Below are 56702 nucleotides of genomic sequence, written 5' to 3'. Positions count from 1 at the left end.
CCGGCGAGGTTCCAGTCATGGGTTTCGCGCCATTTCGGCGAGGCCCAGGCCATGAATGGAATGGTATACATCGGCGCGGTCGGTTTGCCCTCGTTGCGCCCCAGGGTCTCATGCCCCGGCGAATCAAATACGTCTTCACCGTGATCCGACAGGTACAGCAGGAAACCGTTGGGGTCGGTCTTGGCATAGTCCTTGATGAGGCTGGAGACCACGAAGTCGTTGTACAGCACCGCGTTATCGTAGCTGTTGTAGGTCGGGACCTGGTCGTCACGCACGCCTGCCGGTACGCCTTGGCGGTCGGTGAACTTGTCGAAGGTCGGCGGATAACGGTACTGATAGCTCATGTGCGTGCCGAGCAGGTGCACCACGATCAGCTTGCGCGGCGCGGTATCGGCCAATGCCTTGTTGAACGGTTCGATCACGTCGCCATCGTATTGGGCGGCATTCTGGTTGCGGTTGTTGTTCAGGTACACCTGCTCGTCGGCCTGCTGGGAAAAGGTCGTGAGCATGGTGTTGCGCTTGGTCATGGTCTGCTGGTTGGTGATCCAGAAAGTCTTGTAGCCGGCCTGTTTCATCATGCTCACCAAGGACGGCGTGCTCAGGTAGAGGTCCGGGTTTTCCTCATCGGCGAACGTCAACACCTGTTGCAGCGCTTCGATGGTGTACGGGCGCGGGGTGATGACATTGTCGAATACCGCGAGCTGGTCCTTGAGCTTGTCCAGCTCCGGCGTGGTTTCCCTCGGGTAGCCGTAGAGGCTCATGCGCTGGCGGTTGGTGGATTCACCGATGACCAGCACCAGCGTTGCGGGCTGGTTGGCCATGGTGTCCTTGAGGTTGCTCAGGGGCGCGATGGTGCTGGCGCTGTGAAGCATGCCTTGCATGTTCTCCAGCTGTTCAGTGTAGCGACGGTACGCCACCACCATCTGCCACGGCACGGCCGGCTCGATGCGATCCTCGAATTTCTCCAGGCCGCCGGCGAGGGTGCCGGTGCGCTGGGTCTGCTTGATCAATGGATAACCCACCACGGCGACCACGATCACGGCGGCGGCGACCATGGCCTGGCCTCGCGGCAGATAAACCGGGCGCAGCCGGGTCCAGAGGAAATAGCCCACCAACGTGTGGGCGAGGAACGCCGGCACCATCCACCAGGCAAAATACTGGGTCATGTATTCGCCCGCTTCGGCCACGTTCGATTCGAACATGATGAAGATGACGCTTTGGGAGAATTCCTGCTGGTAAATGAAGAAATAGCCCAGGCTGGCCATGGAGCACGCCCACAGCACTACGCCGATCAGTGCGGCGAGCAGGCGAGTGCGGGAAGGGAACAGCAGCATCGGCGCCAGCCACAGGGCACTCATCACGAAGGCCTGGCGAAAGCCGGTGAAGCCGGAGGTGTCGCTCAGCAGGATGAGTAATTGGGTGATGCCGGAAAAGTACCAGAAGAATAGAAACAGCCAGCCGAACCCGGCCCAGTCGAAACCTTTCGCAGTCGTTTTGCTGCGTTTGAACACACTCATCAAGCGCTCCAGCCCTCATCGACGAAGCTGTTGGCACCGGACTGGTGCCCATGGCATTCGACGAAACAATTCAGTGCGCGGGAGTATTAAGGGGAGGATGTGAAAACTTTGTGAGTTTTTTGGTTACGAATTGCTTGTGGCGAGGGCGCTTTTTTTGAAGTGACACCGGCTTGCCCGGTGTCACTTCAACTGCCTTGCCTCTGGGACAGGTGGGTTCAGCGAGCCAAAGCCTGGCCCTGGTAGGGAAGCTGTGCGTGTTGCAACTGCAAGCGCAACTGCGTCACTTCATCAAGCAGCAGATCACGCTCTTCTTTCAGCAGGCGTAATTCGTCGCGACGAATGGTCACGTAAAGGGTTTGGGGAGGACGTGCGGTAACGACTGGGCCCATTGCTCACCTCGCAAATGGCGTACATCAACTAGAGAGATGTCGCCAGTTTTTTTGGTCGACACCTCTTTATCGGCGCCGATTCTGAATACTTTTGCTCGTGAATGGAACTTTTTTATTTTTCATGGTCGCCGTGTCTTCGGCCGGTTTTTGAACGTTATCCTTTGTGATCGGGCGATTTACCCGGAAACTATGCCGCAATGCTCTGGACTAACCTCCACAAGTCGTTTGAGCTAAACCTTTGACATACCTTTATTTGTAGTAGGGAGCATCAGCACATGCAACTCGGGATCATTGGACTGGGCCGCATGGGCGGCAATATTGCGCGGCGCCTGATGCTCAATGGGCACACCACCGTCGTGTATGACCGCAATGCCGCTTTCGTCGAAAACCTGAGCCAGGAAGGCGCAACGGGCGTCGCGGACCTGCCGGCGTTGGTCGCCGGCCTGGAGACGCCACGGGCCGTCTGGGTCATGCTGCCAGCCGGCGCGCCTACGGAAGACACCATCAACGCGTTGAGCGCGCTGCTCGAGCCGGGCGACGTGATCATTGACGGCGGGAACACGTATTACAAGGACGACATCCGGCGGGCCCAGGCCCTGTCGGAAAAAGGCCTGAGCTACATCGACGTCGGTACCTCCGGCGGCGTCTGGGGCCTTGAGCGCGGCTACTGCATGATGATCGGCGGGGATGCCGATGTTGTCCGGCGCCTGGATCCGTTGTTTGCCAGCCTGGCGCCGGGCATGGGCGATATCCCACGCACCCGCGACCGCAAGTCCGACGACGATCGCGCCGAACGCGGCTACATCCATGCCGGTCCGGCCGGTGCCGGGCATTTTGTGAAGATGATCCATAACGGCATCGAATACGGCATGATGCAGGCCTTCGCCGAAGGCTTCGATATCCTCAAGACCAAGTCCAGCGAAAGCCTGGCGCCCGAGCAGCGTTTCGACCTGAACGTCGCCGATATCGCCGAAGTCTGGCGACGCGGCAGCGTGGTTTCGTCCTGGCTGCTGGACCTGACCGCGGATGCGCTGGCCAGCGATCCGAAGCTGGATGGGTTCTCCGGCGAAGTCGCCGACAGCGGGGAAGGGCGCTGGACCATCGAAGCGGCCATCGAACAAGCGGTGCCGGTGCCCGTGCTGTCCAGTTCGCTGTTCGCGCGTTTCCGCTCCCGTCAGCAGGCCACGTATGGCGACAAGATGTTGTCGGCGATGCGCTTCGGCTTCGGTGGCCACGTGGAGACGCCGAAAAAATGACGTCGATCGGCAGGAAATCCAAGGCAGAACCCGCGCCACCGACCACGCTGTTCCTGTTCGGTGCCCATGGAGACCTGGTCAAGCGCTTGCTCATGCCGGCGCTCTACCACCTCAGTCGTGACGGGTTGCTCGGCGATGGCCTGCGGATCATCGGTGTCGACCACAACGCCATCAGCGATGTGGATTTTGCGAAAAAACTCGAGGACTTCATCCGTAACGAGGCGCAGGGCAAGGGCGGCGATCCTGATCGAGCGCTCGATCCCGCGCTGTGGGCCAAATTGGCCCAGGGCATCGGTTACGTTCAGGGTGATTTTCTCGACGACAGTACGTATGAAACGCTGGCGGCGAAAATCGCCGCCAGCGGTACCGGCAACGCGGTCTTCTACCTGGCGACCGCGCCACGCTTTTTCAGTGAAGTGGTTCGTCGCCTTGGCGCGGCCGGTCTGCTCCAGGAGCAGGATGACGCCTTCCGCCGCGTGGTGATCGAGAAACCGTTCGGCTCCGACCTGCAAACCGCCGAGGCGCTCAACGCCTGCCTGCTCAAGGTCATGAGCGAGAAACAGATCTATCGGATCGACCATTACCTGGGCAAGGAGACGGTGCAGAACATTCTGGTCAGCCGGTTCTCCAACAGCCTGTTCGAGGCGTTCTGGAACAATCACTACATCGACCACGTGCAGATTACCGCCGCCGAAACCGTCGGCGTGGAAACCCGCGGCAGCTTTTATGAGCACACCGGCGCCCTGCGGGATATGGTGCCCAACCATTTGTTCCAGCTGCTGGCGATGGTTGCGATGGAACCACCGGCGGCGTTCGGCGCTGACGCGGTGCGTGGCGAGAAGGCCAAAGTGGTCGGGGCGATCCGCCCCTGGTCGGTGGAACAAGCCCGCGCCAATTCGGTTCGTGGCCAATACACCGCCGGCGAAATCGGCGGCAACGCGGTCAAGGGCTACCGCGAGGAAACCAACGTCGCGGCCGACAGCAGCACCGAAACCTATGTCGCCCTCAAGGTGATGATCGATAACTGGCGTTGGGTCGGCGTGCCGTTCTACCTGCGCACCGGCAAGCGCATGAGCGTGCGCGACACGGAAATCGTCATCTGCTTCAGGCCGGCGCCTTACGCGCAGTTTCGCGACACCGAAGTCGATGAATTGCAACCTACTTACCTGAGAATCCAGATTCAGCCCAACGAAGGCATGTGGTTCGACCTGTTGGCCAAGCGGCCCGGGCCAGCCCTCGACATGGCCAACATTGAGTTGGGCTTTGCCTATAAGGATTTCTTCGAAATGCAGCCGTCAACGGGTTACGAAACCCTGATCTACGATTGCCTGACGGGCGACCAGACATTGTTCCAGCGTGCCGACAACATCGAAAACGGCTGGCGCGCGGTGCAGCCGTTCCTCGATGCCTGGCGGGAAGACGCGACGGTCCAGCCGTACCAGGCCGGTGAGGATGGCCCGGCGGCCGCCGACGAATTGCTGACTCGCGATGGTCGCGTCTGGCATGGCCTCGGATGAGTGATCAGGTGAAACGCCCCATCCGCTTTTTGCTCAGTGACATGGACGGTACCTTGCTGCTGCCCGATCACAGTCTCAACCAGCGCACGATCCAAGCCGTTCGTTCATTGCGCGAGGCCGGCGTGCTGTTCAGCCTTGCCACCGGGCGTCCCCCGCGAGCCATGTTGCAGCAGATCGAAGCCCTGGGCGTCGACCTGCCCACGGCGGCGTTCAACGGCGGCACGCTGGTGCACCCGGACGGCAGTTTCCTGGCTGTTCACTACTTGCCGCCCGAGGCGGCACTGACCACGTTGGCGCTGTACGCCGATCAGCCCGGCATCGAAGTGTGGGTATTTGCCGACGGCGACTGGCTGGTGCGCGATGCCAACGGTCCGATGGTGCCGGTTGAAACCCGCGGCCTGGGGTATCCGCCGGTGGAAGTGGAAAGTTTCGAGCCTTACCTTGAGCGCATCGACAAAATCGTCGCGACCAGCGCCAACACGGATCTGCTGGTGGAGCTGGAGGCACGCTTGCATCCGCTGCTCAAGGGCCAGGCCCAGGTGTCGCGTTCGCAACCGATCTACCTGGATGTAACGGCGATGAAGGCGAACAAGGGCGAGGCGTTGTCGACCCTGGCGGATTTTCTGGGCGTGCCGCTGGAGCAGACCGCCGCCATGGGGGACGGTGGCAACGATCCGGCGATGTTCCATCGCGCGGGACTGTCGATTGCGATGGGACAAGCAGAAGAGGCGATCAAGCGCCAGGCGGATGTCGTTACCGCAGCCAACACCGAGGACGGTGCGGCATTGGCGATCGAACGGTACATCTTGCCCCGCTGGATAATCCTACATACCTGTGGCGAGGGCGCTTGCTCCCGCTCGGTGGCGTGTAGGAGCTGCCGAGCGAAGCGAGGCTGCGATCTTTCCGGGGACACTTGAATATCAAGCGAAAGATCAAGATCAAGATCAAGATCAAGATCAAGATCAAGATCAAGATCAAGATCAAAAGATCGCAGGCTTCGCCAGCTCCTACAAAGCCCAGCGGGAGCAAGCTCCCTCGCCACAAGGCCATCACCCAATAGTTGCGTTACAGCCAGTAAGTCACCGCATACCAGCCCAGGCCACCCATCACCACGGTATAAGGCAACGCCATCCAGACCATGCGGCCATAGGACAGGCGAACCAGCGGGGCAATCGCCGATGTCAGCAGGAACAGGAAAGCCGCCTGGCCGTTGGGCGTGGCGACGCTGGGCAGGTTGGTGCCGGTGTTGATGGCGACCGCCAGGGTCTCGAAGTGTTCCTGGGTCATGTTGCCGGCGACAAAGGCTTGCTTCACTTCGGTGATATAGATCGTCGCGACGAAAACGTTATCGCTGATGGCCGACAACAGGCCGTTGGCGATGAACAGCATGCCAGGTTGCTGGTCGGCCGGCAGGGCCAATACCCATTGGATCAATGGCGAGAACAGGTGTTGGTCGTGAATGACCGCGACCACGGCGAAGAACACCACCAGCAGCGCGGTAAAGGGCATGGCGTCCTTGAAGGCGCTACCGAGCCGGTGCTCGTCGGTGATGCCGGTGAATGCGGTGATCAGCACGATCACTGTCAAGCCGATCAGGCCGACTTCGGCCAGGTGCAGGGCCAGGGCCACGATCAGGATCAGCGCGGCGATACCCTGGACGATGAGGGCCGCACGCTGGCGTGAGGTGCGCTCACGGTTGTCTTCTTCGGCATAATCGGCCAATACCGCCCGGACGTTATCTGGCAGCAGCGTGCCATAGCCGAACCAGCGCAGTTTCTCCAGCGCCACGCAGGTCACCAGCCCGGCCACGAGCACGGGTAGCGACACTGGCGCGACCTTGATGAAGAAGTCGACGAAGTGCCAGCCCATTTCATGGCCGATCAGCAGGTTCTGCGGCTCGCCCACCAGGGTGCATACGCCGCCCAGTGCGGTGCCCACGGCGCCATGCATCAGCAGGCTGCGCAGGAAGGCCCGGAACTGTTCCAGGTCCTGATGGTGCAGTGACGGCAGGTCATGGTCTTCATCGACGCTGCTGTCCTGGCGCGGGTCATTGCCCGAAGCCACGCGGTGGTACACCGCATAGAAACCCACCGCGGCACTGATAATCACCGCTGTCACGGTCAGCGCATCGAGGAATGCCGACAGGAATGCCGAGAGGAAACAGAACATCAAGGCCAGTGCCGCCTTGGAACGCACGCCCAACAGCAGGCGCGAGAACAGGAACAGCAGCAGGTCCTTCATGAAGTAGATGCCTGCCACCATGAACATCAACAACAGGATGACCGGGAAGTTGTGGGCCAGTTCGTCGTACAGCGCTTTTGGCGTGGTCATGCCCAGCGCCACGGCTTGCAGGACCAACAGCCCGCCAGGCATCAGCGGGTAGCATTTCAAGGCCATGGCCAGCGTGAAAATGAACTCCAGGACCAGCATCCAACCGGCGACGACCGGGCCCAGCGTAAAGAACGCCAACGCATTGAGGATCAGGAAAATGATGACGCACGCTTTGTACCAGCGTGGAGAATGCCCCAGGAAGTTGTGCGCAAAAGCTTGAGCCATTTGACCGGACATTGGCTGCTCCTTTTAATTAGAAGCGCGCAACTTGCCGTAAGCCATGAGGAATATCAAGCGTAGGACTTGTTACCGCTAGCCGAAAAGATCGGAAATCAGGCGCTGTACCGCGTCAACACGGCTCTGGAGGTGCCCTGTAACGAATGCCCACCCACCAGTATTTTTCCGTCGGCCTGGACGGCCACGGCCGTCGCGGTATCGAGGCTGTAGCCCAGTCGAGTGCGCAGCCAACCCTGGCCTTGGCCGAACGTCGGATCCAGATTACCGTCCGGCAGGTGTCGCGCCAGGATGAAATCGGCCTCGATGCCGCCGATGGTTGCGCCGGCCGTCACGATTTTCCCATCGGGCTGCATCTGCGCGGCCGTCCACTGGCTGGCATGGTTGCCGATTGCCAGGAGGCGGCATTGGCCGTCGTGGTTGTCCGGCGTCGGCTGGCCATCCCTGGGAATGCGCGCCGACAGACAATGCATGGGGTCGCGACTGCCGCCAAAAGCCTGTAGATCGCCGTCGGCGTTTTCAACGACCTGGCTGACCATCACGCTGCGTCCCTGGGCGGTGAAGGACAGGAAACCGCCGTCGCCGAAGCGCTCGTCGAGTTGACCTGCGCGGTCATAGCGCGCCAGCAAGCCGCGCTGGGGCCAATCGATGGCACCGCCTACGACGATGTTGCCGTCGGCCTGCAGGGCCAGGCAGCTCAGCCAGCTGTTTTTCAGCAGCCGCCGAACCATCACGAAACCACGATGGTTGAACGAGTCATCCAGTGAGCCGTCCGGCAATAATCGAATCAACACGCCAACGTGATCGGACGTCTGGAAGTGATGGTTGGCCAGGATGAATATCCTGCCATCGGCCTGCACACGCATGTCACAGGCTTCTACCCCAGGCACGCCGGGCGGTAGCCAAGGATCGCGCATGCCCTGGGACAGGTTGCCGCAAAGTCGCACGACTTGTCGCCCGGCATCGCCAAAACCATGGACGGCATGACCCTGGGGATCGAACAGCGCCAGGGCAGGGAGGGTATTGTCGGCGCTTTCGTAATGCAGGCCGGATAGCAGGATATTGCCGTCGGGCAGCTCGGTGACCTTGCCCGCGGTGGCTTCGCAACCCGGTGCAAACGCGTCGACCACGTAGCCGTTGATGCCAAAGTCCCTGTCGATCATGCCGTTCGGGGTAAGCCGGGCAAGACCGAAGCGACTGCCCTGGGCGGTCATGACCCGCGCCGCCAATAGAATGCGGCCGGCATGGTCAACGGCCAATCCGGTGGTGAGCGTCGAGGTATTCCCTGGAAAACGAACCCAGGCTTTACCGTCGTCGGCAAAGCCTGTGTCGAGGTGCCCGGCCTGAGCCCGGCGTATCGGGAGTGCAAATGCGGATTGAACGGGCATGCGTGGCTCTCCTTGCGCATCGACCGGCCTGGATAATGAGGCGGCGTTTGCATGAGAGCAATATTCAATCCTTGAAACAGACAGTGCACAACTGTCAGGTTCTACAGGCACGAAGACTATTCGTGCCTAAACAATGGCTTTGCAATCCAATGCCAAGCCGGCAAATAAACAACCGGCTTGTCAGGGCATTATTCAGGCATGGACCAGGATTGCAGTGTGTAGCCTTCCTGGCTCAATTCGGCACGGGCCTGTTTCAACAGGTCGGCCAGTTGAGCGGGATCGGTATAAGCGCTGCTGGGAATCTGAGTCCGGCCAATATGCGTATTGGTGCGGTCGATGACGGTCAGGCTGAGTTCGCCGTTACCGTCTTGTGGGGCCCAGGCCACGCATTGGAAAGGACGGAATGCGCGGTCGGCAATCAAAAGAGCTTCGTTGATACGGAGCGGGGCGTTCATGGCGTTATCTCTCAAGGGTGCCCAATCAAATGATATGCCGTCGGTTGGGCTGACCGTGCGGCGGGTTACTTGTACTGATGTCCCGAACCCGGGAGCAGGTCACACAATTGATGAATAAATTTCGATTTTCTTTCAGACCCGGCTTTTGGCCTTTTGTTTGAAAGGGCGGTGAAAGATTCCAGGTTCCATGAACTAACGAAACGCTGCCTTATAACCGCTTCACGGTCTACTCGATAACTAATCGATACAAGCACGTGTCAACTTCTTGCTACTGTTACATGCAGGTTCGCCAAACGCCTGTTTCTAATCATATTTCCTTATTTTTGGCGCCAAGGATCAGTCATGATCGAAGCCAGTGCGTTGCGTCGTTTGCTCGTGGTCGATCCTTGCGATGATTGTCATCGCCTGATGCCGGGGCTGCGTGCCATCGGCTGGAATGTCGATAGTTGTTCCCTGGAGCACGCAAGCGACCGAAGCTGCGACGTTGGCCTCTTGCGGTTGCAGCCTTTTCATCTGGAGCGCCCCGAAGCGGTCAAGGAATTGATCAGCCGCAGCGGCACGGAATGGATCGCTGTGCTCAACCAGGAAGTGCTGCGCCTGAAAAACGTCGGCGATTTCGTCTGTGAATGGTTTTTTGACTTCCACACGTTGCCCTTCGATGTTTCCCGGGTCCAGGTGACGCTGGGCCGAGCCTTTGGCATGGCGCGGCTGAGGGGGCAGGGCTCGGTTCACATCGACCAGCCGGAACATGAATTGCTGGGTGACAGCAAACCGATCCGCGAGCTGCGCAAACTGTTGAGCAAACTGGCGCCCGCCGAGTCACCGGTGCTGATCCGTGGCGAGAGCGGTACCGGCAAGGAATTGGTGGCGCGCACCCTGCATTGCCAATCGCACCGGCGCAATAAGCCGTTTATCGCCATCAATTGCGGCGCGATCCCCGAGCATCTGATCCAGTCCGAGCTGTTCGGCCATGAGAAGGGGGCCTTTACCGGCGCCCACCAACGCAAGGTCGGACGGATCGAAGCGGCCCACGGCGGGACGTTGTTCCTCGACGAAATCGGTGACCTGCCGCTGGAGCTGCAGGCCAATCTGCTGCGGTTTCTCCAGGAAAAACACATCGAGCGCGTGGGAGGCAGTCAGCCGATTGCGGTTGATGTGCGAGTGCTCGCGGCCACCCATGTGGACCTGGAAGCGGCGATCGAACACAAGCGTTTTCGCGAAGACCTTTATTACCGCTTGAACGTTTTGCAGGTGGTGATGGCTCCGTTGCGAGAGCGTCACGGGGATTTGTCGATGTTGGCCAGCCACTTCGCGCATTTCTATAGCCATGAAACCGGCCGGCGGCCGCGTAGCTTCAGTGAAGACGCCTTGGTGGCGATGGGAATGCATGACTGGCCCGGCAATGTCCGCGAACTGGCCAACCGAGTCCGTCGCGGCTTGGTGCTGGCGGAGGGGCGGCAGATCGAAGCCCGGGATCTTGGCCTGGCGAGCCACCAGGGCGTCGCCGCACCGATGGGCACCCTGGAAGACTACAAGACCCGCGCCGAGCGCCAGGCGCTGAGCGATGTACTCAACCGCCACAGCGACAACCTGAGTGTCGCCGCCCGGGTGCTGGGCGTGTCGCGGCCGACCTTCTACCGGTTGTTGCACAAGCATCAGATTCGCTGATTCAAAGCTGCGCAAAACCTGTGCGAGCTTGCTCGCGATGGCGGCCTGCCAGTCAACATCAATGTTGGCTGAGAGGACCTCATCGCGAGCAAGCTCGCTCCCACAAGGGAGGGGCATCAGAAGTAATACGGGAATTTCAGGCTAAACGTGAAGTCCGGCGCATCGTCGGTCAGGCCGATGGACAGGTTGGGCACGATGGTCAGGTTGTCGCTGGCAGCCAGCGTCATGCCGATGTTGAAGTAGCCGGCATTGGCGTCGCTGGAGACCACCGATTCCCAGTCCCCGCCGTCCTGCTTGAGCTTGCTCTTCTTCTGGACCAGATCGGACACCGAGAACGACATGCTCATCTTTTCGTTCAAGGCAAAGGCAATACCCGCGCCGATCTGGAAGCTGTCGCCGATCCGCACCTTGCCCGGGACTTCCTGATTGACCGTGGAACTGATGTCGTCAAACGACTCTTCGAAGTTGTGGGTGTAGGACAGGCTGCCGAACAGCACCGCCGGGTCGTAGGTCTTGACCAGCGAAATCCCCGGCGTGATCGACCAGACGCCGTTGCCGGTGGGCAGGTCTTCCGGCACGAACAGGTTGGTGTTGGCCTGGGATTGGCGCAGTTTGATGCCGAATGGGTCCTTGCCGGTGGGCGCCTTGACGCGCAGGGTCACGACAGCGTCCGGGCTGCTGACCGATTCGTCCATGAACTTATAGGCGATGCCGAAATTGACGTCGCCGATGGTCGGGTCGCGGGTCACGGTTTCTTCGCTGGTGACCCCGGCCGCGCCTTGGTTGGCGCCGCCGGATTGATAGGTGGACTCGCGATAGACCACCGGCACGTTGAGGTCGAACTGCCAGCGATTGTCGAAGTTATAGCGACCGGTGAGGTCCAAGGTCCAAGTGTCGGCCTTGATCCGATCCAGGTTGATGTTGCCGAGGAAAATCGAATCCAGGGCCAGGAAACCGTTGAGGATCAGTTGCCGCGTGTCGTAGCGAGAATAGGTCACGCCGGTTTCGAAGCTGAATTTGCCGCCGCCGAAAAAGCCGCTGGCCTCGTCATACAGGTTGGAAACGCTTTGCGCTGGCTGCGAATCGTCGGCCAGGGATTGCCCGTAGCCGCTGCCTCCCGCCGTTGCCCCGCCATTGCCGGCGACACCCTGGTTGCCTTTCAGGTCGGCCGGCGATTTGGCCAGGCGCTTGGGTTGTGGGGCGGCGGGTTGATCTTCTACCTGGCGGACGCGCTGTTCCAGTACCGCCAGGGCTTTTTGCTGGACCTCGTAGCGTTGCTTGAGTTCGAGCAGTTCTTGTTTCAGTGCCTCGATGTCGGCATCGGGGGCTGCTTGCAGCAAAGTGGCCGGGAACAACGTGCTTAAACACATCACAGCGCGCAACGATACGGATCGATACATGAAATATGCCGTCCCTAGTTTGCCCAATGATCGGAGATCAGCGTAGATCAATATCCAAGATTTCGAAGGCCACGTAGCTGCGTAAGGTTGCAGTCCAAGGCCCCGGCGCTGGGGCCGTTATTGTTCAGCACCACGTTGAGCTGGGTCATGTTGTTGACCAGGTTGCTATTGCCCAGCAAGCGGGTGTTCTGCAACAAACCACCCTGGGCCACCTGTTGCAGGGTGCTGCCCTGGTTGTGGCTGGCCTGGATCGCCATTTGCACGCCGCTGCCGGTGGCGGTGACCGCGACGCTGCCGGCGGCGTTGCTGCCGCTGATGGTCTGGCCCTTGGTCAGCAGTTGGCCTTGGGATGGCGCCAGGGCAGGTGCCTGGCTGCTTTCCTTCACGTTGATACTGACGTTGTTGTAGGCGCTGTTGCCATTGCCCGCGGCCCGCACGCTCTGGGTCACGCCCTGGCCTGAGCCAAGGCCGGCACCGCCGGTAATCGTGCCGCTGCCCTGTTCCGGGGTGCTGCCGTTACCGGTTTGCTTGATGGTCGAGACGTAGAATTGCGGTTTGACCGTTGTGGACTGGATCTGCATGGAACTGGACGCGCCGATCACGTCGCCACTGGCGTTGCGCCAGGTGCTGCTCATGACGATGCCAAAGCTGATGACCCTTCCGGGCATGACGTAGCGACCGCGCAGCTCGGCGAGCTCCTGGTCCTTGACTTCGATGGGTTTGAAACCGGCGTGGGCAAGACCCGACGTCGTTGCGGCCAGGCAGGCCAGCGTGAGCCAGTATGAGCGTTTCATGTGTTGCTCCCGGAGCATCCTGCTCCTTTTGTATTTTATTGGCAGTTGTACGGCGCTTAGAAAAAGTCGCTCTGGATGAAGCCGAAATCCATCAATTCCGCGTCCTTGACCGGGTTGAAACCGTCCAGTTTGTTTCGTGCCGTCAGCGGTTGCGGCGGGCTGCGCAAGGCGTTGGTCTTATCGTAACCGGGGCCGACGATGGCAAAGACGATGCCGTTCCAGCCTTTGGCGAACTCATCATGGGCGTAGCGCTTGTGTCCGAGCACCGGGTCGGCGATGTAGACCCATTGCTTGTCGGCCCGCTGCAAGACCACAAAATGCTTGTAGCCACGGATTTCCATCAGGACCACCACCGGGATCGTCACCGCCTCGAGTTTTTCCGGTGGTATCCGATATCCGCGGGCGCGCATGCCGATGGTTTCCACATAGCGCTTCATGTCCAGCATGGAGAACCCCTGGGTACGAACCAGGTCCTGGTCGGCATTGACCAACATGCCCTTGATGACATGCTCTTCATCGACGTCAAGCCAATAGGCCTGGCGCAACACAGTGGCCAGCGCCGCTGCGCCGCAACTGAAATCGGTTTTCTGTTCGATGATGTCGCTGAACTTGCGCTCGCGCACGCTTTGCACGGGTTTGTACACCAGCATGCCGCCAGGCAGGGCGGCGACGGGCATCTGCGCGGCTTCGGTCGCGCAGGCAAAGCAAATGAACAGGCAAAGGGCAGTCGCACGCATGATCGATACGCCTGATGGACATCCGGGAAAAAAGCCCCTTTTCCCAGCAGCACCCTTCATCTAAAGCGTTGAAATGAGTCCGTGGCGAGGGAGCTTGCTCCCGCTGGGCTGCGGAGCGGCTCCCAGTTTTTGCGGTTGCTGCGCAACCGAGCGGGAGCAAGCTCCCTCGCCACAAGATTCATCCAAACCCTAGGGGAACAGCATTACTGTTGCCGGGGCTTCGTTTCATGCGCGTTTACATGCAAGCCTTGCAGCCGGCCGCAATCGACAGCGAATTGCTCTGCTGGTTGCCCACGCCCGCCGACACGTTGGCGCCGCCGTTGCCGGAGAAGCCGTTCATGGAGTTGGTCATGGTGGCGTTGTTGTAGACAGGGTTTTTCCAACCGTCGCGAGTCAACACTTGCTGGGTATTGCTACCGGCCAGTTCGAACGTGCCTGCGACGGAAATCTTGTCGCCATCATGGCCGCCGCCGTAGCCACCTTTGTCACCCCAGCCACCTTCTTCTTTGATGGTGCCTTTGGCCTTGAAGGAGCCCGAAGCTTCGTAGGTGTTGGTAAGGGTGTCGGTCTTGTAGTTCTTCACGCCTTTGTTGTCCACGACGAGACCGGTGGAGGTCTGGTCGGCCGAGGCCGAGGCCTGGGCGACGCGGCCACCCGACACAGCGATGGCCAGGTTGTTTTTCTGTTGGTTGAAGTTGCCGGCGGTCACGTTGATGCCGATGTTGCCGGAGCCGTTGTTGCCCGCACTGGTCAGCGAGGCGTTGTTTTGCGTGGAGTTGTTTGTCACATGGTTATTGTTATTGACTTGCGTGGCGCTGGACGCGGCGATAGCCGAACCGAAGATGAAGCTCTCGTCGGCGGTGGCCAGTGCGGCGGCGTTGTCTTGCTGGTTGCCATCGCCAGCGGCGATGTTGGCGCCCATGTTGCCATTGCTGCCATTGAGCGAGTCAGTGGCCTCGGCGGTATTTCGGGTCGCCTGGTTGGTCACTACGTTGCCGTCGCTGTTCTGCTCATCCAGCACCGTGGCCCCAGCGCCGGCACTGATGGAGAGCAATTGTTCCAGCGTTGGCCCTTTGGGACCATGGTTGCCATGGCCGTTGCCATGACCGTTGTTGTCGTTTCCTCCAGCCTGTGCAGCCATTGCCATGACAGCGGCGAGAGCGAAAACCAATGGTTTGAGCGCCATTGTAGGTTTCATGGTGTTTCTCCTTGCGTGTCGTTGGTTAAGTGTGGGTTCTTTCTTATGTGCTGCGCCGGGTCAGTCAGCGACCCGGATGCTCAGGGTGTTAGCCATGCGGTTCCCCACCCCGGCACTCTGGTTCACCTGGATCACCCCTCGGCTGCCGGTGAAGGCCTGGTCGCTGGTAGCGACCTGGCGACTGCCGGTTGGGGTTTCAGTTGCTCCGGAGTTCGGTACCAGCGCCACGTTCTGCTGGGAAAGGGCGCTGTCATCCATGCTCTGCGGGCGGGCACTGATGCCCACGCGCATGACATTGGCCATCTGGTTATTGGCGCCGGCGGACTGGTTGACGCCCAGCACGCCGTTTCCGTTGGTGAATGAGCTGCCGCCGATGCGCGCGCTGGCGTTCAGCGCCGGGCTGGCCGAGGTGTCGAGGCGTTGGCGTACGACGGTGGTCGCCTGGGCATCGGTGCCGATGGCGATCGCGCGGGTGTTGGTCTGCTGGGTCTGGTCGCCAGCCGCCTGGTTGAGGTTGAAGTTGCCGGTGTAGCGGCTGCCGGAATTCTGCAGGTCGGCATGGCTGCTCACTGCCACGCCTGGATCGGCGAGCGCGGCGGATGAGCCGAGCAGGGCGATCATGAGCCAGGTCGGGTTCATCTCACTGGCCTCCCGCCAGCCGACCCAATGGGGCCAGGCCGGAACTCAGCGAGCGGTTGATCGTGCCGGAAATCGCGCCGCCGCTACCGCCGCCGTGGCCGGCACCCATGCCGGGCATGCCGTTGGGGTTGGTCACGACGTTGAGGCCTTGTACGCCGGTGTTCGGGTTGACTGTGTTACGGATCGTCGAGCCGCTGGCCACGCTGGCGAATTCGCCGTCGCTCAGCTCGGTGCTGGCGGTCGCCTGGTTGATCCGGTCGGACGGATTGGCATTGACGGTGGTCGGGTAGGGGTCTTTGCCGCCATTTCGACCGATATGAACGGGTTGCACGTCACGGTTGAGTACGATGACGCCGTTGCCCTCGGCCTGCGCCGGCACACTGAGCGTCGCGCTGGCGGCGCAGCCGATCACCAACAGACAGATCAACCTTCCGTTGAATGTCCCCATGACATCGATTCCTTCTTCTCTGGACGCTGGCCCTAGTCAGCGTTGCGAAGAGGAAGAGCAGGTGTTGTGCCGTGTTTTGAAAAGTCTTTGGAATCAATGGCTTGAAAGATATGGCAATTGTCTGGCACGCAATCTGTTTCAATCCTGAGACGACGCGTGCGAGTCACGACAGGCCGCCCGCCCTCGTATGGCTCTGGATCCAGGCTCGGGAGGAGGGTGTTTCAGTGACTTGACAGTCAGCCCGATAATCACGTGAAGCGGCGTTGGATCCGGCTTTGGCGGGCGCTTGCTGTTTCAGCGATGTAACAGCTCAAGCCTGGAGTAGCCGGGAAACGGCCGCGAATACTTGCTCGCGACGTTGTGCCCAATCACCTTCGATCCTGACGAAAGTTTGCCGGTGGCGAACCAGCCAGCCTTCGATGGCTTCGAAAAAAGCCACGCGTTCGGCTAGCCCTGGCTGACAACGCAAGCCGTCACCGACCCATTCGACCTGCTCGGGACTGAGCAGCAGATGCAAGTCGTAATGACGCGCCAGCAAGGCCGGTTCGAGCCAACTCGGGCAGTCGCCGAACAAGGTCTGGCTCCAGAGGATATTGCTCAGCAGGTGAGTGTCGAGAATCAGCAGCGCCGGCTGCCGGGCGCGGGCCGCGTCTTCCCGGGCCAGTTGCCCGGTGGCGATGTCGGTGATGTCAGCCAGGCAGGTGTCGCGCTGCGTCTGCTCCATGAAGTCGCGCACGTACTCATCCACTCGCAAGCCGCCAAAGTGGGCCTGCAATTGCGCCGCCAGCCAGCTCTTGCCACTGGACTCCGGGCCGGTCAGCACCACCACTTTCATGCGCGCAGCGCCGGGTCGGCGCGCCATTCCCGCCAGCCTTGCACCGCCAGCAGGGTAAACAGGGCATAGAGCGCGGCGGTCAGGTACAGGCCTTTGTAGATAAACAGGCCCACGAAAATCACATCCAGGACGATCCACAAAGGCCAGCATTGCACGCGTTTCTGTGCCATCCACCATTGGGCAACCAGACTGAACCCGGTGAGCGCGGCGTCGAGCCAGGGTTGCGCGGCGTCGGTCCAATGGGCCATGGCCGCCCCCAGCGCCAGGCTGCCCGCCGCACCGATAGCCAGGCCGAGCGCCACCGACGAGCCTTCCAGGCGCGTCACCTGTCGCCCGTCATGGTGGTGTCCCGCACGGGTCCACTGCCACCAGCCATACAGTTGCAGGACGGCGTAGACGACCTGCAGCAACATGTCGGAATACAACTTCACGTCGAAGAAAATCCAGGTGTAAAGCAGCACCATGACCAGGCCGATCGGCCAGCACCAGGGGTTCTGCTTGACGGTCAGCCAGACAGCGATCACGCCGAGGGCTGCGGCAAACAGTTCAAGCCCGGACATGGCGGTTCCTTGGAGGCGTTGGGGAGGGCGGGGATTGTAAACGCTATGGGGCGCGGAGCTCCAATTTCAGTGCTGGACGCTATGGCGCTATTGCGAGCAGGCGCGCTCCCGCTGGGCCCTGTAGGAGCTGCCGAGCGAAGCGAGGCTGCGATCTTTTGACACTGAAACTCAAGCGCCTGGGAAAAGATCGCAGCCTCGCTTCGCTCGGCAGCTCCTACGCATCGAGGGCAAGCGCCCTCGCCACAGGGCTATGCTCTAGACCCGGAATTGCTTGAGCAAGCCGTTCAGCTGTTCGCTCAGGTCCTTCAGGCGCGCGCTGGCCAGGCTCGATTGCTCGGCAGCCACGGCGGTGCTGTGGGAGAGCCCGGCGGCCTGGGTGACGTTCTGGTTGATGTCTTCCACCACATGGGCCTGTTGCAAGGTGGCGCTGGCGATGGAGGCGTTCAGGCTGTTGAGGTTACGCAGGGCCTGGCCGATGGCATTGAGGCTGGCGCCCGCAAGTCCGGCCTGCTCGATCGTCAGTTGCGAAGCGCGGCTGCTGTCGCTGATGACCTTCACCGCCGCTTCGGAGTGGTTTTGCAGGCGCTCGATCATGGCCTGGATTTCGGCGGTGGATTTTTGCGTGCGCTGGGCCAGCAGGCGCACTTCATCGGCCACCACGGCAAAGCCGCGACCCTGTTCGCCAGCACGGGCGGCTTCGATCGCCGCGTTGAGCGCCAGCAGGTTGGTCTGCTCGGCGATGGAGCGGATCACTTCCAGCACGCTGCCAATCTGGGTGCTTTCACTGGCCAGGGTGCGGATCACCTCCACGGCCTGGTCGATGGTCTGGGACAGCCGGTCGATCTGTTGCAGGCTGCCGTCGATATTGACCTGGCCTTGCTGGGCCTGGGATTCGGCGTCGCGCATCTCGCTGGCCGCGTGTTCGGCGTTTTTCGCCACGTCCTGCACGCCATAAGTCACTTCGTTGATGGCGGTCGCCACCAGTTCCATTTGCTGCGATTGCTGTTGGCTGCGCTGCTGGGCCTGGGCGGCGTCGTTGCCCAGTTCGCTGGACGATTGCCCCAATGCGCTGGCCGAGACCTGCAACTGGCCGACGACCTGCCGCAGTTTCGCGGTGAACGCGTTGAAGTGCCGCGCCAATTGGGTGACTTCATCCTGGCCATGGGTATCGAGGGTTCGAGTCAAGTCGCTTTCGCCACTGGCGATGTTGGCCATGGCGTTTACGGTCTCCTGCAGAGGGCGGACGATGCTGCGTACGATCAGGGTCAACAGCAGGCCCATCAGCAACGTGATCACCAGGCCGACCAGCGAGGCCTTGATCAGTTGGGCCTGGAACTCGGCCTGGACGTCATCTATGTAGACGCCGGAACCGATGATCCAACCCCAGGGTTCGAACAGCTGGACGTAGGAGGTCTTGCCCACCGGCGCCTCGGCGCCCGGTTTCGGCCAGAGGTAATTGATCATGCCGGCGCCCTTGGCCTTGGCGATGGCGACCATTTCGTTGAACAGCGCATACCCGTTGGGGTCGCGGATGGCCGAGAGGTTCTGGCCTTCGAGCTTCGGGTTGGCCGGGTGCATGACCATGACCGGCGTCAGGTCGTTGATCCAGAAATAATCCGTCTGGTTGTAGCGCAGTCCGCGAACGGCGCTGAGGGCCTGCTTTTGCGCGGCCTCGCGGGTCAGGGTGCCCGCCGTTTCCAGGCCATGGTAGTAGGTGAGCACGCCGCTGGCGGTCTGCACCACGTGCTGGGTTTTCTGGACCTTGGCCTGATACAGATCGCTGTGGATCTGGTTGAGCATCAATGCGCCGAGCGTGAACAACATCACGACCGCCACGATCAGGATGAGCCACAAGCGTCGGCTGATCGATACACTGCGCAAGCTATTCATACGCTGTCACTCCGGTTTTTATTCTTGTCATATACGACGGCCGGCACTTTAACGCTCGGCGGCCCTGCTGAATTGACCTGGGTCATGACGCGGCAGCGTTATCAGGGCTTGTCTGATAGGATTTCGGCCCCGCAGCGCAAAACCTGAGTCGGTTCTGCTTTTTCATTGGTTTTTTTTGCAAGGTCGCGGTTATCGTGCAGCCGCTGCGTGCACCTGCATGACGTTTAAATAGTGATGAGGCCTGAACAGACAGGCCTTTTTGGGGGAAGAATGGATTTGTGGACGGCCTTTTCGGCATTGATTCTTGGCGTGGTTGAGGGGCTGACGGAGTTCCTGCCGATTTCCAGCACGGGGCACCAGATCGTCGTTGCCGACCTGCTCGAGTTCGGGGGCGAGCGCTCGATGGCCTTCAACATCATCATCCAGCTCGGCGCGATCCTCGCGGTGGTCTGGGAGTTTCGGCGCAAGATCTTCGATGTGGTGCTGGGCCTGCCGACGCAACCCGGTGCCCGTCGGTTTACCGCCAACCTGCTGATTGCCTTCTTTCCGGCGGTGATCTTGGGCGTGCTGCTCGCCGACTGGATCCACCATTACTTGTTCAACCCGATTACCGTCGCGACCGCGCTGGTGCTGGGTGGGTTCGTGATGCTCTGGGCCGAGCGGCGCCAGCACCAGGTCCACGCCGAAACCGTGGATGACATGACGTGGAAGGACGCCCTGAAAGTCGGCCTGGCCCAGTGCATCGCGATGATTCCCGGCACCTCCCGCTCCGGGGCAACCATCATCGGCGGCCTGTTGTTCGGCTTGTCGCGCAAGACCGCCACCGAGTTCTCGTTCTTCCTGGCGATGCCGACCATGGTCGGTGCGGCGGTCTACTCGGGCTACAAATACCGCGAACTGTTCGTCCCGGCGGATTTCCCGGTGTTTGCCATCGGCTTCATCACCGCGTTCATCTTCGCCATGATCGCCGTCAAAGGGTTGTTGCGGTTTATCGCCAGCCACAGCTATGCGGTGTTTGCCTGGTATCGGATCGCGTTTGGCCTGTTGATCCTGGCGACCTGGCAATTTGGCTGGGTGGACTGGTCAGCGGCCAAGCCATGACCGAATCGGCCAGGCGCGCCGCGCATAAAACCGGCGGGACCGTGCAGAACCTGCGGCTCAAGCTGATGGTGTTCGCGCTGCTGTGCGCGTTGCCGCTGCTGGGTTCGCTGCTGCTGGGGCTGCAAGGCGAGTCCTGGGTGCCGATGGTCGCCTATGGCAGCGTCAGCCTGGTGGCATTCCTGCTCTACTGGAGCGACAAGCGCAAGGCGCGGGCGGACGCCTGGCGCACGCCGGAAAATGTATTGCACGCCGTCGAACTGGCCGGCGGCTGGCCCGGCGCGTTGCTGGCGCAACAGGTGTTTCGCCACAAGACCCGCAAGGTGTCGTTCCAGGTGGTGTTCTGGTTCATCGTGCTGTTGCACCAGGGATTCTGGGTCGACCAGTTGTTTTTGGGCGGGCATCTGTTGGCGTTGTTCTGAAAACCACGCATCCCTTGTGGGAGCGAGCTTGCTCGCGATAGCGGTCTTCAATCCAATATTGATACTGGTTGGGCTGACCTCATCGCGAGCAAGCTCGCTCCCACAGGAATCCGCGATCAACCTGTGGGAGCGAGCCTGCTCGCGAATGATGCTTGCCCTACAGCAACAACCCAACCTGCGTACGCTTGGGCAGTCTGCTCACCACCAATTGATGGGAGCGCTGCAGCAAACCCCGCAGTTCGTCGTCGCCCAGTGGGTAGGGCACGTTCATGATGATCCACTGTGCCCGGGCCAGATAAGGTGCCGGGTGGATGCCTGGCCGGTCGCAATGACCGAGGAACAGGTCCTTGTCGACCTTGAACGCCAGCGAATCGCTGCGCAGGCCCTGCAGGGCGAACATCTTGTTTCCGGCGATGGAAAACACCCGCACGCCGCCCCATTTGTAATCCTCCCTGGCCCCTGGCAAGCCCAGGCAAAACTGTGCGACATCCTCTTCGCTCAAGCTCATATCGTTTTGTCTCCACATTGTTCGAACGCCGCCACCAGGTGATCGATCCAGGCGCGTACCGCCGGCAGCATACCGCGCCGGTGAGGATAGACCGCCTGCAACCAGCCATCGGGCGATGACCAGCCGGGCAGCAGCTCCACCAACCTGCCGTCCTGCAGTTCTTCTTCGCAATACATGCTGGGCAGCAACGTGAAACCCAGGCCGGCGAGGGCGCAGGCGCGGCGCACGATGAAATCGTCGATGCCCAGGCGCGCTTCCAGGGCCAGCTCGACATTTTGCCCGGTGCTGTCGAGCAGGCGCAGATGGACCAGCCGATCGGCCTCCAGCGCGCCCAACACCGGCAGTTGCCTCAGGTCGTCCGGGGTTTCGATCCGCCGTCCCTGGGTGAAGGCGGGGCTGGCGACCATCATCAGCCGGGCCTGGCGCAAGCGTCGCGTCATCAGCAACGGGTCTTCATCGCCAAGATCGCGCACGCGCAAGGCCACGTCGATGCCTTCGCCGATCAAATCCACCCGCCGGTTCAGCAGGGTCATCTCCAATTGCACTTGGGGATACTTGGCCAGGAAGGTTTCGATGATCGACGGCAAGAACTGATGCGCCAGCCCCACGGGGCTCGACACCCGCAACCGCCCGCGGGGTTCGCTGGACATGCTCGCCACTGCCTCGTCGGCCATTTCCGCTTCGAGCAACATCGCCTGGCAATGGCGCAGGTAGCGTTCGCCGACGGCGGTGAGCTTCAACTGGCGCGTCGTGCGTTGCAGCAGGCGGGCACCGAGGCGTTCCTCCAACTCGGCGATGCGCCGCGACAGCCGCGACTTCGGGATGCCGAGCAGGCGCCCGGCAGCCGCGAAGCCATCGGCTTCGACCACCTTGGCAAAGTAATACAGATCATTGAGGTCTTGCATGTCCGGGCTCGATTGTCCTGTCAGTGGAACGAACTATCGCATTATTGCTGACTTATCGGCCATTGGTTTCATCGATAGGATTGTCCTCAATTGATCGCCCAGCCGCGATCCTCACTTGGAGAGCACTCACATGAAACTGTTGCACATCGATTCGAGCATCCTCGGCGACAACTCGGCTTCGCGCCAATTGAGCCGTGAGCTTGTCCAAGCGTGGAAAGCCGCCGAGCCGGACATTACCGTCACCTACCGTGACCTGGCCGCCGACGCCATCAGCCACTTCTCCTCCCAGACTTTGGTTGCCGCCGGCACCAGCGCCGAGCTGCGTGACGCCGCCCTCAAGCACGAAGCCGAGCTCAGTGAATCGACCATGGCCGAGTTCCTCGCTGCAGACGCCGTGGTGATCGCAGCGCCGATGTACAACTTCAGCATCCCAACGCAGCTCAAGGCCTGGATCGACCGCATCGCCGTCGCGGGCAAGACGTTCCGCTACACCGAAGCCGGTCCCGAAGGCCTGTGTGGCGGTAAGAAGCTGCTGATCGTTTCCACCTCCGGCGGCTTGCATGCGGGCCAGCCAAGTGGCATCGGCCACGAGGAATACCTCAAGCTGGTCTTCGGTTTCCTCGGCATCACCGACATCGAATTTGTCCGCGCCGAGGGCCTGGCCTACGGTGATGACATGCGCGCCAAAGCCATGCATGAGGCCCAGTTGCAGATTGGCCAGCAGTTCGCCGCTGCGTAAGGCTTGCGTAAAAGCCCCAAGCATTACGGGCAACCTTCGCAAAACCCTGTATTCTCGTCGTCATTGGATGGCCGGGATGCAGGGTTTTCCTGCATTTGGCGCCGGTTCCTGGCGCAGGTTATGCACGGCCAATGTGCGAGCAGCGGGGCCTTCCCGCGCGCTGGTGAAGGTGGAAGATTCAAATGAAACGTCTTGGTGCAGCGTTGCTGCTTTGTCTGGCTACCAGTCTCGGTTCGGTGCACGCCGCGCCGGCACCGCATCCGCATTGGAGCGCCGGCTTTCATGAGCTGAGCTTCCTCGATCCGCTGGATCAACAGCCGATGCACGCCATCGCGTTTTACCCCTCGACTGCCCGGGAGCAATCCAGCTCGCTGGGGGGCTATCAGATCGATGCCGCGCCGGAGGCCCAGATCGCCATCGGGCGGTTTCCGCTGTTGATGCTGTCCCACGGCAACACGGGCACGCCGCTGGCCCTGCATGACCTGGCCACGTCGCTGGCTCGCAAGGGGTTCGTCGTGGTGGCGGTGATTCATCCCGGCGACAACGCCCAGGATCACAGCCGGCTCGGTACCTTGAGCAACCTGTGGTCGACCGATCCAGATTTCCGAGGCGATCACCGCGACATTGAATGACCCGATGCTTTCTCCCTTCGTGAATGCCGGGCAAGTCGGCGTCATTGGTTATTCGGCGGGTGGCGAAACCGCCTTGATCCTGTCCGGCGCCACGCCAGACCTCAATCGCCTGCGCCGCTACTGCCAGGAGCGACCGGACGACCGCGACGCGTGCAATACCCAAGGTGAACTGGTTGCCGATCGCGATGACCTGGCCCCGGTGGCGGATCCCCGGGTTCGGGCATTACTGCTGATGGCGCCACTGAGCTTGAAGTTCGGGCGTCACACCCTGGCCGACGTCCATGTGCCTGTGCTGTTGTATAGCGGTGACGGTGACAAGCTGGTGGCATTTGACAAGAACGCCGCCGCGCTGGCCCGCAAGCTCCCCACGGCGCCGGATTTCAAGACCTTGGCCGGGGCAGGGCACTTCGTGTTCCTGGCGCCCTGCACCGACGAGCAGATCGCGGCGATGCCGGCGCTGTGCACCGATGCCGACGGCGTCGACCGCAAGGACATCCATCGGACCATGATCACCGAAGCCACTCGCTTCTTCAGCGACGCCCTCGGCAAGCCGACGCGGGCCGGCTTGAGGACGGCAGATCAATAATCGGTTTTTTCGGCCCGACGCCTCAGCAGCAGGGCCAGTCCCAGGCCGACGACCGAAAGCAGCGCGGCAAAAAAGAAAATCGCGGGGTACCCCAGGTTCGACGCCACCGCGCCCATCAGTGGCCCGGCAATCGCCAATGCCAAGTCGAAAAATACCGCGTAGGCGCTCAATCCGGCGCCCCGGCTGCTGTTGGGCACCTGTTTGATGGCCTCCACCCCCAGCGCCGGGTAGACCAGCGACAGCCCGAAACCCGCCAGCCCCGCGCCGATCAAGGCGAACGCGGTGGACGGCGCCAGCCACAGCAACACCAAGCCCAGGGTTTCGATGCTCATGCAGACAATCGCCGAGCTGAAACCGCCGAAGCGGGCGATGCTGGAAATGAACAACAGCCGCGACAGGATGAAGCAAATGCCGAAGACCGTCAGGCACCACGCCGCGCCGGTCCAGCCGCGGCTGACATAGAACAGCGTAATGAAGGTGGTGAGCGTGCCGTAGCCGATCGAGGCCAGGCACAGGCTCGCGCCAAACGGTGAAATGCGCCCGAACACGGCCCAGAACGGCAGGCGCTCGCCGCGCACGACCGGCACCGAGGGTTTGTTGCGAATCAGCAGCAGCGCCATGCCGGCCAACAGTGACAAGGCGATGCCCAGGCTGGCGAAGCCGAGGCTGCCGACCATCACCACCCCCAGCGGCGCACCGATGGCGATGGCCCCGTAGGAAGCGATGCCGTTCCAGGAAATCGACCGGGCCGTGTGCTCCACGCCGACCTGGCCCATGCACCAACTGATCGTCCCGACGCCGATCAGGCCCTGCGCCACCCCCAGCAATAGACGACCGGCGATCAGGATCAACAGGCTTGGCAGTGCGAAGTCCTGCAGCAGTGTCGAGATCAATGTCAGCACGCCGCTGAGCAGAATCCCCAGCAAGCCATAAACGATGGCCCGCTTGGTGCCGACGCTGTCCGACAACCGCCCGGCCATGGGCCGGCTGAGCAGGGTGGCGAGGTACTGGGAACCGATGGTCAGCCCGGCGATGACCGCACTGAAACCCAATTGCTCATGGACATACCCGGGCAACACCGCAATCGGCAGGCCGATGCAGAGGAAGGCAATGAAGGTGTAGAAAACGATGGAGACGATCTGCAAGGTGATCGACAAGGAACTGGGAGCGGGCTGGGCTGTTGGCATGGGACTCGTTCGCGGGCAGCGGCAGGAGTGCTTCATCATGGCGTGTGACGGGAAGAAAAGGAAGCTGGCTAACGGTTGTAGAGCGGGATGACTGTGCCGACGCCATCGCGAGCAAGCTCGCTCCCACAGGGTTTGGGTGTACTTGAGTCCTGGGGCAGGCCCAAGTCCCGTGTGGGAGCGAGCTTGCTCGCGATGGCGGTGGGTCAGGCAATGGGATGCTGGTAGGAGTGGCTATTTCGTGAGCAAGCTCGCTCCCACAGTGTTTGGGTGTACTTGAGTCCTGGGGCAGGCCCAAGTCCCGTGTGGGAGCGAGCTTGCTCGCGATGGCGGTGGGTCAGGCAATGGGATGCTGGTAGGAGTGGCCATTTCGTGAGCAGGCTCGCCCCCACAGGGTTTTGTTGAAACGAAAAAGCCCCGTCACAGGGACAGGGCTTTTCACTTGCAGCTCGAAGCTTACAACTCGCGGCTGCTCTTAGAACATCACGCCCTGGCTGCGCAGGTAGTCATCATAGGTGCCGCTGAAGTCGACCACGCCGTCGGCGCTCAGTTCGATGATGCGGGTCGCCAGGGACGACACGAACTCGCGGTCGTGGCTGACGAAGATCAGCGTGCCCGGGTAGTTCTCCAGCGCCAGGTTCAGCGCTTCGATGGATTCCATGTCCAAGTGGTTGGTCGGTTCGTCCATCACCAGCACGTTCGGCTTTTGCAGGATCAGCTTGCCGAACAGCATGCGGCCCTGTTCACCACCGGAGATGACCTTGACCGACTTGAGGATCTCGTCGTTGGAAAACAGCATGCGGCCCAAGGTGCCCCGGATGATCTGTTCGCCCTGGGTCCACTGGCCCATCCAGTCGAACAGGCTGACGTCGTCTTCGAAGTCATGGGCGTGGTCCTGGGCGTAGTAGCCCAGCTCCGCGCTTTCGGTCCACTTGACCGAACCGGCGTCCGGCGTCAGCTCGCCCATCAGGGTGCGCAGCAGGGTGGTCTTGCCGATGCCGTTCGGGCCGATGATCGCCACGCGCTCGCCGGCTTCGACGGTGAAGCTGAAGTTCTTGAACAGGGTCTTGCCGTCGAAGCCCTTGGACATGCGCTCGATGGTCACGGCCTGGCGGTGCAGCTTCTTGGTCTGTTCGAAGCGGATGAACGGGCTGACGCGGCTCGATGGCTTGACCTCGGCCAGCTGGATCTTGTCGATCTGCTTGGCGCGGGAGGTGGCCTGCTTGGCTTTCGAGGCGTTGGCCGAGAAGCGGCTGACGAACGTCTGCAGTTCGGCGATCTGGGCTTTCTTCTTGGCGTTGTCCGACAGCAGTTGCTCGCGGGACTGGGTGGCCGCGATCATGTACTCGTCGTAGTTGCCCGGGAACAGGCGCAGCTCGCCATAGTCCAGGTCGGCCATGTGGGTGCAGACGCTGTTCAGGAAGTGCCGGTCGTGGGAAATGATGATCATGGTGCTGTTACGCGCCGTGAGGATGTTTTCCAGCCAACGGATGGTGTTGATGTCCAGGTGGTTGGTCGGTTCGTCGAGCAACAGCACTTCCGGATCGGAGAACAAGGCCTGGGCGAGCAACACACGCAGCTTCCAGCCTGGGGCGACTTCGGTCATCGGACCGAAATGTTGTTCCAGGGGAATGCCCAGGCCCAGCAGCAGCTCACCGGCGCGGGATTCGGCGGTATAGCCGTCCATCTCGGCGAACTCGGTTTCCAGCTCGGCCACGGCCATGCCGTCTTCTTCGGTCATTTCCGGCAGCGAGTAGATACGGTCGCGCTCGGCCTTGACCTTCCACAGCTCTTCATGGCCCATGATCACGGTGTCGATCACGGTGAATTGCTCGTAGGCGAACTGGTCCTGGCGCAGTTTACCCAGGCGTACGTTCGGCTCCAGCATCACCTGGCCACCGGACGGCTCGAGGTCACCGCCGAGGATTTTCATGAAGGTCGACTTGCCGCAACCGTTGGCGCCAATCAGGCCGTAGCGGTTGCCCGCGCCAAACTTGACAGAGACGTTTTCGAACAGTGGCTTGGCGCCAAACTGCATCGTGATGTTAGCTGTAGAGATCAAAGGTTTATCCTGCGGAACATTCAGAGTAGCTAAGGGTGCGGCAGTACCTGTTCAGTACCTGTTTGCGCCGATCCGCACCGCGCTAGAGGCTTCGCGGTCGCAAGCGCAAGGGTCCATCCGGCATAAGAGGACAGCAGCATACGGAGCGCCTGGCCCGAGTGCATATGCGCCGAAGTCGGGATTCCCGGCATCGGCCAAAGGGGGCGCGTGATATTTGGCGGCGATTGTACTGATCTGGGCGCGTTAACGATAGGGTGTTGCCCTGGCTAGACAGTTTTTCACAACTGAGGGATAACTTCAGGTTACAAACTGTGGCTAAAATGCCATCTCACTCGACGCCTCTCCCTTGCCGCTTGGCTGGCCTGGAGAAGCAGCCTCTTTACTTCTGGACCTAACCGATTCCGTGAAGCTCATCATCGTTGCGATCTATCTCCTCTCCATCGGCTATGTGCACCTGCGCGGACGCGTGCGGCACAAGCTCGGCCGTCAACTGAGTGACCACTCATCCTTTCTCGCGCCGATCAATTGCCTGCTGTACCTGTGTTCCAAATGGCCGAACAAGCCGTTTTTGAATCCCGCGCAATTCCCGGACTTGAGCCCGCTGCAGGCGCATTGGGAAGAAATCCGCGCCGAAGGCCAGAGCCTGCTGCAGGCGGGGGCGATCAAGCGTTCCGACCAATATGACGACGTGGGCTTCAACTCGTTCTTCAAGACTGGCTGGAAGCGTTTCTACCTCAAGTGGTACGGCGACAGCCATCCGTCGGCCATGAAGCTGTGCCCGCGCACGACCGAACTGGTGCAAGGCATCGGATCGATCAAGGCGGCGATGTTCGCCGAATTGCCGTCCGGCTCGAAACTGGTGCGCCATCGCGATCCGTATGCCGGGTCCTATCGCTACCACCTCGGCCTGCAAACGCCCAACGATGCCGGGTGCTACATCAATGTCGATGGCGAGACCTATCACTGGCGTGATGGCGAAGCGGTGGTGTTCGACGAGACGTTCATTCACTACGCCGAAAACACCACGCCGCAGAACCGCATCATCCTGTTCTGCGACGTGGAGCGGCCGATGAAATACCGTTGGGCCACGGCGTTCAACCGCTGGTTCAGCCGCACCGTCATGGCCGCCGCCGGCGCGCCGAATGATGCGGGTGACAAGACCGGCGGCCTGAACCGGGCGTTTTCCCGGCTGTACAAGATTCGCCTGCAAGGCAAGGCGCTGAAGAAACGCAATCGCAAGCTGTATTACTTGCAGAAGTGGGCGTTCTTTGGCGCGCTGCTGGCGATTTTCGTCTGGATCTGACGGGGTCAGGGCTTTTCAGCCTCCAGCTGGTCCCACATCCTGGCGGTGATCCGCTGGCGATGGCTATAGCCTTCCCACGGATCGGCGCCCAGGCCCTTGGCCCGTTCCAGCGCAGTCTGGATATCCCACTGCTGGGCATTGCGCAGGTCTGCGAGTTCATCCCGGGCGATCGGCACCGACACCGGTAGCCCGGGCCTTGCGCGCACCGAATACGCGGCCACCGTACTGGCGCCGCGGGCGTTGCGCAGGTAGTCGACGAACACCTTGCCCACACGGTTTTTCGGTCCCATGGTCGCGGTGATCCGCTGTGGCATCTGCCGGGTCAGGAATTGCGATATGGCCTTGGCGAAGGCCTTGGTGGTGTCCCATCCCTCGCTGCGGGCCAGTGGCACGATGATGTGCATGCCTTTGCCACCGCTGGTCTTGAGAAATCCTTGCAAACCCAGCTCGTCGAGGACCGACAAGGCCATGCGCGTCGCCTCCAGCATGGCGCTCCAGGGCAGTGACGGGTCCGGGTCCAGGTCCAGGACAAACAGATCGGGCGCTTCGATCCGGTCATGGGTCGCCGTCCAGGTGTGCAACTCCACCGCGCCCATCTGCGCTGCGCCGACCAGGGCATGGATACTGTCAATTTCCATCAGCGGTGCGTGGCCAGGGTCCAGTCGTGGATCCAGCTGTTTGATATGGGGGATTTCCAGGCGATCGGCATGCTTCTGGAAAAACAGCTCCTCGCCGATGCCCTCCGGTGCCCGCACCAGCGCAACGGGCCGCAACTTGAGGTGCGGCAGGATCCACGGAGCGATCTCCAGGTAATATTGCGCCAGCTCGGCTTTTTGCACGCCACTGACGCTGTCGATGACGCGGTCGGGGTGGGTGATGACCACGCCGTCGACTTTGGCGGTGTCGCCCTTCGTGCGGCGCTTGGGTTTGGGCGCCGCAGCTTTTATCGGCATGGGTTGCTCGCGGACCACGCGGTTGGCCTGGCTGTCACCCGGCAGAGCGAGGAACACGGCCTGGCGTATCAGGCCGTCGCCGGCCCACTCGGCGAATTCGACCTCGCACACCTGCTTCGGCTCGACCCAGTGCACACCGCGCCCCTGTGCGCCTTTGAGCGGCTGGTCCAGTGGTGAGGTCTCGCGTTCCTGGGCACACAGTTGTTCATGCAATTGCTTGAGCTGGGACTGGCTGAAACCCGTGCCAACCCGGCCGGCATACACCAGCCCCGACGGCCCGTTGACCGCCAGCAATAGCGCACCGAAACCGTTGCGCTTGCCTTGCGGACGTGTGAACCCGACGATGACGAAGCATTGGCGCAGCCGACACTTGAGCTTGACCCAGTCAGGGTTGCGTCCCGAGACATACGGGCTGCCCAGGCGTTTGCCGACCACGCTGTCGAGCGAGAGGGCTGAAGCGCTTTCGAAGATGTCGTGTTGGCTGGCGGAAAATGCCTCGGAAAACCGCAGGCGCTTGCTGGCGTTGTTCTTCAAGGCATTCTTCAGCGCGGCGCGGCGTTCTTCCACGGGCTGCTGGCGCAGGTCGACGCCGTTGAGGAACGGCGCGTCGAAAAGGAAATAGACCATGTCGACGCTACGACCGATCTCGAAGGCCTGGCGAAGGGCGGGGAAGTCGGAATGACCGGTGTCGTCGAGCAGGACCAGTTCGCCGTCGAGCCAACTGTCGCCCAGGTCCAGCTGCGCCAGGGCCTCGGCATGCAGCTTGAGGCGGTCGGTCCAGTCAGTGTGGTGGCGGTTGAACAGCCGGACCTCAGCATTTTCGATGCGCGCCAGAACCCGATAACCGTGAAATTGCACTTCATAGCGCCATTCCCCGGCGGGCGGTTGTTCCACCGGCGTGGCCAGCTGCGGTGACAGGCGCTCCGGGAGCTGGCCCGTGGCAGCCTGCTTATCCCGCCGGGCGCGGCTGCGAGTCGGTGTGGCGTCCGCTTCCACGGCGGACAGACGGGCAGATTCACTCTCGGCCTTGGCCATGACAGATTCCCTTGTGTGACAGGCGCCCGGGGTTCAGCCCCGGGAGGCCTTGGTGGCTTTTTTAGCTGGAGCGGATTTGCGTGTTTTCGTCGATTTTGCCGCGGGTTTTTCGGCCGACTTGTCAGGCGCCTTGCCTTTGCCCCCGAGGCTGCGCTTGAGCAGCTCGGTAAGGTCGATGACGTCGGCGGTCTTGCGTTGTTCTTCGCCGGGGTCGGTTTCCACCGCTTCGAGCCGGCCTTCGGTGGCCTTTTTCTCCACCAGTTCCATGATCTTGTCCTGGAAACTGTCGCGATACGCCTGCGGCTCCCAGTCGCCACTCATGTCTTCCACCAGGCGCTTGGCCATGTCCAGCTCGCCCTTGGCCAGCGTCGGGCTGGTCACCTCGTCGCCCAGCTCCAGGACGTCGAGTTCGCGCACTTCTGCTGGCCAGCGCAGCATCACCAGCACCAGGGCCGATTCCAGGGGCATGAGCGCCGCCAGGTGCTGGCGGGTGTGCAAGACCACATTCGCCAGGGCGACCTTGTTGGTCTTGAGCAGGGTTTCGCGCAGCAGCGCATAGACCTTGCCGCCGCGCTTGTCAGGCGCCAGGAAGTAAGGCTTGTCGATGTTCTGCAGGGGGATTTTCTCGCTGTCGACGAAAGAGAAGATATCGATGGTCTGGGTGGACTTGGGGTGGGCGGCGCGAATTTCCTCCTCGCTGATCAATACATACTGACCTTTCTGGTATTCGACGCCCTTGACGATGTCGTCCTTGGTCACTTCCTTGCCCGTGGTCTTGTTGACGCGCTTATAGCCCACCGGGTCCATGGTGCGTTTGTCCAACCAGTCGAAATCCACACCTTGGGAGGCCGTGGCCGACACCAGCGCCACGGGAATGTGGACCAGCCCGAAACTGATTGCGCCTTTCCAGATTGCCCGTGCCATGGTGCAGATTTCCTTACCGGTGAATGGTCTCTCTGGTGACACTGGGAGATTTGGAAAAGTTTCCATCCGGCGCCGGTTGGCTGCGGTTGGCGCCCGGGTCTGTGCAAAACCGGAGACGCTTCGTTACATCTTCGCCCGGACATTTCGCCTGACAACAGCGAACCTGCGGCGTAGCGTGCTTTCGATATATCGGTGCCGTATCCGTGAATCCGGGAGGTGTCCCATGAACAGGCTGATATTCGCCGTCGCAGGTTTTTTGATGAGTGCTGCCGCCCAGGCAAGTGCGCCTGGCCACGGTCCCGGGCTCCTGGCGCAGAATCTGCCGGGCAACAACAATCCCTACAACAGTCCGATTCGCCGGGCCAATCCCAACAGCATGCAAGGCACCCAGCCCAACGTGCCGACGCTACGTGACAACCCGACCGTGCCCGTTCCTCGGCCACCCACCTTGGAAAATGGCGGCATCGGCAATGGCTATCCGCGCTCCGGCCCGCCACCGGGCTCGCCGCGCCCCACGCTCGAATCACCGACGCCGCCCAGGAACCCGAACAATGGCAATCGCTGAGGCGTCGTCTGATCTACCCATCACCACAGAAGGAAGTGTGCATGTTGCGTAAAACACTGATGACCACCCTTTGTGCAGGCGCTGTGTTGGCTTTCGCCACACCGGCTTCGGCCGCGCAGGTCCAGGCATTCAAGAGTGAGGAAGGCACCGTCGAGGTCACCACCGTTGTCAGGGGGCTGGAGCATCCCTGGTCGGTTGCATTCCTGCCGGAGCAACAGGGCATGCTGGTAACGGAGCGCCCCGGCAACCTGCGTTGGGTTAGCGTCGAAGGTAAGTTGTCCGCGCCGTTGAGCGGCGTTCCCGAGGTCTGGGCCAAGGGGCAGGGCGGCTTGCTGGACGTGGTGCTGTCGCCGGACTTCAAGCAGGACCGCACGGTGTATTTGTCCTATGCCGAGGCGGGTGAGGACGGCAAGGCCGGCACTGCCGTGGGCCGGGGGCAGTTATCCAAGGACCTGAAGCGGTTGGACAACTTCGACGTGATCTTCCGCCAGCAGCCCAAGCTTTCGACGGGCAACCACTTCGGTTCCCGCCTGGTATTCGACCGCGACGGCTACCTCTTCATCACCCTGGGGGAAAACAACGATCGGCCGACCGCCCAGGACCTGGACAAGCTGCAGGGCAAGGTCGCGCGGATCTACCCCGACGGCAAGGTGCCGGACGACAACCCCTTTGTCGGCCAGAAAAACGTCCGCCCGGAGATCTGGTCGTACGGCTTGCGCAACCCTCAGGGCGCGGCGCTCAACCCATGGAACGGAACGCTCTGGGAAAACGAGCATGGGCCCAAGGGGGGCGACGAGTTGAACATCATCGAACGCGGCAAGAACTATGGCTGGCCGCTGGCGACCCACGGCGACAACTATTCCGGCGCGCCGATTCCCGAGGCCCAGGGCAAGACCGTCGAAGGCACCGTCGGGCCGCACCATGTCTGGCAGGTGTCGCCAGGGCTCAGCGGCATGGCGTTCTACGACAGTGATCGATTCAAGCCTTGGCAACGCAATGCGTTTATCGGTGCATTGGTGTCCCAGGACCTGATTCGGCTGGAGTTCGATGGCGACAAGGTCGCCCATCAAGAGCGCCTGCTGGGCGGGCTCAAGGAACGTATCCGCGATGTCCGGCAGGGACCGGATGGTTTCCTTTATGTGCTGACCGACGAGGACGACGGCGCGCTGTACAAGGTCGGGCTGAAATAACCACGATGCGGTGAAGCCCTCCGTGGCGAGGGAGCTTGCTCCCGCTGGGCTCTGTAGGAGCTCTGTAGGAGCTCTGTAGGAGCTGTGTAGGAGCTGCCGAGCAAAGCGAGGCTGCGATCTTTTGATCTTTTGATCTTTTGATCTTTTGATCTTTTGATCTTTTGATCTTTTGATTTTTCGCTTGAGATTCAAATGGCTGGTGAAAGATCGCAGCCTCGCTTTGCTCGGCAGCTCCACAGCCCAGCGGGAGCAAGCCAGCGGGAGCAAGCTCCCTCGCCACAAGGGCGCGGTTGCAGGAATTTCAATTGACTTGCCCGCCCCCTCCCGGCTAATTTCCAGCCATGACTTCCACCGTACTGCGCAGCCAGCCAAGCATTATTACCGCCATTCCTTATTTGGCGGGCTAGCTCACGACTGCACCCAACCCGCCCTCGAGGCGGGTTTTTTCTTTCTGTCTCCTGGGCTTGATTCGAACCAGGAGACCGCCATGACCCCCACCAGCGCCGAGCAAACCCTGCTGGAGCACTACGTCAAGAAGATACTTGCCGCTCCGGTCTATGAACTGGCGATCCCCACGCCGCTGCAAGCGGCCCCGGCGTTGTCCCAAGCCTTGGGCAACCGGATCCTGCTCAAGCGGGAAGACCTGCAGCCAACGTTTTCCTTCAAGATTCGCGGGGCCTACAACAAGCTGGTGCAACTGACGCCAGAACAACGTGCCCGGGGCGTTATCACCGCGTCGGCGGGCAATCATGCCCAGGGCGTAGCGCTGGCCGCACGGGAGTTGGGCATCTCGGCCAGCATCGTCATGCCCCGAACCACACCGCAACTGAAGGTATCGGGCGTGCGCAGTCGAGGCGCCGAAGCGTTGCTGCACGGTGAGAGTTTCCCGTTCGCCCTGGCGTTTGCGTTGGACCTGGCTCGGCAGACCGGGCGGGAATTCGTCTCGCCGTTTGACGATCCGGACGTCATCGCCGGCCAGGGAACCGTTGCGATGGAGATCCTGCGCCAGCATCCAGGCCAGTTGGACGCCGTTTTCGTACCGGTGGGCGGCGGCGGGCTGATCGCAGGAGTGGCGGCGTATATCAAATATCTGCGTCCGGAAATCCGCATCATCGGCGTCGAGTCCGAACATTCCGCCTGCCTGCAGGCCGCGCTGGCTGCCGGTGAGCGGGTGACGCTACCGAGCGTGGGCACCTTCGCCGACGGCGTGGCGGTGGCGCAGATCGGCGAACATGGCTTCGATATCTGTCGTTTCTGTGTCGATGAGGTCATGACGGTCAGCGATGACGAGCTCTGCGCGGCGATCAGGGACATCTATGACGACACCCGCTCGATCACCGAGCCATCAGGCGCGTTGGCGGTGGCGGGGATCAAGCAATACGTGGCGCAAAGCGCAGCGTCAGGCCAGACGCTGGTGGGTATCAACTCGGGCGCCAACATCAATTTCGACACGCTGCGCCACGTGGTGGAGCGTGCGGGCGCGGCGGTTTCTTGAGAATGTGCGGGGCATCATGATTTTTTTTGAAGCAGGCGACGAACGCACAGGTGTGCAATCGAAATAGTGGCTAGTCTGAGCAATCAGGCAGGTCGGGCCAGTTGCACTTTGCATGAACAAAACGCCGCTTGCGTGCAAATTGCATGACCGTCTCGCTTGATATTTTTCCTAAGTAATTGATTTGCAACAGTGTCGATGTATCGAGGTAAGGGCATATTTTTTGCGGGTTGATTCGAGAGTTCGAATAGCGAGCTTTAACAACACAACAACGCCAAGATGAACGAACGGCACGGCATTCGTAGTCCAGTCCGCAGGGAAGAATCGGACGAAAATTCCGCCGTCGTGAACATAAGTTGGCTGCCTCAACAGGAGAGAGTTGCCATGTTTTTATCTGCCCTCGAAATGCGAAACATCATTGAAAGCAGCTTGCTGCCCAAGCGCTCGCAATGCACGTTGTCCCCAGATCTTTCCATGACGATCAAGATTTACGACGATCACGAAACCGACCGCGTGGCGCTGACCAAAAGTGACATCGATGCCACCAAGCTGACAGGCTGCCGGGCGATCAACGATCTGATTGCCGAGCTGCGTACCGAGCTGGACCATGGCAATACCGGCGGCAACCACTTCCAGCAACAGCACCGGATGAGCGGCCGTTAATTACGTTCCTTCATGAACCTGACGCCGGGATCGATGCGTTCGAGCCCAGCGTCCGGTTTCGCTTGGCCTAGCTCAATTGTTCACGATAGGGCAGGTCGGGTCCGTTCCTGCCACAGGTCAGCGCCGCGGCGCGCATGGCAAACGCCAGCATGCTGTCGATCTGTTCCCGCCCCAGCGAATTCACCCCTTCCACTGAATCGAGTTGTTGCTCCGTGAGCCAGGCGATCAACGCCGCCTGGAAGGTATCCCCTGCGCCCACCGTATCAGCGATCGTCACAGGGCAGGCGGGGAGCGACCACACGCCATGCCGACGGCTGAAGGCCGTCGCGCCCTGGCCGCCACGGGTCAGGAACACCAACTGGCAACGATGCTCCAGCCAGCCACCGATCACCTCCTGCGGGTCCCGGTCGGGATACAGCAGGCCCAGGTCTTCGTCGCTGACTTTGATCAGGTCGGCATATCGCACCAATGTCGCGATCCGCGAGCGCCACAGCTCGATATCCGGTTGCGGGTTGAGCCGCACGTTCGGGTCCAGGCTGATCAGGCGCTTGCCGCTTTCACGTTTCACAAGCGCCAGCAGCGTGTCGGCCACCGGTTGCACCACCAGGGAAAACGAGCCGATGTGCAAGCCGCGCACCTCCGGATCCAGCTCCGGCAGATGTGCCAGGCTCAGTTGCCGGTCGGCGCAGCCTTCGCCACGAAAGCTGTAGTGCGGCGAACCATTGGCCCCGACCGCGACCATGGCCAAGGTCGTCGGCGCGTCGAAATCGTAGGCAAAACGGGTGTCGACGCCTTCATTGACCAGCACTTGCTGCAAGCGACGCCCCAGATAGTCCGTGGAAAGCCCGGTCAACAACGCCGACTGGACCCCCAGTCGACGCAGCCCCACCGCCACGTTGAACGGCGAGCCACCCGCGATCGCCGTGTAATTCACTTGCGAAGCCGGGGTTCCCGCTTCATTTGCACTGAAGAAATCAAACAGCGCTTCACCACACACCAAATACATAATTGCCTGCTCTCAAAGGGTTGCGACGTGTTGCCGGTAACGTTCGTAGGCGTGTTGCGACGCCGCGACATGCTCGGTGACGGGCCGGGTTTCGCTGGTCGGATCGAGCTTGACGCAGCGCTGGCACAACTCAGCCAGGGATTCTTGCGTATTGCTGTGGCACCACGCCGCCTGGATCGCGCCGCCGAGGGCGGCCGCCTCGCTCTGCTCGGTGCAGATGACGGTGGTGTCCATGATGTCGGCGACGATCTGGCGCCATACCGCGCTCTTCGAGCCACCGCCGATCAGGCGGATGCTCTCGGCCTTGAGCCCGTTGGCGCGGAGCAGGTCGAGGCCATAGCGCAGGCCGAACGTCGTGCCTTCGACCACCGCGCGGCACAGATTGGCCCGGGTCAGGTTGGTGGTCGTCAGGCCCAGGAAGCTGCCGGTGGCATGGGGCAGGGCGGGGACGCGCTCGCCGTTGAGGAACGGCAGCATGCAGACGCCCTCGGCGCCGATCGGTGCCTGGGTCACCAGGGAATTGAAACTGTCGATGTCCAATTCCAAGAGCTCGCGCACGGCCCCGGTGGCATTGGTCAGGTTCATGGTGCAGATCAGCGGTAGCCAGCCGCCGCTGGAGGAACAGAACGTTGCCACCGACGCCTGCGGGCTGACGGTGGGATCCGCTGCATAGGCATACACGGTGCCGGAGGAGCCGAGGCTCATGGTGATGACGCCGGGCTGGATGTTGCCGGTGCCGATGGCGCCCATCATGTTGTCACCGCCACCGCTGGAGACCACGGCGTCGGGGTTGAGGCCCAGGTGCGCGGCGATTTCGGGCCGGATCCTGCCGACGGGCTCGTGAGCCTCGATCAGTTCGGGCAGCGCCGATTGCAGCCGGCCGCCGGGGTCGATATGCCGTAGCAGTTCAAGGTCCCATTGGCGGGTGCGCACGTTGAAATAGCCGGTGCCCGAGGCGTCGCCGTATTCGCTGCAATGGCGGCCGGTGAGCCAGTAGTTGAGGTAGTCGTGGGGCAACAGGACGCTGGCGATACGGTCGAAAACTTGCGGATGCTGCTCTTGGGTCCACAGCAGTTTGGACACGGTGTAGCCGGGCGCGATGACCACGCCGAGGCGTTCCAGGGCGCCGCTTTCGCCGCCCAGATGCGCCAAGAGGCGGTCGTTTTCCGCCGTGGTCTCGGTGTCGCACCACAACTTGGCCGGGCGCAGCACCTGGCCTTGCTCGTCAAGCAGCACCAGGCCGTGCTGCTGGCCGGACACCCCAATGCCCAGGATCGCGTTTCCATCGACCCCCGCGGCGTTCAAGGCTTGATGAGTCGCCTGGGTGAATGCGTCGAGCCACTGTTGGGTGTCCTGCTCACGGCGACCGTTGGCACCGCTGATCATGCTGTGGCCAGCGGCGCCCTGGCCGAGTACCTCGCCGCTGACCGCATCGAGGATCAGCGCCTTGGTGCCTTGGGTGCCGCAGTCGATACCCAGGAACAGTTGTTGGTTTGCCATGGAAATCCTCGGGTCAAAAGAACAGTCAACACAGTACCTGCGGTTAACGGCTTACCTGTGGCGAGGGAGCTTGCTCCCGCTGGGCCTGTAGGAGCTGTCGAGCGAAGCGAGGCTGCGATCTTTCCCCAGTCACTTGAGTCTCAAGCGAAAGATCAAAATCAAAAGATCGCAGGCTCCGCCAGCTCCTACAGGGCCCAACGGGAGCAAGCTCCCTCGCCACAAAAGCGGATCGTATCTAGCCTTGGTCAGCCAGCACTCGCTCCAGCGTCCTCGTCACCCCATGCTCGCGCAAGCTGTTGCAGCACCACTCGAAGGCTGCCACGAATTCGGGTGAACGGGGAATCGCCGTGCCAAAAATTTCTTCCACGTCCAGCATCCGCTGGGTGACGAGCACATCGTCGGCCACCAGCGCCTGGCAGAACGCCGCCCGCGGGTCGGGGATCGGATAGGCCACGCCATTTTCATCCACGCCCTTGAGGTACACGGCCCAGGCCGCGACGACCAGTGCGGCACGGCGGGTCTCGCCACCGTCGGCAATCAGGCGATTGATCGTCGGTACGGTGAATTTCGGGAATTTCGACGAACCGTCCGAACAGACCCGTTCCAGCTGGTCGGCGATGGCCTGGTTCGAGAAGCGCTCCACCAGGGTGTCCTTGTATGCCGTCAGGTCGATGCCGGGCACGGGCGCCAGTTGCGGCGTGACATCCAGGTCCATGTAGGCGCGGATATAGCGCACGAACAGCGGGTCATTCATGGTTTCGTGGACGAAGCGATACCCCTTGAGAAAGCCCAGGTAGGTCAACGCCAGGTGGCTGCCGTTGAGCAGCTTGATCTTCATTTCCTCATAGGGCGACACGTCATCGGTGAACTGCACACCGACTTTCTCCCAGGCTGGGCGACCGCTGACGAATTTGTCTTCCAGTACCCACTGCACGAACGGTTCGCAGACCACCGGCCAAGCGTCATCGACGCCGTGTTCGTCATGCAATTGCAGACGATGGGCGCTGCTGGTCATCGGGGTGATGCGATCGACCATGGCGTTGGGAAAGCTCACGTTCTGGCCGATCCATTGCCCCAGCTCGGGGTCGCGCAACGCGGCAAAGGCGAGCAGTGCCTTGCGCGCGACGGCGCCGTTGTGGGGCAGGTTGTCGCAAGACATGAGGGTAAACGCCGGGATGCCCGCCGCGCGACGCTTGGCCAGGGCGGCGCAAAGAAAGCCGAACACGGTTTTCGGCTCGTCGGGGTGGCTCAGGTCGTGCTGGATCTGCGGCAGATGGGCCATGAACTCGCCGTTGCTGTCGTCGATGCAATAACCACCCTCGGTGATGGTCAGCGAGACGATGCGGATCTGCGGGTCGGCCAGTTTGTCGATCAGCGCCTGGGCGCCGTCTTCGGCCAGCAGCATGTCGGTGATGGCGCCGATCACGCGGACTTCGGTGTCGTCGGTGTCGCCCAATTCATACAAGGTGAACAGGTAGTCCTGGCCGGCCAGGTCATCCCGGGCGCGGCGGTCTTCGGCGCGCAGGCCTACGCCGCAGATTGCCCAGTCAAGGCCTTCGCCAGTGTTCATCAGCGCATCGGTGTAGTACGCCTGGTGGGCGCGGTGGAAACCGCCGACGCCGATGTGGGCGATGCCTTGGCGACGGTCGCCAAGGTTATAAGCGGGCAGGACGACCTCGGCGTTGAGGTTGTGCAGGTTCTGTCGGTTGAGTTTCATCGCAAAAAATCTCGGCAATCAGGCGGCAGCGCGCAGCGCGCGGGAAACCGCTACGCCCTCGGCATCGAATAAGTGGCAGTGTTCGGCGTCCAGGTGCAGGTCCAGTTGCTCGCCGAAACGGCTTGCCAGGTCGCCGCGCACGCGCATGGTCAAGGCTTCGCCGGACGCGGTGACGACGTGGCAGAAGGTGTCGCTGCCCAGGCGCTCGCTGACGTCGGCGGTGACGCGTAGCGTGCAGTCGCCTGGCTGCGCCAGGTTCAAGTGCTCCGGGCGGATGCCCAGGGTCACCGCGGCGCCAACGCTCAGGTTGGCGCCGCTCAGCGGCAGGCTGATGCGGGTCCCGGCGTCCAGGAGTACTTCACAACCCTGGCTGTCGAGCCCGGTGACCTTGCCCTTGAGAAAACCCATTTTCGGCGTGCCGAGGAACCCGGCAACGAACAGGTTGGCGGGTTGGTGGTACAGCTCCAGCGGCGAGCCCACTTGCTCGACGCGCCCGCCGTTGAGTACGACGACCTTGTCGGCCAGGGTCATGGCTTCGACCTGATCGTGGGTCACGTAGATCATCGTCGCCTGCAGTTCCTTGTGCAGGCGCGCCAGTTCCAGGCGCATCTGCACCCGCAGGGCGGCGTCGAGGTTGGACAACGGCTCGTCGAACAGGAAGATTTTCGGATTGCGCACGATGGCCCGGCCGATCGCCACGCGCTGGCGCTGGCCACCCGACAGTTGCTTGGGCTTGCGTTCGAGCATCGGCCCCAGTTCGAGGATGCGCGCCGCTTCGTTGACCTTCTTCTCGACCTCGGCCTTGGGCACGCCGGCCAGGTCGAGGGCGAAGGACATGTTCTTGCGCACGCTCATGTGCGGGTACAAGGCGTACGTCTGGAACACCATCGCCAAGTCGCGCTTGGCCGGGCTGACTTCGGTGATGTCGCGACCGTCCAGTTCGATGGTGCCATCGCTGACGTCTTCCAGGCCGGCGATCAGTCGCAGCAGGGTGGATTTGCCGCAGCCCGAAGGGCCGACGAAGACCACGAATTCGCGGTCATTCACTTCAAGGTCGATGCCCTTGATGATCGAGAAACCTTCGAAGCCTTTTTGCAGATTCTTGATTTTCAGGTTGGCCATGATGATGGGCCTCCACTTGTCATTTATTCAGTTGGCTCAGGAAGATCGCAGCCTCGCTGTGCCCGGCAGCTCCTACGGGGGACGTGTAGGCGCTGGCGAAGCCTGCGATCTGTTGGCGTTTCATTTCACCGCGCCGAAGGACAAGCCGCGCACCAGCTGTTTCTGGCTGATCCAGCCGAAAATCAGGATTGGCGCGCAGGCCAGGGTCGAGACGGCGGACAACTTGGCCCAGAACAAACCCTCGGGGCTGGAATACGAGGCGATCAACGCGGTCAGCGGCGCGGCCTTGGAGGAGGTGAGGTTCAACGACCAGAACGCCTCGTTCCAGCACAGGATCAGCGACAGCAGCACCGTGGAGGCCAGGCCGCCCTTGGCGATCGGCAGCAGCACGCGGACCATTTCCTGCCACAGGGTGGCACCGTCCAGGCGCGCGGCTTCGAGGATGTCGCGCGGGATGTCCTTGAAGTAGGTGTAAATCATCCAGACCACGATCGGCAGGTTGATCAGCGTGTAGATGATGATCAGCGCAATCCGGGTGTCCAACAGGCCAAACTGCTTGGCGAGCAAGTAGATCGGCATCAGCACGCCCACCGGTGGCAGCATCTTGGTGGAGAGCATCCACAACAGCGTGCCTTTGGTGCGCTGGGTTTCGTAGAACGCCATGGAATAGGCCGCCGGCACCGCGATCAGCAGGCAAAGGGCGGTGGCGCTGAAGGAAATCACCACCGAGTTCCAGGCGAAGCTGAAGTAGTTGCTGCGCTCGTTGATGTGCAGGTAGTTCTCCAGCGTCGGCGCGAAGATGAACTGCGGCGGCGTGGCGAAGGCGTCGATTTCGGTCTTGAAGCTGGTCAGCACCATCCAGAAGATCGGAAAGAAGATCACGATCGCGATGGCCCAGGCCAGCGTGCCCAACAGCAGGCTTTGCAGGCGACGGGATTGTTGAAGAGTCATGGCGACGGCCTCAATGCTTGTCGGTGAGGTTTTTGCCGATCATCCGGACCAGGATGATGGCGGCGATGTTGGCGATGACCACGGCAATCAGGCCACCGGCCGACGCCATGCCGACGTCGAACTGCACCAGCGCCTGGTTGTAGATCAAATAGGCGAGGTTGGTGGAGGCATAGCCGGGGCCGCCGTTGGTGGTGGTGAAGATTTCGGCGAACACCGACAGCAGGAAAATGGTCTCGATCATCACCACCACGGCAATCGGGCGGGCCAGGTGCGGCAGGGTCAGGTGCCAGAAAATCGCGATCGGGCCGGCACCGTCCAGGCGGGCGGCTTCTTTCTGTTCCTGGTCCAGCGACTGCATGGCGGTCATCAGGATCAGGATCGCGAAGGGCAGCCACTGCCACGACACGATGACAATGATCGACAGCAGTGGGTAATGGGCCAGCCAGTCCACCGGCTGTGCGCCGAACAGCTTCCACACCGAGGCGAGAATTCCCGACACCGGGTGGAAAATCAGGTTTTTCCAGATCAGCGCGCCGACGGTGGGCATGATGAAGAACGGCGAGATCAGCAGCACACGGACGATGCCGCGACCGAAGAACTCACTGGCTTCCAGCAGCGCGCTGATCAGTACGCCGAGGACGATGCTGATCAACAGCACGCTGCCCACCAGCAGCAATGTATTGGTGGCGCCGGGCATGAAACCCGAGTCGGTGAGGAAATAAGTGAAATTCTCCAGCCCGACGAATTCGTTTTCGCCGGGATAGAGGAGGTTGTAGCGGATCATCGAGAAATAGACGGTCATGCCCAGTGGCACGATCATCCACAGCAGCAACAAGGCCACCGAAGGGCTGACCAGGAACCAGCCGGGGTTGGCCAGGCGGATCTTGCGGGCTGGCGGCGGGGCGATCTCGATGGAAGCTTTGGCGGTTGTAGTTGAGCTATTCATGAGTGCTTTACTCTTGTTCGACGCATTCCCCGTGGCGAGGAAGACCTGTAGGAGCTGGCGCAGCCTGCGATCTTTTGATCTGGACTCAATGGGCAGCGCAAAGATCGCAGCCTCGCTTCGCTCGACAGCTCCTACAGGGTTCGGCGGGAGCAAGCTCCCTCGCCACCAATGGATGTTTGCAAGTCTTACTTGGGATACCCAGCGCGCTTCATCTCGCGTTCAGTGGTGGACTGCGCGGCGGTCAACGCCTGGTCCACGGTCTGCTGGCCGGTCAGCGCGCCCGAGAAGAACTTGCCCACCTGGGTACCGATGGCCTGGAACTCGGGGATGGTCACCAACTGGATGCCGATGTAGGGCACGGGCTTGAGGGTCGGGGCTTTCGGGTCGGCGACTTTCAACGATTCCAGCGTCACCTTGGCAAACGGCGCGGCCTTCATGTACTCGTCGCTGTAGGTCGAGGTACGGGTGCCCGGTGGGACGTTGGCGATGCCGTCGGTCTTGGCGACCAACTGACCGTACTCCTTGGACGTTGCCCAAGTGGTGAAGACCTTGGCCGCATCCTTGGCTTTGGAGCTGGTCGGAATCGCCAGGGACCAGGAGTACATCCACGAGGTGCCCTTGTCGGTTTTCTCGTGGGGCGCGAAGGTGAACCCGACGTGATCGGCCACCTTGCTCTGGGTCTTGTCGGTGACGAACGAACCGGCGACGCTGGCATCGACCCAGACCGCGCACTTGCCGCTGTTGAACAGCGCCAGGTTCTCGTTGAAACCGTTGCTGGACGCGCCCGGCGGGCCGGATTTCTTCATGTTGTCGACGTAGAAGTTCAGCGCATCCTTCCACTCGGGTCCATTGAACTGCGGCTGCCACTTCTCATCGAACCAGCGCGCACCAAAGCCGTTGGCGAGGGTGGTGATCAGCGCCATGTTCTCGCCCCAACCGGCCTTGCCCCGCAGGCACAGGCCGTATTGCTCCTTGGACTTGTCGGTGAGCTTTTCTGCGAACTCACCGATCTGGGTCCAGGTCGGGTGTTCGGGCATGGTCAGCCCGGCGTCCTTGAACAGGTCCGTGCGGTAGTAAGTAATCGAGCTTTCGGCGTAGAACGGCAGGGCGTACAGCGAGCCTTTGACCGACAAGCCATCGCGCACGGAAGGGAAGACGTCCTCCAGGTCGTAGGAAGCCGGCAGGTCTTTCATGGGTTCCAACCAGCCCTTGGCGCCCCAGAGTGCAGCTTCGTACATGCCAATGGTCAGCACGTCGAATTGCCCGCCCTGGGTGGCGATGTCGGTGGTCAGGCGCTGGCGCAGGACGTTTTCTTCGAGCACCACCCAGTTCAGCTTGATGTCCGGGTGCTCGGCCTCGAAGGTCTTCGAGAGCTTTTGCATGCGGATCATGTCGCTGTTGTTGACGGTGGCAATGGTCAGGGTTTGTGCGCCGAAACTGACGCTGCTGAGGGTCATGCAGGTGGAGACAAGCAGAGCTTTTACCGAAGGTTTCATCGCGCACTCCTTTTCCGCGCCCACGGGCTGCAGAAGGACAGTTATTGTTTTTGTGTCTTCCGGATGAGTGGAAGAATGTGCGCTGATTACAGCCCTCAATGAACGGTGTGACAAATCATCCGTCACACTTTTACTGATACTTTTTTGCACTGGAAAGGATTGGAATGTTGGGATTTGCTCTGGCTGGATTCCGTAGGAGCTGGCGCAGCCTGCGATCTTTTGATCTTTTGATCTTTCGTTCCCCATCCAATGGGCAGTGCAAAGATCGCAGCCTCGCTTCGCTCGGCAGCTCCTACAGGCTCAGCGGGACCGCTACCGGGCCGGTCAATCCTCAACCCTGGTTCTGCTCGGTCAACCGCTGCACCGCCAGCCGTCGGTAATGAGAAGGGGTCATGCCCTTGAGTTGCTGGAAGCGCCGGTTGAAGTTGGAAATATTGTTGAAACCCGATTCAAAGCACACGTCCGTCACCGGTTTGTCGCCATCGGCCAGCAGCTCGCAGGATTTGCTGATGCGCAGGCGATTGACGAATTCGATGAAGCAGCGCCCGGTGGCCTGCTTGAAAACCCGGCTGAAATAGGTGGGTTTCATGCCCAGGTGCTCGGCCACTTCCTCCAGGGGCAATTCGCGGGCGTAATGGGCGAAAATGTAGTCTACCGCGCGGTTGGTACGGTCAATGCTGTGCTCGTCCGCCGCTTGCGTGGAGGTGGCGCCTGAAAGCAATTGGTAGTCGTCGCAGCTCGCCAGCAATTCCATGAGGATGAAAAAATAACCCAGTCGGCTCATGCCCTGGGAATCGGCAATGCGTTGCATGAGTATCATCGCCTGGCGGACGGTGCGCTTGCAGCGGAACTCGATGCCGTATTGAGCCCGTTCCAGCAGCGGCGCCAGGGTCTTGAGTTCGGCAAACACCTGGTTGCCACTTTCGAACAGCTCGTCGGTGAAGTTCACCAGCATGTCGCGCTTGGGCACCACTTCATCCTCCTCCACCTGACTGATCCAGTTGTGGGGCAGGTTGGGGCCGGTGAGGAACAGCGACTGCGGGGAAAAGTTGCCGATATAGTCGCCGATGAAGACCTTGCCCGAACTCGCGACGATCAGGTGCAGCTCGTATTCCTTGTGGAAATGCCAGCGCACCAGCGGGCAGGGGAAACCATGCTGGCGGTAGATGATGGACAGGCCGTTATGATCGTCCATCAACTCGTAGGAAGGGTCGGTGACTCTGGCTGTGCGGGTCATGTGCCTGGCGCTTTTGTTGTTATCGCCGCTGGATAATGCCCCCTTCGCCGTCCGGGTTCCAGCCCTGGCGAACGAAGCCTGGTTCAGCTGTTGCGGTTCTTTTCCTCGATCCACTGGGCCATGTACTGGGTGCTCTTGTGCTGATGGTGGCGCAGCATGCTGCCGATGAAGTTGTCCCGGCGGCGTCGTGCCAGGTCGGCGCGGCAGGCATTGAGGCTGTCGATCAGCGCAGGGCCGTGGACCTGCCTGCGAAAACGCTCCGCCAGCAAGGCCAGCCCCGCCTGTTGGGCATGGGCCCAGCGGGCCGGATCGGTATACAACTGCACGGCGGCGTTGGCGATGTCCTCGGCGCTCTGTGCGATCTCACCGGGCCAGGGCATTGCGCCGTGCATGGCTTCGGCGCCGATGGGCGTGGTGACGCTGGGCGTGCCGCAGAGCATGGCTTCGATCAGCTTGCCCTTGATGCCGGCGCCGAAACGCAGTGGCGCCAGGCAGATACGCGCCGCGGACATGACCTGCAAGGCGTCCTCGGCCCAGTTCATGATATGAAAGCCTTGGGTCGGGTTGTGCAGCGCCGCCGCCTTGGGTGGCGTGTAGGCGCCGTAGAGATGCAGTTGGGCGCCGGGCAACCGTTGGCGAATCAACGGCCACACCGCGTTTTTCATCCAGAGCACGGCGTCCCAGTTCGGTGCGTGGCGGAAATTGCCGATGCTGAGGAAATGCGCCCGATCTTCGAAGGGCACGAACGGTTCGGTGGGCAGGTCCAGCATCAACGGACACCAGAGCAGCAACTCGCGGGGCACCTTGAAGTGTTCAACCAGCAGCTCGATCTCGAATTCAGACACCATCAGGTTCAAGTCGCAACGCAACAGGGCGGCGACCTCGCGCTTGGCCATGTCAGTGTCGGCCATCAGCTCGAACTCCTCGCGCAGGGCCGGGGCGAACAGGGCGCTGAAATCCTGGGAGGCCTCGTCGGCTTTCAAGCGATCCTTGAGGCGCTGGTGCCGGGCATGACGCAGGCTCTGCAAGTCCGAGGTTTCCAGCACCCGCAGGGCGTCGGGGCAGTGTTTTTCCACCCGCCAGCCAAACTGTTCTTCCATCATGAACTGATCGAACAGGACGATATCCGGCGCCAGTTCACTGATGAAGGCATCGAAACTGCTGTTATTGAGCTCGATCGGTACTTCTCGGATGCCCAGGCCGATCAGGTCGGCGCGGTTTTCACCGGGCTTGGCGGGGCTGCTGAAGGTGATCTCCCAGCCTTGCCCAAGGAAAGCGTCCAACAGTTGCATGACATGCCCACCCGCCGCCGATGAGCGTGGCTCGGGCCAGACATAGCCGATAACCAGGACTTTGGTGGTGGGATGAGGCATGGCGGGCAATCCTTGGAGCGTTTCAGGCGCAGTCGGCGCGCGGGGCGCCGATAGTGACCAAGAATGCGCCTGGGCTCAAGAAAGAATCCTTTTGACCTTGTCGCGCAATTGATCAATGGAGAACGGTTTGCCAATCACGTTCATGCCTTCCGGCACGTCGATGCTTTCGGCGTAGCCGCTGGCGAACAGGATAGGAAGTCCGGGGCGTACGCTGCGTGCTTCTTTTGCGAGTTCGCGACCGTCCATGATCGGCAGGCCGACGTCCGTCATCATCAGGGCGATGGGCTGTGTGTCGTCTCGCAAGAAATTGAGCGCCTGGTCACAGCCGTCCGCCTCCAACACCTTGTATTCCAATTCCTCCAGCACATCGACAATCAACATGCGCACGATGCTGTCGTCTTCGACTACCAGGATGGTGGGAGGGGTGACAGGGGCGGGGACGGACATAATAGATTTCTCGGAAGATGGAATCGGGAGGGCGTGGCAAAGAACCGGCCGTATGCATGAGTAAGTCGCGAGGCGGCACAAGTTCCCGAACTTGTACAAGAAAGGATCTATAGTACAAGAGCTGACAAGGATAGTCGCATCCTTGAGACCCAGGCGAACGGCCTGGGAATTTGCGTCCTGGACTTGTCGGAAGTGTGGATCCAACCCGTGTTTTTGGGCAAACTCCACGGTTTTCAACTCTCCACCAGGGTCATTTCCATGCCTCTTTCGTCTTCGGTCGACGAGCACAGTTTTCGCAAGCTCCTGAGTCGCAATATCAGCCTGCCCCTGGGCATGGGCGCCCTCAGCGCCGTGTTTTTCATTGCGTTGATCACGTATTTGCTGTCGGTGATCCAATGGGTCGGGCACACCGATCGGGTCCTCAACAACGTCAACGAAGCCATGAAGCTGAGCGTGGACCTGGAAACCGGCATGCGCGGCTACCTGTTGAGCGGCGACGAGCACTTCCTCGATCCGTACGAGGTGGCCAAGCCGCGCATCGCGGTGGCACTGGATACATTGTTGGAACTGACAGCCGACAACCCGGTGCAGACTGACCGTTTGCACAAGGTCCAGGCGCTCCAGGTGGAATGGGGTAACTACGCCCAGGGCATGATCGATCTGCAACGTAGCAGCGGTGATTACCGGGGGGCGGTGAAGGCCGGGCGCGGCAAGCGATTGACCGACGAGATACGCAAGACCTTCGAGGACGTCGTTGAAACCGAACAGCAACTGCGCGCCCAGCGCAACGAGCAAGTGCGCACCACGACGGTCTGGAGCATCTCGCTGTACTTGCTGTTTGTCGCGGCCATCAGTGGGCTGTTGGCCTATGTCGGTCGCCGGGACCTGTTGAACCTGTCGCGCAGCTATAGCGTGACGCTCAAAGTGCAGCAGGAGAGTGCCGCGCACCTGGAAAAACAAGCGTGGCTGCGCAACGGGCAGACCCAATTGGCCGAGCAGGTGCTGGGGCAACTGACCCTGAACCTGCTGGGCCGCAACATCCTGCAGTTCTGCGCGCACTATCTGGACACCGTGGTCGCGGCACTTTATGCGCGGGAAGAAAATGGCATCCTCCGGCGCGTTGCTACCTATGGCATGTCCCGGGAGGATGACGCGCAGCAACAGGTCATCATCGACGGAGAAGGCATCGTCGGGCAGGCCGTGCGGCAAGGCCGCGTCATTCGTCTTGATGATGTCCCGGGCGACTACCTGAAAGTCAGCTCCGGGCTCGGCAAGGGGCGACCCAACTGCGTGCTGGTGGTGCCGACCCGCGACGACGACCGGATCAACGGCGTCGTCGAGTTGGGTTTCCTGCGGCCCTTGACCGAGCGGGACATCGAGCTGCTGGAGCTGGTGGCCGGCAACATTGGCACGTCCATCGAAGCGGCTCGTTATCGCCAGCGCCTGCAAGAAGTGTTGGCCGAGACCCAGCAGTTGAACGAAGAGCTGCAAGTGCAGCAGGAAGAGCTCAAGACCGCGAACGAGGAATTGGAAGAGCAGTCGCGCATCCTCAAGGAATCCCAGGCGCACCTGGAAGCCCAGCAACAGGAGTTGGAACAGACCAACGAGCAGTTGGCCGAACAGCGCGACGCCATGGACCAGAAGAACAGCGAGCTGAACCTGGCCCAGATCCAGCTGCAGGAGCGCGCCGAAGAGCTGCAGCGTTCGAGCAAGTACAAATCCGAGTTCCTGGCCAACATGTCCCATGAACTGCGCACGCCGCTCAACAGCTCGTTGATCCTGTCCAAGTTGCTGGCGGAAAACCCGCACAAGAACCTCAGCGACGAGCAGGTCAAGTTCGCCGAGTCGATCTATTCCGCCGGCAATGACCTGCTGAATCTGATCAATGACATTCTCGATATCTCCAAGGTCGAGGCCGGAAAACTGGAAGTGCGCCCGGAAAACACCAGCGTTGCGCGCCTGGTGGAAGGGCTGCGCGAGCTGTTCACGCCGTTGGCGAGGGAGAAAGGCCTGGACTTCGACGTGCAGGTGCAGCCCGATGCGCCGGCGATGCTGTACACCGATCGCCAGCGCCTGGAACAGGTGCTCAAGAACCTGTTGTCGAATGCGGTGAAGTTCACCGAGCACGGCTCTGTCCGGCTCAACGTGGCGGGCCAGCCGGGTGGCGGCATCGCGTTCATGGTCCGCGACTCGGGAATTGGTATCGCCGCCGACCAGCAGCAGAGCATCTTCGAGGCGTTCCGCCAGGCAGACGGCACCACCAATCGCCGTTACGGCGGCACGGGGCTGGGGCTGTCGATTTCCCGGGACCTGGCGATGTTGTTGGGCGGTTCCATCTCGGTGACCAGTGCGCCGGGGCAGGGCAGTGAATTCACGCTGGCAATGCCTGGGCGCTACGTTGAACCCGGGGACAGCCCTGTCGCGCCGATGACGTTCAGCCCGCCGGCAGCGTCGTCGACACCGGTCCAGGCGCCTGCTCCCGCGCCGGCACCGTTGGTCGCTGAGGTGGAGGCGCCTGTCCCGCAATTCGCCGATGACCGCGAGAAGGCGCCTTTCGACAGCCGCTGCATCCTGGTCATCGAAGACGAGCCCAAGTTTGCCCGGATCCTGTTCGACCTGGCCCACGAGCTCGGCTACCAATGCCTGGTGGCCCACGGTGCCGACGAAGGGTTTGACCTGGCCTCACGGCTCAGCCCCGACGCGATCCTGCTGGACATGCGCCTGCCGGACCATTCCGGGCTGACGGTGCTGCAACGCCTCAAGGAACAGGCTGCCACCCGGCACATCCCGGTGCATGTCATTTCCGTCGAGGACCGCGTCGAAGCGGCAATGCACATGGGCGCCATCGGTTACGCGGTCAAGCCGACCACCCGCGAGGAGCTCAAGGACGTGTTCGCGCGCCTGGAGGCCAAGCTGACCCAGAAGGTCAAGCGGGTGCTGCTGGTGGAAGACGATGACCTGCAGCGCGACAGCATTACTCGCCTGATCGGCGACGAAGACATCGAGATCACCGCCGTCGGCCTGGCCCAGCAAGCCCTGGATCTGCTGCGCGACAACGTCTATGACTGCATGATCATCGACCTCAAGCTGCCGGACATGCTCGGTAACGATCTGCTCAAGCGCATGTCCAGCGAAGAGATCTGTTCGTTCCCGCCCGTGATCGTCTACACCGGGCGCAACCTGACGCGCGATGAAGAAGCCGAACTGCGCAAGTATTCGCGCTCGATCATCATCAAGGGCGCACGTTCGCCGGAGCGCCTGCTGGACGAAGTGACACTCTTTCTGCACAAAGTCGAATCCAGGCTGTCACATGAACGGCAGCGGATGCTTCAGACCGCCCGCAGCCGCGACAAGGTTTTCGAAGGTCGCAAGGTGCTGTTGGTGGACGACGATGTGCGCAACATCTTTGCCCTGACCAGCGCTCTGGAGGCGAAAGGGGCGATCGTGGTCATCGGCCGTAACGGCTACGAGGCGATCGAACGCCTGAATGAAGTCGAGGACATCGACCTGGTGCTGATGGACGTGATGATGCCCGAGATGGATGGTTTTGAAGCCACCACGCTGATCCGCAAGGACCCGCGCTGGCAGAAACTGCCCATCATCGCGGTGACGGCCAAGGCCATGAAAGATGACCAGGAGCGGTGCCTGGCGGCCGGCTCCAACGATTACCTGGCCAAGCCGATCGACCTGGATCGCCTGTTTTCACTGATTCGCGTGTGGTTGCCGAATATGGAAAGAATTTAGTGGAACGTAACACTGACATTGAACTTCGTCTGTTGATCGAAGCGATCTACCTGAAGTACAGCTACGACTTCCGAGATTACTCCGGCGCCTCCATCAAGCGCCGGGTCCTGCATGCGTTGAGCCAGTTCGATTGCAAGACCATCTCGGCGCTACAGGAGCGGGTGCTGCATGACCCGGGCGCGTTCATGCAGCTGCTGCAACTGCTGACGATCCCCGTCAGCGAGATGTTCCGCGACCCCTCACATTTCCTGGCGATCCGCGAGGAAGTGGTGCCGCTGCTCAAGACCTATCCCTCGATCAAGATCTGGATCGCCGGCTGCAGCACCGGGGAGGAGGTCTACTCCATGGCGATTCTGCTGCGCGAGGAGGGACTGCTGGAGCGCACGCTCATTTACGCAACGGACATCAATCCGCGGTCGTTGGAAAAGGCCAAGCAAGGCATTTTCTCCTTGGAAAACGTCAGGGCCTACACGCAAAACTATCAGCGGGCCGGAGGCCGGCAGTCATTTGCCGATTACTACACCGCCGCCTACGATTACGCCATGTTCGATAAAACCTTGTGCCAGAACGTGACGTTTGCCGACCACAGCCTGGCGACCGATAGCGTTTTCTCGGAAACACAGTTAATTTCCTGTCGTAACGTATTGATATATTTCAATAAAAAACTGCAAGATCGTGCCTTCGGCTTGTTCCACGAATCCCTCTGCCATCGTGGTTTCCTGGTGTTGGGCAGCAAGGAAACACTGGATTTTTCGGTGTTTGGCAAGCAATTCGAACCGTTGGTCAAACAGGAACGGATCTATCGCAAGTTATGAAATCAATGACGGACAGGTCCAGGCCCGCGATCGAGGCCATTGTCGTCGGCGCGTCTGCCGGCGGCGTCGAAGCGCTGCTGAAAGTGTTCAGCCGACTGCGCCCAGGGTTCAGCTTGCCGATCCTGGTGGTGTTGCATCTGCCCGACGAGCGCCATAGCCAACTGGCCCAAGTATTCCGTCATCGCCTCGCGGTACCGGTGGAGGAAGCCCGGGACAAACAGGACATCGTGCCCGGAACCTTATACGTTGCGACGCCCGGTTATCACCTGTCGATCGAGGCTGACCGTAGCCTGTCCTTGAGCCTGGAAGAACCGGTGCACCACTCTCGCCCCTCCATTGATGTGTTGTTCGAGTCGGCCGCCGATGTCTATGGCGGTCATTTGCTGGCAGTCGTGCTGACCGGTGCCAACAGCGATGGCGCACGGGGCCTGGCCAAGGTGAAGGCGCTGGGCGGCATCACGGTCGTCCAGGACCCGAAGGAGGCGCAGGTTCCTACCATGCCCGAAGCGGCACTTACCTTGCACGAGCCCGACCACATCCTCACTTTGCAGGGCATCGGCCAACTGCTGGCCGGCCTGGAATGAATCACATGCCAAGAGATATTCAAGCCAAACTGCTGATCGTCGATGATCTGCCTGAGAATCTGTTGGCCCTGGAAGCGTTGATCAAACGCGACGACCGTCAGGTCTATAAAGCGTTGTCGGCGGACGAAGCATTGTCCCTGCTTTTGCAACATGATTTTGCCTTGGCAATCATCGACGTGCAGATGCCGGGCATGAACGGTTTCGAATTGGCCGAGCTGATGCGCGGCACGGAAAAGACCCGCAGTATCCCGATCATCTTCGTCAGCGCCGCCGGCCGCGAGCGCAACTACGCCTTCACCGGCTATGAAAATGGCGCGGTGGATTTCCTGCACAAGCCGCTGGACAACCATGCGGTCAAAAGCAAGGTCAACGTATTCGTCGAGCTCTATCGCCAGCGCAAGGCGATGAAGGAACAGGTGATAGCCCTCGAGCAGAGCCGTCGGGAGCAGGAACAACTGCTTCAGCAACTGCAAGCCACTCGCAGCGAGCTTGAGCAGGCGGTGCGCATGCGTGACGACTTCATGTCGATCGTCGCCCATGAGGTGCGTACGCCGCTCAACGGGCTGATCCTGGAAACGCAGTTGCGCAAGATGCACCTGGCCCGGGACAACGCCGCGGCGTTCACCCTGGACAAGGTGAAGGCGATGGTCGAGCGTGACGAGCGCCAGATCAAGAGCCTGATCCGCTTGATCGAGGACATGCTGGACGTGTCGCGGATCCGCACCGGCAAGCTGTCGATCCGTCCGACTCGCTTCAACCTGACGGCGCTGGTGCAGAACCTGCTGCATAACTTCCAGCCGCAGATCGCCGCCGCCGAATGCACGGTGACCTGTACCGCCGAATCATCGGTGGAAGGGCATTGGGATGAGTTTCGCATCGAGCAGGTGGTTTCGAATCTTTTGACCAACGCGTTGCGCTATGGCAGCAAGAGTCCGATCGAGGTGCGGGTCTACCAGACGCCCGATCATGCCTGCGTCGAAGTCCAGGACCATGGCATCGGCATCAGCGAAGAGAACCAGGCGCGGATTTTCCAGCAATTCGAACGGGTGTCCTCCAAGGCTGCCGCTACGGGCCTGGGGCTGGGGCTGTTCATTTCCGAGCAGATCGTCACCGCCCACGGCGGTATCATCACGGTCAATAGTCGCCTCAACGAAGGGGCGTTATTCCGCGTTTGTCTGCCTTTTCAGAAAACTGGCGAACGGACGCAACCTCTGGGCGACCCCAAGGTCGTATCAGCAGCTATTGATCCAACAAAGGCTTCTCATGAGTGAAGATGCGCAAGACGTTGTACTGATCGTCGAGGATGACCCCTCGATCCTGATGGTGCTGTCGGCCTACTTGTCCGGCGAGGGTTATCGGGTGTTGCAAGCCGAAAACGGTGAGCAGGCGTTCGAGATCCTGGCGAGCAAGCCTCATCTGGACATGATGATCACTGACTTCCGCTTGCCCGGTGGCATTTCCGGGGTGCAGATTGCTGAGCCTGCGGTGAGGTTGCGTCCGGACTTGAAGGTTATTTTCATCAGTGGTTATGCGCAGGAAGTGCGTGAGACTGATAGTCCGATTACGCGCAAGGCGCCGATTTTGGATAAGCCGTTTGATTTGGATGTGTTGCAGGGGATTATGCAGGGGATGTTGTCTTAGTTCTTTTGGTGCGGGTTGCGTATAGCCATTTCTGCGGTCACGGTTGATTGAGTACATATCCGTTTCTGCGGTAACGGTTGATCGGGGACATATCCGTTTGTGCGGTCACGGTTGATTGAGTACATATCCGTTTCTGTGGTAGCGGCGGCTGGCGGTTCCGCTCTTACAGCGGGTCACTTTTTTCAGACGCCAAAAAAGTAACCAAAAAGGCTTTGCCCCACCACTCGGTGCCTCGCCCAGGCTCGGCATGCCCTCACTCCGGCCTTGCTCCGTGGGCCCGCCGCGATGGGCCATCCATGGCCCTGCGCGGCTATCCCGGCATCCATGCCGGGATGCCCACTGCGCAAGACCTGCGTTCGGCCAGCGTGGTTTACGGGGCGTCAAGGTCAAGGTCAAGGTCAAGGTCAAGGTCAAGGTCAAGGTCAAGATCAAGATCAAGATCAAGATCAAGATCAAGATCAAGATCAAGATCAAGATCAAGATCAAGATCAAGATCAAGATCAAGATCAAGATCAAGATCAAGATCAAGATCAAGATCAAGATCAAGATCAAGATCAAGATCAAGATCAAGATCAAGATCAAGATCAAGATCAAGATCAAGATCAAGATCAAAAGCAGAGCGAGGCCGCTTCCATATTGGATTTTCCTACAACCTGATGTGGACCACAGATCCCTGTGGGAGCGAGCTTGCTCGCGAAGAGGCCAGCACACCCAACATCATCGCCGCCTGTGATACCGCTTTCGCGAGCAGGCTCGCTCCCACAGGGGGACGCGAGCATCAAAGAGCCCGGCCAAACTCAAACCTTGATCATTTCCCGCACCTTCGCCGTCAGCAGATCAAACGTAAACGGCTTGGTGATCATCTGCATGCCCGGGTCGAGGAATCCACCGCGCACCGCCGCGTGTTCAGCGTAACCAGTGATGAACAACACTTTCAAATCGGGGCGGATCTGCCGGCCGATTTCCGCCAGTTGCCGGCCATTCATGCCCGGCAGGCCCACGTCGCTGATCAGCAGGTCGATGCGCTGGTTCGATTGCAGGATCGGCATCGCGCCGTTGGCGTCGCCGGCTTCGACGAAGGCGTAGCCCAACTCGCCCAGTACCGCGCTGACCAGGACACGCACCGCCGGATCGTCTTCGACGATCAGCACCGTTTCGCCATCTTGCGCATAAGGCGCCTGCTGGGTGTGGACCAACGGTTCGTCTATTTCTTCGCCAATGAAGCGTGGCAGGTAGAGGTTCACGGTCGTGCCTTTGCCGACCTCGCTGTCGATGGTCACGTGGCCGCGTGACTGTTTGCTGAATCCATAGATCATCGACAGCCCCAGCCCGGTGCCCTGGCCGATGGGTTTGGTGGTGAAGAATGGGTCGAATGCGCGGTTGATCACCGCTTCGGGCATGCCGCAACCGGTGTCCTGCACGCTCAGCACGACATAGTCACCGGGCTCCAGGTTGGTGTAGGCGTCGGTGAAGCCGGTGTCCAGGTATTGATTGAAGGTCTGCACCACCAGCTTGCCGCCGTCGGGCATGGCGTCGCGGGCGTTGAGGACCAGGTTGAGCAGGGCGCTTTCCAGTTGGTTGGGGTCGGCCTCGGCGATCCAGAGTTGTTCGTCCAGGCGCATTTCCAGGCCGATGCTCTCGTTGAGGCTGCGTTGCAGCAGCTCGCCCATGGACAGCACCAGGGTGTTCATCTGCACGGCCTTGGAATCCAGCGACTGTCGCCGAGAGAACGCCAGCAGTCGGTGGGTCAGGCCGGCGGCCCGATTGGCCGATGTCACGCCCAGGTCGATCAGGCTGTCGAGGTCTTCGGTGCGACCGCGGGCCAGGCGCCGGCGCAGCAGTTCGAGGCTGCCGATGATGCCGGTGAGCATGTTGTTGAAGTCATGGGCGATGCCGCCGGTGAGCTGGCCGACCGCTTCCATCTTCTGCGATTGGCGCAGGGCCTCCTCGTTATGACGCAATTGGGCGGTGCGTTCCTCGACTTGCTGTTCGAGGGTTTCAAGGGTGTTCTGCAGGCGCAGCTCACTGTTGCTGAGGTCGATCAGGCGGTCCCGCGCGTCATATTGCCTTCGACGCCCGCGCAAGGCCGTGGTGACCAGGCTGACCAACGTCACCGGGTGGAAGGGCCGCTCCAGGAACGTCACGTTGCCCAACTGGGTGCCGATGCGCGCCACCGGGTTTTGCTCCGGCCCGCCATGATGGGTCAGCAGGACGATGGGCAGGTCGGACCAGGCCGGTTGCTGTTCGATGTACTGGAACAGGGTTTCCAGGTCCGGCCCGACCAAGGCCTCCGAGGAAATCACCAGCAGGCCTGCGCCGTGCTCCAATTCCTCACACAAATGCCCCAGGTGACTGCAAACAAGGCCGCTGAAACCGGCTTCCTTGAGAATCATCAGGGCAATCTGGCTGTCCCGTCCCAGCGGCGCGAGAATCAGCGCCCGCTCGAACAAGGGTTCGGCCGACGTCACTGGGAATCATCCTCGAGCAGCGGGTTATCCGCTCCCATATAGGTCGGTACTCCACGCAATACACCCTGGAATGCTTCCAGCGGCTCGCCAATGGTCATGCCCAGCTTGCTGATGCGGTATTCGCGAATCGTCGATTCA

General features: G+C 61.1%; 48 protein-coding genes and 3 pseudogenes (2 of these 51 cut by a window edge). 19 read left to right on the top strand and 32 right to left on the bottom strand.

Annotation, left to right across the window (positions count from 1 at the left end):
- Together M8Q45_RS12665 and M8Q45_RS12660 are read right to left on the bottom strand one after the other, a co-directional pair.
- Window positions 1-1517, bottom strand: partial view of a phosphoethanolamine transferase CptA gene (locus M8Q45_RS12665; RefSeq protein WP_249875036.1) — the 5' portion only. It extends 223 nt beyond the left edge of the window; only the first 1517 of its 1740 coding nucleotides appear in the window; its start codon is at window positions 1515-1517; the stop codon falls past the left edge of the window.
- A 215-nt stretch (window positions 1518-1732) separates the two neighbouring features.
- Window positions 1733-1906, bottom strand: a complete 174-nt coding sequence (locus M8Q45_RS12660; protein WP_187293371.1) for a DUF6026 family protein — start codon at window positions 1904-1906, stop codon at window positions 1733-1735.
- A gap of 251 nt (window positions 1907-2157) precedes the next feature.
- On the opposite strand from M8Q45_RS12660, the gene gnd reads away from it, so the two are divergent.
- From gnd to M8Q45_RS12645, 3 genes and pseudogenes are all read left to right on the top strand, one after another.
- Window positions 2158-3162, top strand: coding sequence for a phosphogluconate dehydrogenase (NAD(+)-dependent, decarboxylating) (gnd, locus tag M8Q45_RS12655; RefSeq protein ID WP_349654638.1), 1005 nt, complete (start codon window positions 2158-2160; stop codon window positions 3160-3162).
- Complete coding sequence (gene zwf, locus M8Q45_RS12650) at window positions 3159-4679, top strand: glucose-6-phosphate dehydrogenase (RefSeq protein ID WP_249875034.1); 1521 nt, start codon at window positions 3159-3161, stop codon at window positions 4677-4679. Before gnd ends, zwf begins: the two co-directional genes overlap by 4 nt.
- A pseudogene (locus tag M8Q45_RS12645) lies at window positions 4676-5494 on the top strand (HAD family hydrolase); the annotation flags it as partial. The gene zwf and the pseudogene M8Q45_RS12645, both read left to right, overlap by 4 nt.
- Before the next feature lie 250 nt (window positions 5495-5744).
- On the opposite strand, the gene nhaB reads toward M8Q45_RS12645, so the two are convergent.
- From nhaB to M8Q45_RS12630, 3 genes are all read right to left on the bottom strand, one after another.
- Window positions 5745-7247: a sodium/proton antiporter NhaB gene (gene nhaB, locus M8Q45_RS12640; RefSeq protein WP_249875032.1), complete on the bottom strand. Its 1503-nt coding sequence runs from the start codon at window positions 7245-7247 to the stop codon at window positions 5745-5747.
- Window positions 7248-7342: 95 nt separating this feature from the next.
- Entirely contained in the window at window positions 7343-8632 is a 1290-nt protein-coding gene (locus M8Q45_RS12635; protein WP_249875031.1) for an NHL repeat-containing protein, read from the bottom strand.
- 188 nt (window positions 8633-8820) lie between these two features.
- Entirely contained in the window at window positions 8821-9087 is a 267-nt protein-coding gene (locus M8Q45_RS12630; RefSeq protein ID WP_249875030.1) for a hypothetical protein, read from the bottom strand.
- Between the two features lie 342 nt (window positions 9088-9429).
- On the opposite strand from M8Q45_RS12630, the gene M8Q45_RS12625 reads away from it, so the two are divergent.
- Window positions 9430-10755, top strand: coding sequence for a sigma-54 dependent transcriptional regulator (locus tag M8Q45_RS12625; RefSeq protein ID WP_249875029.1), 1326 nt, complete (start codon window positions 9430-9432; stop codon window positions 10753-10755).
- Between the two features lie 116 nt (window positions 10756-10871).
- Here M8Q45_RS12625 and fapF read toward each other — a convergent pair whose 3' ends face one another.
- The 9 genes from fapF to M8Q45_RS12580 form a co-directional block, all read right to left on the bottom strand.
- Entirely contained in the window at window positions 10872-12155 is a 1284-nt protein-coding gene (gene fapF, locus M8Q45_RS12620) for a fibril amyloid transporter FapF (protein ID WP_249875028.1), read from the bottom strand.
- 47 nt (window positions 12156-12202) lie between these two features.
- Entirely contained in the window at window positions 12203-12949 is a 747-nt protein-coding gene (gene fapE, locus M8Q45_RS12615; protein ID WP_249875027.1) for a fibril amyloid subunit FapE, read from the bottom strand.
- 56 nt (window positions 12950-13005) lie between these two features.
- On the bottom strand, window positions 13006-13686 hold the full coding sequence (fapD, locus tag M8Q45_RS12610; RefSeq protein WP_249875026.1) for a fibril amyloid maturation endopeptidase FapD: 681 nt from the start codon (window positions 13684-13686) through the stop codon (window positions 13006-13008).
- Window positions 13687-13921: 235 nt separating this feature from the next.
- Complete coding sequence (fapC, locus tag M8Q45_RS12605) at window positions 13922-14884, bottom strand: amyloid-like fimbrin subunit FapC (RefSeq protein ID WP_249875025.1); 963 nt, start codon at window positions 14882-14884, stop codon at window positions 13922-13924.
- Between the two features lie 60 nt (window positions 14885-14944).
- Complete coding sequence (gene fapB / locus M8Q45_RS12600; protein WP_249875024.1) at window positions 14945-15523, bottom strand: fibril amyloid subunit FapB; 579 nt, start codon at window positions 15521-15523, stop codon at window positions 14945-14947.
- 1 nt (window position 15524) lies between these two features.
- The gene (fapA, locus tag M8Q45_RS12595) at window positions 15525-15971 is read right to left on the bottom strand and encodes a functional amyloid chaperone FapA (protein WP_249875023.1); all 447 of its coding nucleotides are present in this window, start codon (window positions 15969-15971) and stop codon (window positions 15525-15527) included.
- A gap of 310 nt (window positions 15972-16281) precedes the next feature.
- A complete protein-coding gene (locus tag M8Q45_RS12590; protein WP_249877319.1) occupies window positions 16282-16806 on the bottom strand; it encodes an AAA family ATPase in 525 nt (174 codons plus the stop codon).
- Entirely contained in the window at window positions 16803-17366 is a 564-nt protein-coding gene (gene pnuC, locus M8Q45_RS12585) for a nicotinamide riboside transporter PnuC (RefSeq protein WP_249875022.1), read from the bottom strand. Before pnuC ends, M8Q45_RS12590 begins: the two co-directional genes overlap by 4 nt.
- A gap of 255 nt (window positions 17367-17621) precedes the next feature.
- Window positions 17622-19256 (bottom strand): methyl-accepting chemotaxis protein, encoded by a 1635-nt coding sequence (locus M8Q45_RS12580; RefSeq protein ID WP_249875021.1) that lies wholly within the window; start codon window positions 19254-19256, stop codon window positions 17622-17624.
- A 270-nt stretch (window positions 19257-19526) separates the two neighbouring features.
- Between M8Q45_RS12580 and M8Q45_RS12575 the strand changes: the two genes are divergently transcribed.
- A complete protein-coding gene (locus M8Q45_RS12575; RefSeq protein WP_030142700.1) occupies window positions 19527-20357 on the top strand; it encodes an undecaprenyl-diphosphate phosphatase in 831 nt (276 codons plus the stop codon).
- Window positions 20354-20776: a DUF1294 domain-containing protein gene (locus M8Q45_RS12570; RefSeq protein WP_249875020.1), complete on the top strand. Its 423-nt coding sequence runs from the start codon at window positions 20354-20356 to the stop codon at window positions 20774-20776. Before M8Q45_RS12575 ends, M8Q45_RS12570 begins: the two co-directional genes overlap by 4 nt.
- A 157-nt stretch (window positions 20777-20933) precedes the next feature.
- Here M8Q45_RS12570 and M8Q45_RS12565 read toward each other — a convergent pair whose 3' ends face one another.
- Window positions 20934-21284 (bottom strand): MmcQ/YjbR family DNA-binding protein, encoded by a 351-nt coding sequence (locus M8Q45_RS12565; RefSeq protein WP_249875019.1) that lies wholly within the window; start codon window positions 21282-21284, stop codon window positions 20934-20936.
- Window positions 21281-22189, bottom strand: coding sequence for a LysR substrate-binding domain-containing protein (locus tag M8Q45_RS12560; protein ID WP_249875018.1), 909 nt, complete (start codon window positions 22187-22189; stop codon window positions 21281-21283). Before M8Q45_RS12560 ends, M8Q45_RS12565 begins: the two co-directional genes overlap by 4 nt.
- 130 nt (window positions 22190-22319) lie before the next feature.
- Between M8Q45_RS12560 and M8Q45_RS12555 the strand changes: the two genes are divergently transcribed.
- Together M8Q45_RS12555 and M8Q45_RS12550 are read left to right on the top strand one after the other, a co-directional pair.
- A complete protein-coding gene (locus tag M8Q45_RS12555) occupies window positions 22320-22928 on the top strand; it encodes an FMN-dependent NADH-azoreductase (protein WP_249875017.1) in 609 nt (202 codons plus the stop codon).
- A 182-nt stretch (window positions 22929-23110) separates the two neighbouring features.
- Window positions 23111-24146 (top strand): annotated as a pseudogene (locus M8Q45_RS12550) (alpha/beta hydrolase family protein).
- Here the strand turns inward: M8Q45_RS12550 and M8Q45_RS12545 are convergent.
- On the bottom strand, window positions 24140-25333 hold the full coding sequence (locus M8Q45_RS12545) for an MFS transporter (protein WP_249875016.1): 1194 nt from the start codon (window positions 25331-25333) through the stop codon (window positions 24140-24142). The pseudogene M8Q45_RS12550 and the gene M8Q45_RS12545 overlap by 7 nt on opposite strands.
- 472 nt (window positions 25334-25805) lie before the next feature.
- Window positions 25806-27392, bottom strand: coding sequence for an ABC-F family ATPase (locus tag M8Q45_RS12540; protein WP_249875015.1), 1587 nt, complete (start codon window positions 27390-27392; stop codon window positions 25806-25808).
- Between the two features lie 403 nt (window positions 27393-27795).
- Between M8Q45_RS12540 and lpxO the strand changes: the two genes are divergently transcribed.
- Window positions 27796-28695 (top strand): lipid A hydroxylase LpxO, encoded by a 900-nt coding sequence (lpxO, locus tag M8Q45_RS12535; RefSeq protein WP_249875014.1) that lies wholly within the window; start codon window positions 27796-27798, stop codon window positions 28693-28695.
- A gap of 5 nt (window positions 28696-28700) precedes the next feature.
- On the opposite strand, the gene ligD is transcribed toward lpxO, so the two are convergent.
- Together ligD and ku are read right to left on the bottom strand one after the other, a co-directional pair.
- Window positions 28701-30683 carry a DNA ligase D gene (gene ligD, locus M8Q45_RS12530; protein ID WP_249875013.1) on the bottom strand — a complete coding sequence of 661 codons (1983 nt, stop codon included), beginning with the start codon at window positions 30681-30683 and terminating at the stop codon, window positions 28701-28703.
- Window positions 30684-30716: 33 nt separating this feature from the next.
- Window positions 30717-31607, bottom strand: coding sequence for a non-homologous end joining protein Ku (gene ku / locus M8Q45_RS12525; RefSeq protein ID WP_249875012.1), 891 nt, complete (start codon window positions 31605-31607; stop codon window positions 30717-30719).
- Window positions 31608-31830: 223 nt separating this feature from the next.
- Between ku and M8Q45_RS12520 the strand changes: the two genes are divergently transcribed.
- The 4 genes from M8Q45_RS12520 to M8Q45_RS12505 all read left to right on the top strand — a co-directional run bounded on the left by M8Q45_RS12520 (window position 31831) and on the right by M8Q45_RS12505 (window position 35517).
- Window positions 31831-32172, top strand: coding sequence for a hypothetical protein (locus M8Q45_RS12520; RefSeq protein ID WP_249875011.1), 342 nt, complete (start codon window positions 31831-31833; stop codon window positions 32170-32172).
- Between the two features lie 41 nt (window positions 32173-32213).
- Complete coding sequence (locus M8Q45_RS12515; protein WP_249875010.1) at window positions 32214-33362, top strand: PQQ-dependent sugar dehydrogenase; 1149 nt, start codon at window positions 32214-32216, stop codon at window positions 33360-33362.
- Window positions 33363-33849: 487 nt separating this feature from the next.
- Entirely contained in the window at window positions 33850-34857 is a 1008-nt protein-coding gene (ilvA, locus tag M8Q45_RS12510) for a threonine ammonia-lyase, biosynthetic (protein WP_249875009.1), read from the top strand.
- 381 nt (window positions 34858-35238) lie between these two features.
- A complete protein-coding gene (locus tag M8Q45_RS12505) occupies window positions 35239-35517 on the top strand; it encodes a DUF1652 domain-containing protein (RefSeq protein ID WP_249877318.1) in 279 nt (92 codons plus the stop codon).
- Window positions 35518-35584: 67 nt separating this feature from the next.
- Here the strand turns inward: M8Q45_RS12505 and M8Q45_RS12500 are convergent, their stop codons facing one another.
- The 10 genes and pseudogenes from M8Q45_RS12500 to M8Q45_RS12455 all read right to left on the bottom strand — a co-directional run bounded on the left by M8Q45_RS12500 (window position 35585) and on the right by M8Q45_RS12455 (window position 47312).
- Complete coding sequence (locus M8Q45_RS12500) at window positions 35585-36523, bottom strand: carbohydrate kinase family protein (protein ID WP_249875008.1); 939 nt, start codon at window positions 36521-36523, stop codon at window positions 35585-35587.
- Between the two features lie 12 nt (window positions 36524-36535).
- The gene (xylB, locus tag M8Q45_RS12495; protein WP_249875007.1) at window positions 36536-38023 is read right to left on the bottom strand and encodes a xylulokinase; all 1488 of its coding nucleotides are present in this window, start codon (window positions 38021-38023) and stop codon (window positions 36536-36538) included.
- Window positions 38024-38258: 235 nt separating this feature from the next.
- Window positions 38259-39740, bottom strand: coding sequence for a mannitol dehydrogenase family protein (locus M8Q45_RS12490; RefSeq protein WP_249875006.1), 1482 nt, complete (start codon window positions 39738-39740; stop codon window positions 38259-38261).
- Between the two features lie 18 nt (window positions 39741-39758).
- Window positions 39759-40862 (bottom strand): ABC transporter ATP-binding protein, encoded by a 1104-nt coding sequence (locus tag M8Q45_RS12485; RefSeq protein WP_249875005.1) that lies wholly within the window; start codon window positions 40860-40862, stop codon window positions 39759-39761.
- A 120-nt stretch (window positions 40863-40982) separates the two neighbouring features.
- Window positions 40983-41813, bottom strand: coding sequence for a carbohydrate ABC transporter permease (locus M8Q45_RS12480; RefSeq protein WP_030142681.1), 831 nt, complete (start codon window positions 41811-41813; stop codon window positions 40983-40985).
- Window positions 41814-41823: 10 nt separating this feature from the next.
- Window positions 41824-42755, bottom strand: a pseudogene (locus M8Q45_RS12475) (carbohydrate ABC transporter permease).
- Between the two features lie 189 nt (window positions 42756-42944).
- Complete coding sequence (locus M8Q45_RS12470) at window positions 42945-44255, bottom strand: ABC transporter substrate-binding protein (RefSeq protein WP_030142679.1); 1311 nt, start codon at window positions 44253-44255, stop codon at window positions 42945-42947.
- Between the two features lie 331 nt (window positions 44256-44586).
- Window positions 44587-45492: an AraC family transcriptional regulator gene (locus M8Q45_RS12465; protein ID WP_030142678.1), complete on the bottom strand. Its 906-nt coding sequence runs from the start codon at window positions 45490-45492 to the stop codon at window positions 44587-44589.
- A gap of 83 nt (window positions 45493-45575) precedes the next feature.
- The gene (locus M8Q45_RS12460; RefSeq protein WP_249875003.1) at window positions 45576-46865 is read right to left on the bottom strand and encodes a glycosyltransferase family 4 protein; all 1290 of its coding nucleotides are present in this window, start codon (window positions 46863-46865) and stop codon (window positions 45576-45578) included.
- Window positions 46866-46940: 75 nt separating this feature from the next.
- Window positions 46941-47312 (bottom strand): response regulator, encoded by a 372-nt coding sequence (locus M8Q45_RS12455; RefSeq protein WP_249875002.1) that lies wholly within the window; start codon window positions 47310-47312, stop codon window positions 46941-46943.
- A 258-nt stretch (window positions 47313-47570) separates the two neighbouring features.
- Between M8Q45_RS12455 and M8Q45_RS12450 the strand changes: the two genes are divergently transcribed.
- The 6 genes from M8Q45_RS12450 (at window position 47571) to M8Q45_RS12425 (ending at window position 54829) form a co-directional block, all read left to right on the top strand.
- Window positions 47571-51056 (top strand): response regulator, encoded by a 3486-nt coding sequence (locus M8Q45_RS12450; RefSeq protein WP_249875001.1) that lies wholly within the window; start codon window positions 47571-47573, stop codon window positions 51054-51056.
- The gene (locus M8Q45_RS12445; RefSeq protein WP_030142674.1) at window positions 51056-51871 is read left to right on the top strand and encodes a CheR family methyltransferase; all 816 of its coding nucleotides are present in this window, start codon (window positions 51056-51058) and stop codon (window positions 51869-51871) included. Before M8Q45_RS12450 ends, M8Q45_RS12445 begins: the two co-directional genes overlap by 1 nt.
- Window positions 51868-52455, top strand: a complete 588-nt coding sequence (locus tag M8Q45_RS12440) for a chemotaxis protein CheB (RefSeq protein ID WP_249875000.1) — start codon at window positions 51868-51870, stop codon at window positions 52453-52455. The genes M8Q45_RS12445 and M8Q45_RS12440 overlap by 4 nt, the downstream gene beginning before the upstream one ends.
- 5 nt (window positions 52456-52460) lie before the next feature.
- Window positions 52461-53726, top strand: coding sequence for a hybrid sensor histidine kinase/response regulator (locus tag M8Q45_RS12435; protein WP_249874999.1), 1266 nt, complete (start codon window positions 52461-52463; stop codon window positions 53724-53726).
- A complete protein-coding gene (locus M8Q45_RS12430) occupies window positions 53719-54096 on the top strand; it encodes a response regulator (RefSeq protein ID WP_030142671.1) in 378 nt (125 codons plus the stop codon). The genes M8Q45_RS12435 and M8Q45_RS12430 overlap by 8 nt, the downstream gene beginning before the upstream one ends.
- Before the next feature lie 271 nt (window positions 54097-54367).
- Window positions 54368-54829, top strand: a complete 462-nt coding sequence (locus M8Q45_RS12425; RefSeq protein ID WP_249874998.1) for a hypothetical protein — start codon at window positions 54368-54370, stop codon at window positions 54827-54829.
- Window positions 54830-54893: 64 nt separating this feature from the next.
- Here M8Q45_RS12425 and M8Q45_RS12420 read toward each other — a convergent pair whose 3' ends face one another.
- Both M8Q45_RS12420 and M8Q45_RS12415 read right to left on the bottom strand, forming a co-directional pair.
- Complete coding sequence (locus tag M8Q45_RS12420) at window positions 54894-56564, bottom strand: response regulator (RefSeq protein ID WP_249874997.1); 1671 nt, start codon at window positions 56562-56564, stop codon at window positions 54894-54896.
- Window positions 56561-56702: the 3' portion of an ATPase domain-containing protein gene (locus M8Q45_RS12415; RefSeq protein WP_030138660.1), read on the bottom strand. The gene runs 1361 nt beyond the window's last position; the window shows 142 of its 1503 coding nt (coding positions 1362-1503); the start codon falls outside the window, past its right edge; it ends in the stop codon at window positions 56561-56563. The genes M8Q45_RS12420 and M8Q45_RS12415 overlap by 4 nt, the downstream gene beginning before the upstream one ends.

The organism is Pseudomonas sp. T1.Ur, from assembly GCF_023516725.1.
Taxonomy (GTDB): domain Bacteria; phylum Pseudomonadota; class Gammaproteobacteria; order Pseudomonadales; family Pseudomonadaceae; genus Aquipseudomonas; species Aquipseudomonas alvandae.
This window is presented reverse-complemented; position numbering and strand designations above follow the sequence as displayed.

Bases quoted from the DNA above. Each gene is read 5' to 3' on its own strand.
- ilvA (WP_249875009.1), top strand. From the start codon at position 33,850: ATGACCCCCACCAGCGCCGAGCAAACCCTGCTGGAGCACTACGTCAAG.
- M8Q45_RS12480 (WP_030142681.1), bottom strand. From the start codon at position 41,813: ATGACTCTTCAACAATCCCGTCGCCTGCAAAGCCTGCTGTTGGGCACG.
- M8Q45_RS12630 (WP_249875030.1), bottom strand. From the start codon at position 9,087: ATGAACGCCCCGCTCCGTATCAACGAAGCTCTTTTGATTGCCGACCGC.
- ligD (WP_249875013.1), bottom strand. From the start codon at position 30,683: ATGGCCAAGGCCGAGAGTGAATCTGCCCGTCTGTCCGCCGTGGAAGCG.
- M8Q45_RS12465 (WP_030142678.1), bottom strand. From the start codon at position 45,492: ATGACCCGCACAGCCAGAGTCACCGACCCTTCCTACGAGTTGATGGAC.
- pnuC (WP_249875022.1), bottom strand. From the start codon at position 17,366: ATGTCCGGGCTTGAACTGTTTGCCGCAGCCCTCGGCGTGATCGCTGTC.
- nhaB (WP_249875032.1), bottom strand. From the start codon at position 7,247: ATGTCCGGTCAAATGGCTCAAGCTTTTGCGCACAACTTCCTGGGGCAT.
- fapA (WP_249875023.1), bottom strand. From the start codon at position 15,971: ATGGGGACATTCAACGGAAGGTTGATCTGTCTGTTGGTGATCGGCTGC.
- zwf (WP_249875034.1), top strand. From the start codon at position 3,159: ATGACGTCGATCGGCAGGAAATCCAAGGCAGAACCCGCGCCACCGACC.
- M8Q45_RS12455 (WP_249875002.1), bottom strand. From the start codon at position 47,312: ATGTCCGTCCCCGCCCCTGTCACCCCTCCCACCATCCTGGTAGTCGAA.
- M8Q45_RS12520 (WP_249875011.1), top strand. From the start codon at position 31,831: ATGAACAGGCTGATATTCGCCGTCGCAGGTTTTTTGATGAGTGCTGCC.
- M8Q45_RS12575 (WP_030142700.1), top strand. From the start codon at position 19,527: ATGGATTTGTGGACGGCCTTTTCGGCATTGATTCTTGGCGTGGTTGAG.
- fapC (WP_249875025.1), bottom strand. From the start codon at position 14,884: ATGAAACCTACAATGGCGCTCAAACCATTGGTTTTCGCTCTCGCCGCT.
- M8Q45_RS12515 (WP_249875010.1), top strand. From the start codon at position 32,214: ATGTTGCGTAAAACACTGATGACCACCCTTTGTGCAGGCGCTGTGTTG.
- M8Q45_RS12460 (WP_249875003.1), bottom strand. From the start codon at position 46,865: ATGCCTCATCCCACCACCAAAGTCCTGGTTATCGGCTATGTCTGGCCC.
- M8Q45_RS12490 (WP_249875006.1), bottom strand. From the start codon at position 39,740: ATGAAACTCAACCGACAGAACCTGCACAACCTCAACGCCGAGGTCGTC.
- M8Q45_RS12430 (WP_030142671.1), top strand. From the start codon at position 53,719: ATGAGTGAAGATGCGCAAGACGTTGTACTGATCGTCGAGGATGACCCC.
- fapD (WP_249875026.1), bottom strand. From the start codon at position 13,686: ATGCGTGCGACTGCCCTTTGCCTGTTCATTTGCTTTGCCTGCGCGACC.
- M8Q45_RS12470 (WP_030142679.1), bottom strand. From the start codon at position 44,255: ATGAAACCTTCGGTAAAAGCTCTGCTTGTCTCCACCTGCATGACCCTC.
- M8Q45_RS12590 (WP_249877319.1), bottom strand. From the start codon at position 16,806: ATGAAAGTGGTGGTGCTGACCGGCCCGGAGTCCAGTGGCAAGAGCTGG.
- M8Q45_RS12435 (WP_249874999.1), top strand. From the start codon at position 52,461: ATGCCAAGAGATATTCAAGCCAAACTGCTGATCGTCGATGATCTGCCT.
- M8Q45_RS12500 (WP_249875008.1), bottom strand. From the start codon at position 36,523: ATGTATTTGGTGTGTGGTGAAGCGCTGTTTGATTTCTTCAGTGCAAAT.
- fapB (WP_249875024.1), bottom strand. From the start codon at position 15,523: ATGAACCCGACCTGGCTCATGATCGCCCTGCTCGGCTCATCCGCCGCG.
- fapE (WP_249875027.1), bottom strand. From the start codon at position 12,949: ATGAAACGCTCATACTGGCTCACGCTGGCCTGCCTGGCCGCAACGACG.
- M8Q45_RS12555 (WP_249875017.1), top strand. From the start codon at position 22,320: ATGAAACTGTTGCACATCGATTCGAGCATCCTCGGCGACAACTCGGCT.
- fapF (WP_249875028.1), bottom strand. From the start codon at position 12,155: ATGTATCGATCCGTATCGTTGCGCGCTGTGATGTGTTTAAGCACGTTG.
- xylB (WP_249875007.1), bottom strand. From the start codon at position 38,023: ATGGCAAACCAACAACTGTTCCTGGGTATCGACTGCGGCACCCAAGGC.
- M8Q45_RS12565 (WP_249875019.1), bottom strand. From the start codon at position 21,284: ATGAGCTTGAGCGAAGAGGATGTCGCACAGTTTTGCCTGGGCTTGCCA.
- M8Q45_RS12635 (WP_249875031.1), bottom strand. From the start codon at position 8,632: ATGCCCGTTCAATCCGCATTTGCACTCCCGATACGCCGGGCTCAGGCC.
- ku (WP_249875012.1), bottom strand. From the start codon at position 31,607: ATGGCACGGGCAATCTGGAAAGGCGCAATCAGTTTCGGGCTGGTCCAC.
- M8Q45_RS12560 (WP_249875018.1), bottom strand. From the start codon at position 22,189: ATGCAAGACCTCAATGATCTGTATTACTTTGCCAAGGTGGTCGAAGCC.
- M8Q45_RS12450 (WP_249875001.1), top strand. From the start codon at position 47,571: ATGCCTCTTTCGTCTTCGGTCGACGAGCACAGTTTTCGCAAGCTCCTG.
- M8Q45_RS12570 (WP_249875020.1), top strand. From the start codon at position 20,354: ATGACCGAATCGGCCAGGCGCGCCGCGCATAAAACCGGCGGGACCGTG.
- M8Q45_RS12625 (WP_249875029.1), top strand. From the start codon at position 9,430: ATGATCGAAGCCAGTGCGTTGCGTCGTTTGCTCGTGGTCGATCCTTGC.
- M8Q45_RS12505 (WP_249877318.1), top strand. From the start codon at position 35,239: ATGTTTTTATCTGCCCTCGAAATGCGAAACATCATTGAAAGCAGCTTG.
- M8Q45_RS12660 (WP_187293371.1), bottom strand. From the start codon at position 1,906: ATGGGCCCAGTCGTTACCGCACGTCCTCCCCAAACCCTTTACGTGACC.
- M8Q45_RS12580 (WP_249875021.1), bottom strand. From the start codon at position 19,256: ATGAATAGCTTGCGCAGTGTATCGATCAGCCGACGCTTGTGGCTCATC.
- M8Q45_RS12440 (WP_249875000.1), top strand. From the start codon at position 51,868: ATGAAATCAATGACGGACAGGTCCAGGCCCGCGATCGAGGCCATTGTC.
- M8Q45_RS12545 (WP_249875016.1), bottom strand. From the start codon at position 25,333: ATGCCAACAGCCCAGCCCGCTCCCAGTTCCTTGTCGATCACCTTGCAG.
- M8Q45_RS12485 (WP_249875005.1), bottom strand. From the start codon at position 40,862: ATGGCCAACCTGAAAATCAAGAATCTGCAAAAAGGCTTCGAAGGTTTC.